This is a genomic window from Aequorivita sp. 609, from assembly GCF_014212065.1.
Taxonomy (GTDB): Bacteria; Bacteroidota; Bacteroidia; order Flavobacteriales; family Flavobacteriaceae; genus Aequorivita; species Aequorivita sinensis.
This window is the reverse complement of record NZ_JACJVM010000018.1, coordinates 1-52,257: the sequence shown is the minus strand read 5'-3', so window position 1 is coordinate 52,257 and position 52,257 is coordinate 1. Positions and strand designations below refer to the sequence as shown.

53 protein-coding genes, 1 tRNA gene and 1 pseudogene are annotated in these 52,257 nt (G+C 33.5%); 22 read left to right on the top strand and 33 right to left on the bottom strand.

Annotated elements, in window-relative coordinates:
• Positions 1-388 precede the first annotated feature (388 nt).
• From H4O20_RS15160 to H4O20_RS07850, 4 genes are all read left to right on the top strand, one after another.
• Positions 389-517, top strand: coding sequence for a hypothetical protein (locus tag H4O20_RS15160; RefSeq protein WP_260402660.1), 129 nt, complete (start codon positions 389-391; stop codon positions 515-517).
• Between the two features lie 13 nt (positions 518-530).
• Positions 531-1,487: a tetratricopeptide repeat protein gene (locus tag H4O20_RS07860; protein ID WP_185098845.1), complete on the top strand. Its 957-nt coding sequence runs from the start codon at positions 531-533 to the stop codon at positions 1,485-1,487.
• A 353-nt stretch (positions 1,488-1,840) separates the two neighbouring features.
• Positions 1,841-2,128: a hypothetical protein gene (locus H4O20_RS07855; RefSeq protein WP_185098844.1), complete on the top strand. Its 288-nt coding sequence runs from the start codon at positions 1,841-1,843 to the stop codon at positions 2,126-2,128.
• Positions 2,125-3,804, top strand: coding sequence for a hypothetical protein (locus H4O20_RS07850; protein WP_185098843.1), 1,680 nt, complete (start codon positions 2,125-2,127; stop codon positions 3,802-3,804). Before H4O20_RS07855 ends, H4O20_RS07850 begins: the two co-directional genes overlap by 4 nt.
• 779 nt (positions 3,805-4,583) lie before the next feature.
• Here H4O20_RS07850 and H4O20_RS07845 read toward each other — a convergent pair.
• The 7 genes from H4O20_RS07845 to H4O20_RS07815 all read right to left on the bottom strand — a co-directional run bounded on the left by H4O20_RS07845 (position 4,584) and on the right by H4O20_RS07815 (position 11,421).
• The gene (locus H4O20_RS07845; RefSeq protein WP_185098842.1) at positions 4,584-5,366 is read right to left on the bottom strand and encodes an ABC transporter permease; all 783 of its coding nucleotides are present in this window, start codon (positions 5,364-5,366) and stop codon (positions 4,584-4,586) included.
• Positions 5,359-6,069: an ABC transporter ATP-binding protein gene (locus H4O20_RS07840; RefSeq protein ID WP_139856519.1), complete on the bottom strand. Its 711-nt coding sequence runs from the start codon at positions 6,067-6,069 to the stop codon at positions 5,359-5,361. The genes H4O20_RS07845 and H4O20_RS07840 overlap by 8 nt, the downstream gene beginning before the upstream one ends.
• The gene (locus H4O20_RS07835; protein WP_241836899.1) at positions 6,056-7,312 is read right to left on the bottom strand and encodes a nitrous oxide reductase family maturation protein NosD; all 1,257 of its coding nucleotides are present in this window, start codon (positions 7,310-7,312) and stop codon (positions 6,056-6,058) included. Before H4O20_RS07835 ends, H4O20_RS07840 begins: the two co-directional genes overlap by 14 nt.
• 117 nt (positions 7,313-7,429) lie before the next feature.
• Positions 7,430-7,864: a nitrous oxide reductase accessory protein NosL gene (locus H4O20_RS07830; protein ID WP_185098841.1), complete on the bottom strand. Its 435-nt coding sequence runs from the start codon at positions 7,862-7,864 to the stop codon at positions 7,430-7,432.
• A 113-nt stretch (positions 7,865-7,977) separates the two neighbouring features.
• Positions 7,978-8,586 carry a hypothetical protein gene (locus tag H4O20_RS07825; protein WP_139856517.1) on the bottom strand — a complete coding sequence of 203 codons (609 nt, stop codon included), beginning with the start codon at positions 8,584-8,586 and terminating at the stop codon, positions 7,978-7,980.
• A 168-nt stretch (positions 8,587-8,754) separates the two neighbouring features.
• Positions 8,755-10,725, bottom strand: a complete 1,971-nt coding sequence (nosZ, locus tag H4O20_RS07820; RefSeq protein ID WP_185098840.1) for a Sec-dependent nitrous-oxide reductase — start codon at positions 10,723-10,725, stop codon at positions 8,755-8,757.
• Positions 10,726-10,917: 192 nt separating this feature from the next.
• Complete coding sequence (locus H4O20_RS07815; RefSeq protein ID WP_185098839.1) at positions 10,918-11,421, bottom strand: c-type cytochrome; 504 nt, start codon at positions 11,419-11,421, stop codon at positions 10,918-10,920.
• A 213-nt stretch (positions 11,422-11,634) separates the two neighbouring features.
• Between H4O20_RS07815 and H4O20_RS07810 the strand changes: the two genes are divergently transcribed.
• Complete coding sequence (locus H4O20_RS07810) at positions 11,635-12,462, top strand: universal stress protein (RefSeq protein ID WP_185098838.1); 828 nt, start codon at positions 11,635-11,637, stop codon at positions 12,460-12,462.
• Positions 12,463-12,473: 11 nt separating this feature from the next.
• Here the strand turns inward: H4O20_RS07810 and H4O20_RS07805 are convergent, their stop codons facing one another.
• Positions 12,474-13,106, bottom strand: coding sequence for a hypothetical protein (locus H4O20_RS07805; protein WP_185098837.1), 633 nt, complete (start codon positions 13,104-13,106; stop codon positions 12,474-12,476).
• A 226-nt stretch (positions 13,107-13,332) separates the two neighbouring features.
• Between H4O20_RS07805 and H4O20_RS07800 the strand changes: the two genes are divergently transcribed.
• Both H4O20_RS07800 and H4O20_RS07795 read left to right on the top strand, forming a co-directional pair.
• Positions 13,333-13,842 (top strand): hypothetical protein, encoded by a 510-nt coding sequence (locus tag H4O20_RS07800; protein WP_185098836.1) that lies wholly within the window; start codon positions 13,333-13,335, stop codon positions 13,840-13,842.
• Between the two features lie 305 nt (positions 13,843-14,147).
• Positions 14,148-14,981, top strand: a complete 834-nt coding sequence (locus H4O20_RS07795) for an ATP cone domain-containing protein (protein ID WP_306785642.1) — start codon at positions 14,148-14,150, stop codon at positions 14,979-14,981.
• 46 nt (positions 14,982-15,027) lie between these two features.
• On the opposite strand, the gene H4O20_RS07790 is transcribed toward H4O20_RS07795, so the two are convergent.
• The 7 genes from H4O20_RS07790 to H4O20_RS07760 form a co-directional block, all read right to left on the bottom strand.
• Positions 15,028-15,510: a thioesterase family protein gene (locus H4O20_RS07790; protein WP_165150185.1), complete on the bottom strand. Its 483-nt coding sequence runs from the start codon at positions 15,508-15,510 to the stop codon at positions 15,028-15,030.
• A gap of 208 nt (positions 15,511-15,718) precedes the next feature.
• Positions 15,719-17,089, bottom strand: coding sequence for an MBL fold metallo-hydrolase RNA specificity domain-containing protein (locus tag H4O20_RS07785; RefSeq protein ID WP_185098834.1), 1,371 nt, complete (start codon positions 17,087-17,089; stop codon positions 15,719-15,721).
• 2 nt (positions 17,090-17,091) lie between these two features.
• A complete protein-coding gene (locus H4O20_RS07780; protein WP_185098833.1) occupies positions 17,092-17,925 on the bottom strand; it encodes an ATP cone domain-containing protein in 834 nt (277 codons plus the stop codon).
• A gap of 16 nt (positions 17,926-17,941) precedes the next feature.
• On the bottom strand, positions 17,942-18,793 hold the full coding sequence (locus H4O20_RS07775; RefSeq protein WP_185098832.1) for a universal stress protein: 852 nt from the start codon (positions 18,791-18,793) through the stop codon (positions 17,942-17,944).
• 41 nt (positions 18,794-18,834) lie between these two features.
• The gene (locus H4O20_RS07770) at positions 18,835-19,686 is read right to left on the bottom strand and encodes a universal stress protein (RefSeq protein WP_185098831.1); all 852 of its coding nucleotides are present in this window, start codon (positions 19,684-19,686) and stop codon (positions 18,835-18,837) included.
• A 36-nt stretch (positions 19,687-19,722) separates the two neighbouring features.
• A complete protein-coding gene (locus H4O20_RS07765; RefSeq protein ID WP_185098830.1) occupies positions 19,723-20,565 on the bottom strand; it encodes a universal stress protein in 843 nt (280 codons plus the stop codon).
• A 139-nt stretch (positions 20,566-20,704) separates the two neighbouring features.
• Positions 20,705-21,550, bottom strand: coding sequence for a universal stress protein (locus H4O20_RS07760; RefSeq protein ID WP_185098829.1), 846 nt, complete (start codon positions 21,548-21,550; stop codon positions 20,705-20,707).
• Between the two features lie 143 nt (positions 21,551-21,693).
• Between H4O20_RS07760 and H4O20_RS07755 the strand changes: the two genes are divergently transcribed.
• Positions 21,694-21,927 (top strand): hypothetical protein, encoded by a 234-nt coding sequence (locus tag H4O20_RS07755; RefSeq protein ID WP_139856503.1) that lies wholly within the window; start codon positions 21,694-21,696, stop codon positions 21,925-21,927.
• Positions 21,928-21,988: 61 nt separating this feature from the next.
• Here H4O20_RS07755 and H4O20_RS07750 read toward each other — a convergent pair whose 3' ends face one another.
• The 3 genes from H4O20_RS07750 to H4O20_RS07740 form a co-directional block, all read right to left on the bottom strand.
• On the bottom strand, positions 21,989-22,828 hold the full coding sequence (locus H4O20_RS07750) for a universal stress protein (protein ID WP_185098828.1): 840 nt from the start codon (positions 22,826-22,828) through the stop codon (positions 21,989-21,991).
• An 83-nt stretch (positions 22,829-22,911) separates the two neighbouring features.
• Positions 22,912-23,970: a response regulator gene (locus H4O20_RS07745; protein ID WP_139856501.1), complete on the bottom strand. Its 1,059-nt coding sequence runs from the start codon at positions 23,968-23,970 to the stop codon at positions 22,912-22,914.
• A 1-nt stretch (position 23,971) separates the two neighbouring features.
• The gene (locus tag H4O20_RS07740) at positions 23,972-25,207 is read right to left on the bottom strand and encodes a sensor histidine kinase KdpD (RefSeq protein WP_185098827.1); all 1,236 of its coding nucleotides are present in this window, start codon (positions 25,205-25,207) and stop codon (positions 23,972-23,974) included.
• A gap of 113 nt (positions 25,208-25,320) precedes the next feature.
• Here H4O20_RS07740 and H4O20_RS07735 point away from each other — a divergent pair, with 113 nt between their 5' ends.
• The 5 genes from H4O20_RS07735 (at position 25,321) to deoD (ending at position 28,456) form a co-directional block, all read left to right on the top strand.
• Positions 25,321-25,716, top strand: a complete 396-nt coding sequence (locus tag H4O20_RS07735; protein ID WP_260402659.1) for a hypothetical protein — start codon at positions 25,321-25,323, stop codon at positions 25,714-25,716.
• Positions 25,717-25,789: 73 nt separating this feature from the next.
• Positions 25,790-26,656 (top strand): DUF3298 and DUF4163 domain-containing protein, encoded by an 867-nt coding sequence (locus H4O20_RS07730; RefSeq protein WP_185098825.1) that lies wholly within the window; start codon positions 25,790-25,792, stop codon positions 26,654-26,656.
• A gap of 144 nt (positions 26,657-26,800) precedes the next feature.
• Positions 26,801-27,103, top strand: a complete 303-nt coding sequence (gene trxA / locus H4O20_RS07725; protein ID WP_139856497.1) for a thioredoxin — start codon at positions 26,801-26,803, stop codon at positions 27,101-27,103.
• Positions 27,103-27,774, top strand: a complete 672-nt coding sequence (gene deoC, locus H4O20_RS07720; protein WP_139856496.1) for a deoxyribose-phosphate aldolase — start codon at positions 27,103-27,105, stop codon at positions 27,772-27,774. The genes trxA and deoC overlap by 1 nt, the downstream gene beginning before the upstream one ends.
• Entirely contained in the window at positions 27,758-28,456 is a 699-nt protein-coding gene (gene deoD, locus H4O20_RS07715; RefSeq protein ID WP_185098824.1) for a purine-nucleoside phosphorylase, read from the top strand. Before deoC ends, deoD begins: the two co-directional genes overlap by 17 nt.
• 74 nt (positions 28,457-28,530) lie before the next feature.
• Here deoD and H4O20_RS07710 read toward each other — a convergent pair whose 3' ends face one another.
• Positions 28,531-29,367, bottom strand: coding sequence for a universal stress protein (locus tag H4O20_RS07710; RefSeq protein WP_139856494.1), 837 nt, complete (start codon positions 29,365-29,367; stop codon positions 28,531-28,533).
• Between the two features lie 10 nt (positions 29,368-29,377).
• Complete coding sequence (gene raiA / locus H4O20_RS07705; RefSeq protein WP_139856493.1) at positions 29,378-29,677, bottom strand: ribosome-associated translation inhibitor RaiA; 300 nt, start codon at positions 29,675-29,677, stop codon at positions 29,378-29,380.
• 200 nt (positions 29,678-29,877) lie between these two features.
• Here raiA and H4O20_RS07700 point away from each other — a divergent pair.
• From H4O20_RS07700 to H4O20_RS07675, 6 genes are all read left to right on the top strand, one after another.
• Positions 29,878-29,960, top strand: a tRNA-Leu gene (locus tag H4O20_RS07700).
• A gap of 123 nt (positions 29,961-30,083) precedes the next feature.
• A complete protein-coding gene (locus H4O20_RS07695; protein ID WP_282032409.1) occupies positions 30,084-30,980 on the top strand; it encodes a MerR family transcriptional regulator in 897 nt (298 codons plus the stop codon).
• Positions 30,981-31,130: 150 nt separating this feature from the next.
• A complete protein-coding gene (locus H4O20_RS07690) occupies positions 31,131-32,597 on the top strand; it encodes an NAD(P)/FAD-dependent oxidoreductase (protein WP_185098823.1) in 1,467 nt (488 codons plus the stop codon).
• The gene (locus H4O20_RS07685; protein WP_185098822.1) at positions 32,594-33,436 is read left to right on the top strand and encodes a phytoene/squalene synthase family protein; all 843 of its coding nucleotides are present in this window, start codon (positions 32,594-32,596) and stop codon (positions 33,434-33,436) included. The genes H4O20_RS07690 and H4O20_RS07685 overlap by 4 nt, the downstream gene beginning before the upstream one ends.
• 49 nt (positions 33,437-33,485) lie before the next feature.
• On the top strand, positions 33,486-33,935 hold the full coding sequence (locus H4O20_RS07680) for a sterol desaturase family protein (protein ID WP_139856489.1): 450 nt from the start codon (positions 33,486-33,488) through the stop codon (positions 33,933-33,935).
• Between the two features lie 3 nt (positions 33,936-33,938).
• Complete coding sequence (locus tag H4O20_RS07675; protein WP_185098821.1) at positions 33,939-34,649, top strand: lycopene cyclase domain-containing protein; 711 nt, start codon at positions 33,939-33,941, stop codon at positions 34,647-34,649.
• Between the two features lie 18 nt (positions 34,650-34,667).
• Here the strand turns inward: H4O20_RS07675 and H4O20_RS07670 are convergent, their stop codons facing one another.
• The 6 genes from H4O20_RS07670 to H4O20_RS07645 all read right to left on the bottom strand — a co-directional run bounded on the left by H4O20_RS07670 (position 34,668) and on the right by H4O20_RS07645 (position 43,035).
• Positions 34,668-35,231: a TlpA disulfide reductase family protein gene (locus H4O20_RS07670; protein ID WP_221442776.1), complete on the bottom strand. Its 564-nt coding sequence runs from the start codon at positions 35,229-35,231 to the stop codon at positions 34,668-34,670.
• Positions 35,232-35,301: 70 nt separating this feature from the next.
• Entirely contained in the window at positions 35,302-37,566 is a 2,265-nt protein-coding gene (locus H4O20_RS07665; RefSeq protein ID WP_139856487.1) for an aconitate hydratase, read from the bottom strand.
• A gap of 263 nt (positions 37,567-37,829) precedes the next feature.
• Positions 37,830-38,783: a MoxR family ATPase gene (locus tag H4O20_RS07660; RefSeq protein ID WP_139856486.1), complete on the bottom strand. Its 954-nt coding sequence runs from the start codon at positions 38,781-38,783 to the stop codon at positions 37,830-37,832.
• 16 nt (positions 38,784-38,799) lie between these two features.
• Positions 38,800-40,233, bottom strand: coding sequence for a peptidylprolyl isomerase (locus H4O20_RS07655; RefSeq protein WP_179951788.1), 1,434 nt, complete (start codon positions 40,231-40,233; stop codon positions 38,800-38,802).
• Positions 40,226-41,083 carry a peptidyl-prolyl cis-trans isomerase gene (locus H4O20_RS07650; protein ID WP_179951787.1) on the bottom strand — a complete coding sequence of 286 codons (858 nt, stop codon included), beginning with the start codon at positions 41,081-41,083 and terminating at the stop codon, positions 40,226-40,228. The genes H4O20_RS07655 and H4O20_RS07650 overlap by 8 nt, the downstream gene beginning before the upstream one ends.
• Positions 41,080-43,035, bottom strand: a complete 1,956-nt coding sequence (locus H4O20_RS07645; RefSeq protein ID WP_185098820.1) for a peptidylprolyl isomerase — start codon at positions 43,033-43,035, stop codon at positions 41,080-41,082. Before H4O20_RS07645 ends, H4O20_RS07650 begins: the two co-directional genes overlap by 4 nt.
• 233 nt (positions 43,036-43,268) lie before the next feature.
• Here H4O20_RS07645 and H4O20_RS07640 point away from each other — a divergent pair, with 233 nt between their 5' ends.
• Both H4O20_RS07640 and H4O20_RS07635 read left to right on the top strand, forming a co-directional pair.
• The gene (locus tag H4O20_RS07640; protein WP_139856484.1) at positions 43,269-43,511 is read left to right on the top strand and encodes a hypothetical protein; all 243 of its coding nucleotides are present in this window, start codon (positions 43,269-43,271) and stop codon (positions 43,509-43,511) included.
• Between the two features lie 116 nt (positions 43,512-43,627).
• Positions 43,628-44,146, top strand: coding sequence for an OmpH family outer membrane protein (locus H4O20_RS07635; RefSeq protein ID WP_185098819.1), 519 nt, complete (start codon positions 43,628-43,630; stop codon positions 44,144-44,146).
• Between the two features lie 175 nt (positions 44,147-44,321).
• Here the strand turns inward: H4O20_RS07635 and guaB are convergent, their stop codons facing one another.
• The 7 genes from guaB to H4O20_RS07600 form a co-directional block, all read right to left on the bottom strand.
• Positions 44,322-45,794 (bottom strand): IMP dehydrogenase, encoded by a 1,473-nt coding sequence (guaB, locus tag H4O20_RS07630; protein ID WP_185098818.1) that lies wholly within the window; start codon positions 45,792-45,794, stop codon positions 44,322-44,324.
• A gap of 169 nt (positions 45,795-45,963) precedes the next feature.
• Positions 45,964-46,455 carry a hypothetical protein gene (locus tag H4O20_RS07625; RefSeq protein ID WP_139856481.1) on the bottom strand — a complete coding sequence of 164 codons (492 nt, stop codon included), beginning with the start codon at positions 46,453-46,455 and terminating at the stop codon, positions 45,964-45,966.
• Positions 46,456-46,986, bottom strand: coding sequence for an FMN-binding protein (locus H4O20_RS07620; RefSeq protein WP_139856480.1), 531 nt, complete (start codon positions 46,984-46,986; stop codon positions 46,456-46,458). It abuts the gene before it with no gap.
• Between the two features lie 164 nt (positions 46,987-47,150).
• Positions 47,151-48,329 carry a hypothetical protein gene (locus H4O20_RS07615; RefSeq protein WP_185098817.1) on the bottom strand — a complete coding sequence of 393 codons (1,179 nt, stop codon included), beginning with the start codon at positions 48,327-48,329 and terminating at the stop codon, positions 47,151-47,153.
• A gap of 169 nt (positions 48,330-48,498) precedes the next feature.
• Entirely contained in the window at positions 48,499-50,040 is a 1,542-nt protein-coding gene (locus H4O20_RS07610; protein ID WP_185098816.1) for a bifunctional UDP-sugar hydrolase/5'-nucleotidase, read from the bottom strand.
• Positions 50,041-50,121: 81 nt separating this feature from the next.
• Positions 50,122-50,985, bottom strand: a complete 864-nt coding sequence (locus H4O20_RS07605) for a hydroxymethylglutaryl-CoA lyase (protein ID WP_185098815.1) — start codon at positions 50,983-50,985, stop codon at positions 50,122-50,124.
• Positions 50,986-51,323: 338 nt separating this feature from the next.
• Positions 51,324-51,827 (bottom strand): hypothetical protein, encoded by a 504-nt coding sequence (locus H4O20_RS07600; RefSeq protein ID WP_185098814.1) that lies wholly within the window; start codon positions 51,825-51,827, stop codon positions 51,324-51,326.
• A gap of 226 nt (positions 51,828-52,053) precedes the next feature.
• Between H4O20_RS07600 and H4O20_RS14980 the strand changes: the two are divergent.
• Positions 52,054-52,257, top strand: a pseudogene (locus tag H4O20_RS14980) (hypothetical protein); the annotation flags it as partial.

The following is a 52,257-nucleotide window of genomic DNA, read 5'->3' as shown; positions in this document are numbered from 1 at the left end:
AATCAGTTCACGCAGGACAATTTCTGTCGTATTTAAGAGCAATGAAAATTGATAGACCAAACATATGGGATTGAAAAAAACACTACAGCCAATAACTAAGCATTCGTGTGGTCGGTACGACACAACATAAATGCAGTGTTGACTGAACCAGTGTATGTCGGTTTGCCCTTATGGGGATTGGTCTAGTTTGGGATGGGTTTTTAGAAATTGATTTTTCTAATTTTCATTTTGGCACATCTTATATATTTTTGAAAATTATATTGCTTGCTATAACCCAATTATCCACTCAGCAAGCTTTAAAAATCGCATTCCAGAGAAATTTCATAAAATTCATGAAATACAGAAATATTAACCCTGCAACTGAAATTAAAAGAAAATTAGTGTAGTTTTGAGACAGACTGCCGTTGTAGGTAATTTTGAAAATGACAAAGAACATACTTTTAATACTTCTACTTATCTCAATCAAATCATATTGTCAAACAATCAACACTTCGGAATTGTATGGCGATTGGATTAAATATAAGATTGAGATGAAAGATGGCAGCAATTTAATTGACCGATTTTTGACTGATTCTTCATATGTAAATTACAGTTTTAAAAAACTGGAAATGTGCACAAATGGCAATCCAACTCATCGAGTAAACGAGGTTTGTTTTCCATACTCAATAAATCAAAATTTCATCAAAACATCTTCAACTTCTGGCTATGAAATTGAAAAAATAAAAAATGACACTCTCATACTTTGTGAATCGATTGGCGGAATAGACAATGACAAACTGAAAAGATTTTTTTTCGTCAAAGAACAAAAGCTGTTTAATGAAATTAAAGAAGCAAAAGGAGAAAGTAAAAATCATATTGCGAATGAATTTTACACACCAACTTTAAAGTCAAGTTTAATGCTAGAGTTAAACAATGCTTTTAAGAATAAACATAGTAACTTTAAAGCTAAAGGAGTTATAACCATTGATTTAAAAAACAAAAAAGTTAGCACTTTAATAAATTACTCTGATACTTCTGATTCAACTAAAATTAAACGAGTAAAAAAAGTAATTGACAAGTCTTATAAACTTTGGAATACAGAAAGATTTAAACACCTTGAAACTTTAGAAATGCCTTTTGTTTTAAAAGATGAAAAAACCAAGACTTTTCGTGGAATTTCAATGAAGTTTTTCACTGATTCTTTTTATCAATTAGACCATTTTTATGGAGGAGATACGAGAATAATTCAAGAAGCAGGAGAATATTTCAATAAAGCAATAAATGACTATCAAAATAAAGATTATGAGAGTTCAATAAAAAATTTTACAAAGAGCTATGAACTTGACCCAAAAAATATAGATGCGCTATATAATAGAGCTGCTATTTATTATGAAACTGGACAATTGGAATTAGCTTGTAAAGATTGGAATGAACTATCCGAACTCGGACAGAAAAGAGGAATAGAATTATTAAAAAATTACTGTAAAAAAACTACCTACAATAACTAAGCATTCGTGTGGTCGGTACGACCCAACATGAATGCAGTGTTGACTGAACCGGTGTATGTCGGTTTGTCCTTATGGGGATTGGTCTAGTTTGGGATGGGTTTTCAGGAGTCGGTTTTCCCTGATTTGGGATCGTTTAACTCAATTTTTGCTAAGGAATTATAGCGCTCTGTACATTTTGTAGTTTTTCTCCACTGTTTTTCAGGTTTGTTTGGTCGTTTACTTTCTTTTTGGCCATAGGAGTCCCGTTACGTCGGGATTCACGTTTTTTTATATAGGTCTGTTTAACTGTTTTTTGATTTGCTCTTGCCAGTGTAGCGGTGGCTCACGGGCTGTAAAAGTCGCAAAAGATAGCCGTGGCTTCGGCAGATGCCGGCTTGATGACCCTTGCCTACAACCTTAAACGACTCTTTAATCTCGGTGTAAAGTTCGATATAACGGCCGTTTGCGCTGCGCTCAATTCGTTTTTAGGGGTTATGTTGCTTGCTATAACCCAATTATCCACTCAGCAAGCTTTAAAAATCGCATTCCAGAGAAATTTTATAAAATTAATGAAATACGGAAATCTTAAACCTGAAACTGAATTTAAAAGAAAAATTAGTGTAGTTTTGAGACAGACTGCCGTTGTGCGTAATAACGAATGAAATCTAAAGAAGAAAAAGAATACGAAGAAAGAGTCAAAAGGCGAGTTTTGATTTTAAGAGACCTAATGAAGGAAGGAAAAATCAAGTTTGCCGAAAGTATGCGTGACGGCTTGGAAGAAAGTTTTTCTAAAGCAAGATTTGATAAAAACGGAGAACCTGACCTTTCAACAATTGATGGTCGTATACGCTCAATAGCTCTTGCTGCTGAGCATTTTGACCACAGAGACAAAATGAAAAGTGCTATTTCACTTCAACAAATTCAAGAAGGTTATTTCAATAGAATTCACGGAAATTTCAATCACTTCTATCAAATTATGATTGAAAAAGATGTTACACCGCATCAAGTAGCAAATGTCATAGCCTATGGTAAGCAGTCAATAGACCACTTGAATGAAGTAATAGAACCCATTCTAAAGGATCTCGAGGAATTTTGGGAATTAGTTGCAGAATCAGGCTATTTACATCTCGAAGATGATTATGAATCAATTAAGGCGGTTTTTGGCGGAGATTTATTTCCTTCAAATGAAGAAAACATAGCTTCAAAATGCGGAATATATACTGACACAATTATTCTTCCTTGTCCTTTTATTAGGTCAAGGCATATGTTCGAAGTCTGGACTAAAGAACAAAGAGTATACTATCTATTAAAACACGCTTTAAATATTTTACAATACAAAGAGCTTGCTCTTACTGAACTTGACAAACCAATAATAGCAATTCTTCCAGATAAGGAAATGATGGATGAGTTCGCTTATGAGAATATTTCTAAACTAGGTGAAAAAGATGCTCTTTACCATGCTCAAAAAGTCTTTGACAGAAAGTTTGAGAGTATGGAAGAACTAATAGAGTTTGGAAAAAGTTTAAATACCGTTGAAAAAGTCACAAATGAAATAAAAGACAAAAACCGAGTTTTATTTGATACAGAGTTTAAAGAATCTCTAGAACTTCAAATAAAGAATCAAATGGAAGGAGATTCTGCCAAAGCTTTAAGAACTGATAATCCTGGAATTATAGTTTCAATGATGGGATTTGGTAGAATGAGTGTTTGCAACGAACTTTTGCTAAAGTCCACAAAAGTTGGAGGAATTCCTTTAATTGATGCACCAACTTCTTGGGAATATTTTAAATGGAAATTAGAATATGATTCAGAAAGGACTTATCCAGAAAGGGATTTTGCTAAAATGCATATCGTTAAGGGATTAAATGGTCTAGACAATACCAGACTTCAATGGATTGGTAAAATACCACCCAAAGGACTAATCGAATTAAGAAAAAATGGTGCTATAAATGAGATTAGAGAAATTTTGTCTAAAGGAATTGATGAATTAGTATTGGCTAATGAATTTGATTTTACAACTACATCTCATAAAGTATTCAACAATCTAAATTTTGCGTTTAATCAACATCAAAAAAATATTGAGGAGCTCGTTAATAAAAAATGGAAAATTGCTGGAAAAGATTTCGGTTCTTGGCTTGTAATGGGTTCTGTAGAGATAGCTTCTGCTTGTTTAGGAACACCTTTATACGGCCTTTCGACAGTTGCTCTTAATCAATTAATGGATGCGCCAAAAATTAAAGATTTACCCAAAACGGTTGAAAAAATGAAAGAAATGGATAACGAAAGACGGAATTTGAAAAAATCACCTTTGGGATTAATGTTTAATTATAAAAAATAAATTACTACGCACAATAACTAAGCATTCGTGTGGTCGGTACGACCCAACATGAATGCAGTGTTGACTGAACCGGTGTATGTCGGTTTGCCCTTATGGGGATTGGTCTAGTTTGGGATGGGTTTTCAGGAGTCGGTTTTCCCTGATTTGGGATTGTTTACCTCAATTTTTGCTAAGGAATTATAGCGCACTGTACATTTTGTAGTTTTTCTCCACTGTTTTTCAGGTTTGTTTGGTCGTTTACTTTCTTTTTGGCCATAGGAGTCCCATTACGTCGGGATTCACGTTTTTTTATATAGGTCTGTTTAACTGTTTTTTGATTTGCTCTTGCCAGTGTAGCGGTGGCCCACGGGCGGTAAAAGTCGCAATGGTAACTCGTCTATTCTGGGACCAGAAGTGTTGAAAAAAAGGCTCAAAGGGCTTATGACTGAATTTTCGACCCTATTTGAAGTGATTTTGGCTTATATGGAAGGCTTTCTTTTACCTGATAAAAAATATCCATATTTAAGAATCGAAAATAATATCGTTTTAAAGCCGCTCTAGATAACAATGGATTCATTATTTTTAGTCCGAAGTGAGTTGATGCACAGACTCACGTTACGAATAATTTAAAATAGAGAGAATTGCATTGATAAAATAATATAGAAATCAAAAGTTATTGCAACTGACCCCATGGAATTATTTAGCTTGTTTAGATTATCTTCTCTGTGGATTCTCACATACTCCATATTTAAAGTCTATTTCACTTATAAAATGTTGGTAAATGCAGTGTTATCCAACTTTTAAAAATCCTTCCGCTTAGCTATTCTCCAGATAAAGAAAGTTGGAATAACAACCCAACACACTAGCATTACAAAAGACAAAATTACACCAAAACTGGTTCCGAAGAATTGTTGAAATACGGCTCCGGTGTATCCTAATAAAGCAGAAATGTCGAGTTTCAGTAGTATTAAAACTCTCGATAAATCCACTGGGTTTAGCATAGTGGCAAATAATGAGAATTTATCTAAAGGGTAGTCTTCAAAATACAACAGTGACATTAAAAATAATCCGTCGTAGATTACTGCCATAAAAAGCCAAAGTAAGATAGCATACCCAAAACCTTTGATTTTATTTTCGTTAGAGAGTGCTATAACAAAGGCTAAAGCGGTAAAAATAAAGGTAAGAAATCCACCAGTGATTAATAGTAATGAGAAATCCCAAATAGCACTACTATTAAAGATTCCATAAAAGGCAAATGGAAGTCCTAGCCCGATAATTAAACTCATTGCTAAGGAGGTGGCAACACCAAAGTACTGCCCTAAAAAAATAGAACTTCGCTTAATAGGTTGTGCTAAAAGAAGCTCAGTAAATTCGCGAGAATTGTAATAATACATCACACCAAAAATGGTTCCTATTAAAGGAACAAGGATGATGATAACGTTCATTAATGTTATCACTGCTTTTGATAAATCGTTGTTTAAAAACAATAGAACAATACCAAGCAGTAAATAAAACAGAAAGTATACGTAGCTCCAACGGCTGCGCATTAAATCGTAAAAACTATATTTTAGTATCTTAAGCATAACTTGCGGATAAAATAGAGGCTATTGCGTGTTCAAAATCTGGTTGTTCGGTCTTAGTTTTAAGTTCTGTGATACTACCTTTAAAGTAAATTTTGCCTTCTAATAGGAAAACAATTTCATCGGCAATTTCTTCCACGAAACTTAAAATATGAGAGGTTACAAGAATTGTTTTTCCCTTCTCCTTTTCGGCAAAAATTAAATTCTTCAATCTTAAATGAGAAATAGGATCTAGACCACTTGTAGGCTCATCCAGAATAATTAACGGACTGTCAAACATAAAAGTAAGCACTAAGTTTACTTTTTGTTTTGTTCCTCCAGAGAGGTTTACAAGCCGTTTATTCAAGAAAGGCTGCAGTTTAAACAAATCTATTAAAGCTTCGTCATGTGTTGCCTTAGTAGCCCTTAGGTCTTTAATCATCTCTATAAGCTCACTTACCTTCAAATTTCCAGGGAAATTGGCTATTTGTGGTAAATAGTCAATCTTATCGCGATATTTAAAATTGTTTTTTAAAGATTCTCCATTAAAGAGAATTTCACCTGAATCTGGTATTACCATCCCAAGAATAGCTTTTATAAGTGTAGTTTTCCCTGAACCATTCGGACCGAGAATGGAAAATATTCCACCTTCACCTATAGAAAGGTCAATGCCTTTTAGCACTTCGTTTTTGCCAAATTTTTTATGTAAATCCTTAATTTCTATCATGATCTATACGTTTCATTTTTGGATTTTCATCCAATAAATCGTCTGGAGTAAATACTGGAGATACTTTTTCTGAAAAGTCTATTATGTCTATAAATAGGCTGCGCATTAAAATTATCGTTTCTGGAGTTCGGTTTACTATATATGAAAACAGTTTTACAGGTCGATAAGGAACATCTCCTATACCGTTTTTATTGAGGTCGTAACCGGTATAATTACTCCAAAAATTATTGTCGAATTTATTGTCATTAATACGTCCGTTATAGGATATATCGAATGAATTATACAGAAAGTTATTATTTATTACATGGTTTTGATAGCAGGCACCTTTCACTTTTAAAGCATACCCATTACTCGTAAAATCGTTGTTAGAATATTCCAAACGATTACTTCCCTCTACCGTAATTCCAACAGTATTTTCGAAGAATAAATTGTTTTTTATGTTGGCGTCGTTTACTTCTTTTAACAATAAACCATAAGCCGCTGTTCCCCAGTTTTTCTGAATAATATTATTTTCAACTTGCATAAATTTTGAAAACATCAATGCTATTCCTGCACCATTAGTTTCAAAAGTATTATTGATTACATAGTTGTTGTTACTGAACATAAAGTGAAGTCCGTATCGAACGTTGTTCTTACTAAAATTATCCTTTATGGTTATATTATCTGAGAATTCTAGATAAATCCCATCGCGAACATTTTGCACATCATTACCTATAACCTCAACATTTTTGCAATACCATAAATGAACTGCATTTCCAGAGTTAAACTCAGTCACAGCTTCTCCCCTAACCTTGTTATTTAAAACTTTACCGTCGTTAGATTTTTGAAGGTAAATTCCGAAGAAAAGCTTTTCGAGTTCCAAATTCTGAATAAGAAAACCCGTGCTATTTACAACTCGTACCGCAGCATAATCTGTGGTGTAGCTTACGCCTACGTTTATAATTTTAAATCCGTCTATGGTAACGTTGTCTGTACCAATGGTAATTATCTCTCCTTTTTCTTCTCCATCTATAGTAGGAAGATCTTCACCAATAAGCGTAATACCTTTATCAATTTTAATATTAGCTTCTTTATAAACACCTTTTTTCACCAAAATAGTATCCCCTTCCGATGCTTGTTTAACAGCCTCTTTTATAGACTTCACTGGGCAGGTAGCGCATACAGTAATTGTTTGCGACCATAGATTTGTAAGGGAAAACAAGGAAATAAAAAGGAATAATATGTAGAATTTGTTTTTCAAAATTTTATTAGAATTTAGCAATACTAAGCCTGTAACTCAATCGATTTAAGAATTAAAAAAATGACTTCTGCAAGGCTTCATAGCGCCGTAAAGCTGATAAAAAACTGCTGAAGTCATTTTCTATTTCAACTTTAAGTGTTTCTGAATATCATCCCAACTATATATTTTACCAGTAAACTTTTCTTGTGCATTTTGAGCCTCTTCGGTATTTGCAAATGCAGATAGGTTTGCCCCCATAGGACTTTGCAAGTTTTCACTCACCAAATATGAAGCGTTTGAAGCATCAATCAATTCACCTGGACTATTTAGGTTAGCTACTATTTTATGCGCCATTTCTGTGTCCTTAAATTCATCTTGTAAGGAATGAACCATACACTCAATAGCATCATATTTATAAACTTTACCTTTAGCCGTAACCATTTGTGAAGCGTGCTGTCTATCTACAATAGTCATATCGCAGTAATGACAAGCATCTGATCCATAATTAATGGGCTGCGGGCTAACATTACAAGATACAAATAGCAATGAAATTAAAAATAATTGTATGATTTTCATGATTATATAAGTTTATAAGTTTACGATTTCCGTTCCCTATAAAATCGGGAACTCGACCTGTATTCCTCTTTATCATTTTTCTCACATTGAATGCGAGTTATAAAGGAGAAGCTTTATTTATTATATTCTTTTTTTCCTACAAAGAAGGCTACTACAGTTAGTAACATCCCAATAAAGATCATATAGGCCCCTACTCCTGGCCAAGAATCTACATCGAAATTCAACATTTTTTGATAACCAATAAGTGGTGGTTTATAGGTCATAGGAGTACCGTCTAGATTTTCCAATTTCATAATAGCTTTTGGGTCGAGATCAGTTCCGTAGTCTATTAGCCACAGGTTAAAATCGTACATTCCTAATAAACCGAGAATAGACATAACAATAAACCAGCCCAAGAACCATTTATAACTTAGTTTTCCTAGGAAGCCAAGAATACCGATGATTACTCCAAGGGCTATCATAAGTCCGACAACTTTTGGAAACACATCAAACTCCCACATTTCTTCTACTTTAGGGATTGGCTTCATCCCGATATAGTGGTTAAGTCCGTCAATATTTTGAATATCAAATTCTTCAACCCCTTGAATTCCTTGAATGTAAATATCCATTCCTAACGGATCTGGGTATTGTGGTGCACCAAGCATAATATTCCACAATGGGAATTTAAATAGACCCAATAATAGCAAGGAGCCAATTATCATTATTATTCCTGCTTTTTTCATTTTTTTAGAGATTTGAGATATTAGATGTGAGATGTGAGATGTGAGATGTGAGAAGAATAAATTTTAGAATTTAACATCTTTAAAAAAGACGGGGGAAATCAACAACCCCCGTCTTCACTGAAAATACTACTAATCACTAATATGTATTTTCACTACTAAAAACATCTTTTAATCTTCACCTAAAGTCCAAGACAATTCAATATCCGAATCAGCTGGGCTAACTCGTACATATCCTTGCATTTCTTGGTGAAGTGCAGAACAGAAGTCGGTACAATAGAATGGCCATACACCTACTTGTTTTGGTTCCCAAACTAAAGTTTCGGTTGCTCCTGGCATAATTAGCATTTCGGCATTATTTGCACCAATTACTGCGAAACCGTGAGGTACATCAAAGTCTTGTTCGTGGTTTGTAATATGGAAATATACTTTGTCACCCACTTTTACACCTTCAATATTATCAGGGTTAAAGTGACTTCTAATCATATTCATATAAATATGAACTTCTTTTCCATCGCGCTCTACTCTAACATCGCTGTTGTCTAGTACTGCATATTTGTGTTTGTTTTCTGCTAATTTGAAAATCTTTCTAGACTTCGGAGCAACCATTTCTGCAGGAATAGCAGCTGCGTAGTGAGGTTCACCAATAGTTGGAAAGTCTAACAGTAATTCCATTTTATCTCCAGTGATATCAAATAATTGAGCAGACTGAGTTAGCTCAGGACCAGTTGGCAAGTATCTGTCTTTTGTAATTTTGTTTAAGGCTACAAAGTATTTTCCAAATGGCTTACGTGAGTTTCCTCCAGGAATCATCCCGTGACCTACAGAATAGAATACTGGTTGACGGTCTAATACTTCCCAAGTTCCTACTTTCCATTTTACAACTTCAGAAGAAATAAAGAAGGTAGTATAAGCATTTCCTTTTCCATCAAATTCAGTGTGTAATGGTCCTAATCCTGGTTGTTTTACAACTCCAGCAAGAATATCCTCGAAGTTTAGAATTGGAATACCATAAGCTTCTCCATCAAATTTCTTGTTTTCGATTGCATCAAGCATTTTAGTAAAACTGTGAACAGTTAAATCAGCCGAAAGTTTTCCGTTACCGATAATGTATTCTCCAGTAGGATCTACGTCACATCCGTGAGGAGATTTTGGAGTTGGCAGGAAGTAAACTGCTCCTGGCACTTCTAATGGATCTACAGTAAGAACCTCATCAATCATAGTAGAAGTTGCAGTATGCGTATGCTCATCTAAGATGTTGTGTGCATATCTTGCAGGTACCTTTTTACCACCACCATTATTTACGTATTCTTCAATTTTTTTCCAGTTTACAGCCGCAATAAAGTCTTTATCGTTTTGTGAAGCGTTTACTTCCAATAAAGAGTGAGCTTCTTCAGTATTATATGTAGTAAAGAAGAACCAACCATGACTCTTATCACGTCCTGGGTGAGAAAGATCGTAGTTAAATCCAGGCATCATTAGCTGGAATTTAATATTCATTCTTCCTGTTTCTTGATCTACTTTAATAAAAGTTAAGGCACCTTTAAAATTACCCTTGTATTCATTAATAGACATATCTTTCTGAGGCACTGGCACAGAGAAACGTGTTCCTGCAACTACATACTCAGTATTTTCAGTAATAAATGAAGAACTGTGGTTACCCGCACTATTTGGGATTTCAATAATTTCTTCAGTTTTAAAACTTTCTAAACCTATACGAGCGATACGCGGAGTGTTGTTTCCATTAATAAATATCCAACGTCCATCTAGTACTCCTTCAGTTTGAGAAATATCAGGGTGGTGAGAGTCATCCCAAGGTACAAACCCGAAAGATGTATTTAACATCGGTTTAGTTTCTTCAGTATATCCCCAACCATTTTCTGGGTTTTGAGAGAATACTGGAAGTACTTTTAACAAACGCCCTGATGGTAGACCGTACACACCTAGTTGTCCACTAAATCCTCCAGACATAAATCCGTAGAATTCGTCATGCTCTCCGGGAGCCACATACACCCTTTCAGCAGCATTGGTTGCCAAACCTCCTTGGCCTCCACTTTTGCTCTTTTTTGTTCCGCCATCATTACAGCTAACCAAACCGGCTACCATAATTGCGGAGATTAAAATATTAATTGATTTTTTCATTGGTCTATTATTTAAATTACATTGTTTTAAAACTAATTTGCCATTAAGAATACCTTATCTACTACATGCACCATTCCGTGTCGGTCAGACGTTTATGCTTAGTATTAGGATTGTATAGAATTACAGCTTTACTTTTAAGAACCCCTGCAGAACTTACAGCTCTGCAAGGGAAATCTGGTTAGTTATCTAATACTATAGAGTTCTAAAATATTCTAGTATTTGTCTTGCTTCTTCTTCAGTTAAGCTCTGATTGGCCATTGGCGAACCGTTAAACTCTTGTAATAAAGCTTTTGCTAAAGGGTCGTTTTGAACCATTCCTTCTGGATCAAGTATCATATTCATTACCCACTCTGGAGTACGTCTTTCAAGAATTCCTGTTGGAGCTGGACCAATAAACTTTTTGTCAACTTTGTGACAAGCCATACATTTTGATTTAAATAGATCTAAACCTTTGGCAGCCATTGCATCGTCAACCTCAGCAGAAAGATCTACGTTTTTAATAGGACCAATTCCTTTATTAGTAAGGTCTATTGTTTCAGAAGGCTTAACAGTTGAAGTTGGTGTTTCTTTTGGAGTCTCAGTTGGAGCTGGTTTTTGACCAATTTGAATTCCTTCTTTCTTTTTCTCTTCTTTTCCACCGCAACTTACTAGGAGTAATATTACGAGTGCAGCCATCGATTTAATTATGTTTTTCATAGTTGTTAGAATTAAATTATAGAACAAATGTATTTTATAATGGAGGCTTGTAAAATGACATTTATCATATTTACGACCTTTTGGTCATTTATTGTAAAATTAAATGTCTTCGGTAAATTATGTTGTAATTTAAAAATTGAAAATCTAAATATTAATGACATTAATCATTCTTTAAAACAATCATTGTCTATATATTTGAGTAAAGAATAGCTTATGAAAAATATACTCTTACCTACAGACTTTTCTAAAAATTCAAAAAATGCAATCGAATACTCATTGAAGCTTTTTGAAGGAGAAACTGTTACATTTCATATTCTAAATTCACAAAAACCAACAGGATATATAACTGCAGATGTTTTATATGGCGCTGCAGGAGATTCAGTTTATGATGGGATTTTAGACGATAATAAAAAGGAACTTGAAAAGTTGATTCGCCATTGTGAATCGCAATCTGAAAATGAAAACTTCACTTTTGTCCCGAAAATTGATTTCGACAATATAGTTGATGCCGTAAATCAAGCAGTAAGTTTAAATAATATTGAACTTATTATCATGGGCACAAATGGAGCAACTGGAGCTGAAGAAGTTGTATTTGGCAGTAATACATTAAAACTAATTAGAAAAGCAAACTGTCCAGTTTTAGCAATTCCAGAAGGATATGTCTATAATAAAATTGAATCCGTTTTACTATCTGTAAATTATCAGTATGAACTTAAAACTGATGCTTTAGCAGTAATTTTAGATATAGTTCGAAAACACGATTCAACCCTAAAAATATTGGAAATAGAAGAAAACAATGTAGAAGTTAATTCACCAAAAGGTAATTATATCGATCTTTTTAAAGGAATAAATATAGAGCGTTTTTGTATTAAGAATATTCCTTCTGCTGTTGCGATTGATGCCTTTACACAATTAATTCCTGTTCAACTTCACGCTATGTTTGTAGAGAGAAAAAGTTTGTTAGACCGTTTTATATTTGGCTCAGAAACTTCCAAAATCAGCTACAGTTCTAAGGTTCCTCTGTTGATATTTAGAAATTGATTTTAAGAAATCTACCTTAAAATTAGCAGGTTGTTCTTTTTAAGTGCTTGCATCAGAGTATTTACATAATCTCGAATTGAAGTAGCTGCAGTAGGAGGATTTACTATGTCTATTTTCCCTCTCCATATTAAATCGTTGTTCCTACCTGGGCAAAGACAAAACAAGGATGTTTCTGTATTATAAACTGGATAATCTTCAACTTGGTCATTTTCATAAACTACTCTATTTTCATTGTAGTAATCATTAAATGACTGAAAAGATCTTGTAAGATTTCTATAAGATTGCGCCATAGTAACCTTATTCTCCTGCCCTACTATTTTTGACAAGAGTACTGCATCAAAACTTTCGTTTAATAATTGCATTTTAAGATTTTCTAAATTCTCTTCAGTTTGATCAATGTCGTTCACATTACTTTCAAAATAATCCACACTTTTAACTGCTATTATATTTTCATCTTTCAAAGCTTTTACTAGACTGTATTCAAATTGGCGTTGCAAACCACCATCCGGGGTTAAACCCACTACCAATACCTTTTGAGCTTGGAAATTCGGGCTCTCCTTATTAATGTATTCTTCTACCAAGCGACTACTCGAGCAACTAGCAAAAAGAATTACCAATACCAAAGGAAAAACTATGTTTTTCATCAAATTAAAATTAGAAAGGCAATATCAATATCTATACTAGCCTTATGTAAATATACGCTTCTCTTTTTTAAATTAATTGAAAATAAAATAGATGGAATAAAAATATGTGGTTTCAATAAACCTGAATATGATTATAATCATAACTTTTTGATATAAAAATCCCGTGATTTGTTAAAAGTTAAATTTTCAAACAGTTAAACATGAAAAATCAAAAAATATAAATATTATGAAAAATACAATTTTATCATTAGCAATCATTTCAGCTTTATTAGTGAGCTGTAACGAAACAAAAACAAAAGATGTAACTACTAGTATTGAAGAAATGCACGAGCACGATACTTCCAATTCGCACGCTAACCACGAAGAAGTAGCTGCCGAAATGCATTCTTTAAACAATGCTTGGGTAGATGAAATAAAACTAGACAACGGCGATAAGTGGGAAGCAAATATTGAAACTACTGAAGGAGTAAATAAAATGTTGGATATGCTTAAGTCTACTGAAACTAAAACCACTGAGGGGTACCACGCTTTAGCTTCTAACTTAAATGAAGTAAAAAACTTCGTTGTTAAGGAGTGTACTATGGAAGGACCATCTCACGATAATTTACACGTATTCTTACATCCGCTAATCGAGAAAATTGAAGCTTTAGGAAAGGTTACAACTGTAGACGAAGGTGTAAAAATCAAGAAAAGTATTAAGGAAAATCTAGATGGATATTTTAACTATTTTGAATAGGGCAATAAGCATATTTTAAAATAATTCAAAGTCTTCATTAGCTTAAACACTTAATGGAATTACCTAGCGGGAATTAACATCTTGCTATTTAAAACATTTAACCTATAAAGCTTATTTAATATTCTATAAACTCAAATGATATTCAGTAAAATCACAAAATAGACATTATAATTATCAAATTTTGAATATGTTGTAAACAGACAGATTCATATTGAATTGTATGAGTAGAAGTTCTACATTTCTAAATAACGTTTGTTTGAAGGATTTTTTACAGATATTTAGAGTAATATAATACTATGGGGAAAATGGATATAAAAATAGAAAAATTCAACGGTGACATTGAAGAGTTTAAAGTTGAAAAATTAAAAAATTCACTTAGAAGGAGTAAGGCTTCTGAAAGCGAAATAGATCAGGTAGTTGATAAGATTATGCCTACGCTTTACGACGGAATGAAGTCTAAAGAAATTTACAAAACAGCGTATTCTATACTAAAAAAACTCAACCGCGTTTCAGCTTCTAAATATAGTCTAAAACGGGCTATTTTAGATTTAGGTCCCACAGGATTCCCTTTTGAAAGTTTAATTGGCGCCGTTCTGAAGCACCATGGTTATACAACACAAGTTGGAATTACTTTACAAGGTGAATGTATAACACACGAAGTTGATGTTCTAGCTGAGAAAGATGGTAATGCTTACACTGTAGAATGTAAATTTCATGCAGATCCTAGGGCTGTAAGTAATGTAATAGTGCCGCTATATATTAACTCTCGATTTTTAGATATTCAAAGGCGATGGAACAATGATCCTGAGAAAAAATCTCATTTAAAACAAGGATGGTTAGTTACTAACACACGTTTTTCGAAAGACGCGATTGATTATTCCGAATGTGTTGGACTGCATTTAATGAGTTGGGATTATCCTGATAACAATGGAATTAAACACAATATAGATAAATATACCCTCTACCCTATTACAACGCTAACAACTTTGACAAAGAAGGAAAAGCATCTTCTTATCGAAAAAAATGTTATTCTAACTAAAGAATTATACGAGTCTTCTTATTTACTTAAAAAAATAGGACTCTCCCCAATACGACAGAAAAGGGTTCTAAGTGAAATAAAAAAGCTGTGTAATCTTTAATAAAGAAAGGTTACACAGCTTTTTCCATTATATTTTCTAGTAAACATTATCGATTAGAATCTATCGATATATTTTGAATTAATTCATAAACTTCAGGCGCCCTGCTATTTAGCCTAACTGGTTTCCAGCTTTTATCCAACCACATATGCAGGGATGTTCCAGATGCCAGAAGTTCTCCTTCAGGTTCTCCCTCTATATTTTCATCTAAAGACAAAGGCGTACCTGCTTTTCCTAGTCGTCTTGCTTCATAATAGAATTCTAATCTAACGGCGGATTGACTTTTTATCTTTGTAAATATCCCGATAGCCTCATCGTAAAGTGCGGGTTTATGATATTTAACTTGAACATCTAAAACAGGCAGCATTAAGCCCATACTTTCCATTTTGCTGTAAGGAAGCCCATTGGAACGCATCATTTCTGTACGACCAATTTCAAACCAAGTGACGTAATTGGCGTGATGTACCACTCCCATTTGGTCTGTTTGCTTATAGTGAACTCTTAAATTGTGCTTGTGCCAGAATTCTTTCATAGTTTATCTTTAAAATAACAGCCGAAAAAGGATAGAACCTAACTAATAATTCAACTTTTTTAAAATTAGTGATGAGCTTTTTCAAGGCTGAAACAAAATTAGAAATTTAAAAAACTAATAACCATCACAATTTGAAAATAGATTTGAGAATGCAGAATAGATTCAAAACGTTTCTGACATCCAATCAAATCACTTCAAAATAAATCATTTACACTAAGATTTCCTTAACATCAAATAGCTTAGGAATTGAAACCTTCCAACCATAAGTATCTTGAAGTTTTAGGCGAAGAACATCTTGTGCTGTGGGCTCTCCGTGAATTAAAAATGTTTGCTCTGGTATGTTTTTAATTTCACTCGTCCAATTTAAAAGCCCTTGCTGATCTGCGTGGGCGGAAAGACTTTCAATATGGTGTATATCTGCCTTCACGGGGTGATATTTTCCAAAGAATTTTAATTCGTGAGCTCCTTCTAACATCTGTCGCCCACGAGTACCTTCAGCTTGGTAACCAACTAACAAAACGGAAGTATTTGTTTTATCGATCATTTGTTTTAGATACGTTAATACTCTACCTCCAGTAACCATTCCACTTCCAGCAATAACTACCTTGGGTTGCGAGTTATCAATTGTTTCCCAAGTTTCTTTATAGGATGTAATTATATTCATCCTTTTACTCATTGCATTAAAATCTTTCATTGGTATTTTGTGCCAGTCTGAAAAATTCTGAAATACCGATAGCACATTATTTCCCATTGGGCTATCAATAAATATTGGAATGTTTGGAATTCGGTTTTCATTGTACAACTTCCAAAGCAAAAACATCAAAGTCTGTAGCCGTTCTACTGCAAATGATGGAATAATAAGATTTCCCCTATTGTGAATAGTCTTAGTGATGAGTTCTACCAATTTATCTGAAACACTTTCTTGCGGATGAAGTTTATTTCCATAGGTGCTTTCAATAAATAGATAGTCGGCCCATTCTGGTTTTTCGGGTGGAGAGAGCAATAAATCGTGTTCGCGACCAATATCTCCAGAGAAGACAAAAGTTTTACCGAAAATATCTAATTCAATAAAAGTAGCTCCAATTATATGCCCGTTATATTTAAATCTATATTTAATATTTTCTGAAAGTTGAATCCATTGGTCTCTTTCTTCCGATTGGAAAAAGCCTAAGGTAACCTCAGCTTCTTGTAAAGTGTAAAATGGCTCGGCAGGTGTATGTTTAGAATATCCTTCTTCATTTGCCCTTTCAGCTTCTTCCTCGTGAATTTTGGCACTGTCTAGCAATATAATTTTTGCGATTGCTAAAGTAGGTGCAGTTCCAATAATCTTACCTCTATATCCATTTTTCACCAAACGCGGTAAATATCCTGTATGGTCTAAATGCCCATGCGTTAATAATACAACGTCTATTGCAGAAATAGCTATAGGTAAATCTTGCCAGTTTTTCTCCCGCATCTCCTTTACCCCTTGAAACATTCCACAGTCAATTAAAATATTTTGCTCTGGAGTTTCAATATAAAACTTAGAACCTGTTACCGTTCCAGTTGCACCTAAAAAATGAACTTTTATCTTTTGCATAACTAGTTGTGTTTACACAAGATTTTTATCTCTTCTAAAATTCGAGCTTGTCTGTTTTCAGAAATACCCAAGTGGTCTAAGTAAAAATCATCGTTTATTAATTGTTTGCAAAGCACTATATCACGACTGAGCAAAAACTGCTTTTCTCGCTGACTCATTAAGGTTGAAGCAGTAATTGGGTAAAGCCCCAATCGATCTATTCGGTCTCTAATACCGTTGTCTTTTGGATAATCCCAACTTAACAAATAAAGCCCTGCACATTTCCCGTATTGTAAAGCATCTTCTGTAAAACGAGTATTAGTAACCACCCATCCTTCAGTTGGCTTTTCTGCTTCATTTTTATCGTTATAATTATTTAAAATATCTCGATATCGGGAATGGATATACAGTGGAATTTTCACATTACAATTTCGACCTTCATCACTGTGAAACTTACATTCTATAACAATAAATTGGTCGTTTTTACGTGCAACAACATCAACCTCGTGAAGGACGCATTTTCCTTGTAAAAACTGCCCAGTTTTTACTTTATAGCCACTATAAAACAACAAGGCAGCTATAAATTTTTCAAAAGGAAATCCCGTAGGTCCTAACTCGTAAATTGCTTTTTTTAGCTTGTATTTTGAAGCATATCCTTTCTTCTCTTTTTTGAGAAGAGCAAAGGCACGATTATATATTTCTTTTGTTGAAATGCCCTGATATAACTCGTCGCGGACGTTGTTTGAAATTTCATTAACCAATGCCTCTTCCGCACCACTTTTTCGAAGTGAAGATTTCAATTTATCGATTGAAAAATCTGTCCGCTCTCCAGAATGCTTAATAACTTCAACAACCATTATTTTTGTAATTTAACTATGTTCTGGAATCGTGTAGCGCCAATATTGGCACTTTAGAATGTACACCAAGGCTTTTAACCAAAGGATTTGTAAAGGCACTGCCAAAAAACCAATGTTTTCTATTTACAAAAGCTATCATCCCACTTTTACGTTCATCAACAAACGAAAGCAGTCCTTCTTTAATCCCAACTTTATCAAGCCAGTGATATGTAAATTCTAAGCCTTTAAAATGGTTTTCTAGTTGAATTCGGTTATTTTTTTGTCTTTCAGTAAGATTGGCTTCTTTCCCAATATGTAAAATACGAATTGGAGATTTACCTTGCTTTGCAATTTTCACAAAGGTTTTCATCTCACTTTCGATATAAAGACTTTTAAAATTGGTTGGAAATACAATTTCATTAATATCTCTGTAGGATATATTAGAAGGAATTGCGAGAACGGCACAATCTCTGATATTTTCCATGATATTTACCGAATTTCTTCCATAGGCAACTTCTCCATCATTAGTTACACCACGGGTTCCCATAACTATTAGATCAATATCATTTTTCTTCACCTTTTCTTCTATCAAATCTATAAAAGATCCAAATTTGTGATCGTAGTATATTGTGTGTCTAGGATTATCAGCTAACAGATTTACCTTATTTTTAAGAAAAATCATTTTCTCTGCTGAATGTCTTGCTGCGGCATCATACTCAGATGGTTCTGGTTCTGGAAATAAGAAGTTTCCACGAGCGGAATGCTGCAAAAAATAAGAGTGAAAAATATAGAATGTACAATCTATGTTTTTAAAAAGCTCAAAAGCGTACACAATAGCATTAAATGCATTTCGCGAATAATCTGTAGGAATTAATATATTTTTATGCATAGCTAAAAGTTTATTTGTGTTTTGAACCCCACTCTAAAATTTTATGTTCTTAAATCGTGCATTGCTAATAGTGGAACATTAGTATGCTTACCAAGTTCTTTCACCATAGGGTTTGAAAATATACTGCCAAAAAAGTTGTGTTTTTTATTTACAATAGCAATCATTTCGCTTTCTCGACTTTGAACAAAACAACTAACGCCATCTTTTAAATCTACATTATACAACCTATGATGTGTAAATGAAGCTGGCTCTAATATTTTCTCTAATAGTAACTTATTGTCTATCTGTGGTTTTGATAATGCCCTCCCTTTTTGTACGTGTAAAATGCGAATTGGCGCGTTTAATAATCGAGAAATCTCTACCAATGTAGACAGTTCCTTTTCCTTATAATGCGTTCTAAAACTGGTTGGAAAAACTATTTCGTTTGGCTCCTTAAATAAAACTGTAGATGGAATTGCCAACACTGGACAACTTCTAATTTTCTCCATCACATTTACAGCATTACTTCCTAAGATGACAGTTTTATTATCTGTTTCACCTTGAGTTCCCATTATAACAAGTTCTATGTCTTCTCTGGCAACAACGTTTTTCATTACCTCGAAAAAAGGTCCAAACTCACTAAAGTATTTAAAACTGTGTTTCTCGTTTTCTTCATAAAAACTCATTTGAATTTTTAATCTTTCAATATTCTTTTCAGAACGTTCTTTTACAATGCTTAGGTCTTTATCTGTTGGCTGAGGACTCAATAAATTGTCTTTAGAGTATCCTGATAGATAGTATGTGTTTAGAATAAAAAATTCACAATATTCGCGTTTATATAGTTCCATTGCATATTTAATAGCATTAAATGCATTGCGTGAAAAATCTGTGGGTATTAATATTCTTTTCTTCATAATATCTGTTTATTTAAATTCTTAATTTACAATTTTTTATTTACTCTTCGATGGAATTACTAGAAGTGGAACATAATCGTGTTTTCCAATCCTGCTTACCACTGGCTCACGGAAAAGTTGTTTTATAAAATTGTGTTTATGATGTATGATTGTAAATAAGTCAATATCCTCTTTTTCTATAACAGAATGTAAGGTATTAGAAATATTTCCCTTTTTCGGTACAAAGTGAAAATCTACATCGTATTCAGTTAAGTCTACTATAAACTTGTCGTAGTTTTCTTTTTGTGTTTTGTCAAGTTCTCTTTCCGATCCGACATTAATAATGTGAATTTGCGAATTGAATTGTCTAACAAGTCTTGTGATTGGTTTAAATTTTGAAAAACTAAAAAACTCCTTGTAATCGCTAGCGAAACCAATCTTTAAAGGAACTACAAACTTTACGTGATTTGGAACAATGAGTAAAGGACAGTTTTCTAGAGATTTTAAAACTTTTATTGTTGTACTCCCCACCAATACATCTTCTGCACTGGTACGTCCTTTATCTCCCATCACAACAAGGCTTATTTCATCTTCTTTAACCATCTTATTGATGGTACTCGACAAGGATTGGGGGGTTAAAATAAATTCATAATTATGATTTTGCTTCGGGGTATTTAGTTCAATTTTTTGAAGCAACTTTTTACTTTCTTCTTCAGGATTTATTTTGCCGGTTTCTGCTTTAACACTCAGTCCTGCTAGATTGTTATTTTTTCTATTTTGCGAACTATAGGAATGTAAAACTACTATATGTATTGATTCATCACCGTAAAGTTTTGAAGCATAGTGTAATGCAGCATATGCATTTTCAGAAAAATCTGAAGGGACAATTATTTTTTTCATGGACTAAAAAATTAGTGGTTTAAGCTTCAATTTATCTAAAATTAATCCTTGGAGCCTATGTGGTTTTGGTAGTTTAAATTATTCAAAATTCCATAGATATCAAAGAATAATTAGATAAATGATTGCTTAAATATTTTTACTAACGTGGTAAGTTTTGAAGTACTAAAAATGGAATATCAATTTTTAAACCTATCTTTTCTATAGTTGACTTATAAAGGATATTTTCTAGATAAGAATGCCGTGTATTAACCATAACTAGCATATCGATAGGGTTTTCTATAATAAATTTATTAACTGCTTTAGTTACATTCTTTTTATCCTTTTGAACAAAATCTATCTGATTTTCACTTAAACAAGCTTCCATAAAAGCTTTGTTATCATGCTGTCTTAAAGACAATTTGTTAAATTTAGATACATAAAGGAAGTTGATTTTGGAAGCAAAGCATTTAGCTATTGATCCTAACAGCTTTAATTCTCTTCTTTTAAAAGGAATCATAAAATCTGATGGAAATAAGATGTTTTTTGGATGAACATCGGTATAGATTTCTGGAATAGCTAAAACAGGACATTTAACGTATTTAATAACTTGAAGTGTATTACTTCCAAAAGTTATATTTTTATCGTCGGTTTCGCCTTGTGTTCCCATTACCACAATATCAGCATTTTTACTTTCTACCCATTCATTTACCGTATCCACCAATAAACCAAATTCAGCAACTGTAATAATTTTATTTTTTGGATTTGGTGAGTAAGCGAAAAGATCCTTTTTCATTTTAGCTAATTTCTCTTCTACATCACTAAGTGTCTTTGCCTTTAAACTGTCAAAATCGGCATCTGGCAAATTCAATTTTTCATTATATACTCTATCTGCAAAGGCGTGAATAAGGTAAATTTCAGAATGACCGTGCTTAAAAAGCTCGGCAGCATATTTAGCAGCATTCATGGAATTATTAGAAAAATCAACAGGAATTAAAATTTTGTGCATTAGAAAGTATTTAGAGGTTTATAAGTAAATATAAGCTTTTCTTACCGAAATAAACATGATAAGTATCAGCTAAACACCTGATATTTAAGGTTTCATTATGAGACATTAGGTTTTGATTTTCGTAACTTTAAATTAAAAATGTTATGAAACTCTCTGTTATTTCATATCTGGTATTAACTACTTTAGTATTGGCGACAGTTGCAATATTTGCAGCATTAGGATTCTCATTCGATTATATTTTTTTCCTCACTATTATAGGTGAAGTATTATTGATATTTTCGGTCTATAGCGTTTTGTCTGATTATTACACTACAGATAAAAAATTTGAAGATTTTTATGAAGATCATCCTATAAAAAAAGAAGAAGACAAACTTTAAAACATCTGTTTTAAAAACCTATCTAGCTCTTTTTTTAATTTTGAATGCTCATAAATATCAACTATTCGTGAATTACTAAAAACGGTACATTTGGCTCATAACTCACTAATTTAGCCACAGGCCTTAATAACAAACGCTCTATAAAATTTAAGTTTTTAGCTACAATGGAAACCATACTAATGTCCCAAGTTTCTATAAAATTTTTAAGCCCTGTTTCTAATTCTTTATTTTCTACAAAATGAAAACTGTGTTTCTTTTCTCTAAAAGAATAGTGTAAAAATCCTTTATTGTCGGTTTGCTCGCTATTAAGTCCTAGATTATGTGTTCTTATATTAAGCACCCGAAGTGCCGAATTATGCAATTCCAAATTATCGGAAAGTGTCGAAATAATTTTACTTCTAAATATATTGTTATAATCAGTTATAAAGGCAACATTGCTTATTTTTCTAAATCTAGCATTACCAGGAATAGCCATTATTGAACATTTTACCTTTGTAATTACTTCACAGGTATTACTTCCTAGCCTTTTTGAACTAGAAACAGACATTCCTCTGGTTCCCATTAAAATATAATCTATTTCTTTCTCAATTACCTGCTTGCGAATGGCTTCTACTAAGTTTAAGTCGTCTTCAATTGGATAGAACTTATGTTGAGAGTTTAATTTGGATGTTTTACAGGTGTTAATTAACGATTTAAGTTTAGAGGAAGCATTTTGAAGTGTAGTTACTTCAGCGATAGATTCTGTGAAACCTTCAAACTCTCCATTTGGTTCTTGAATTTCATTTGAAGATACATGAAGCAAGTAAAAATTGACTGGAATATCAGCAAAGTAATCTAGCGCATAACGAATTGCATTATGCGAATTTTTAGAAAAATCTGTAGGAATTAAAATATTTTTCATTTTACCAAAGTCTCACAGGCAAAGTTATCCGTAAGCTTTGATATTAGAAATGATAAAAATCAGTTTTGAAAGAGGTAACGGTGTTATTCTATAAACTTCAACCTTTCTAGGTCTACAATGTGGATATCACGCCCTTCAATTTCTATAATTCCATTTTTCTTGAATTCAGATAGCGTTCTAATTAAACTTTCTGTTGCTATTCCTGCAGTTGCAGCTAAATCGTTACGCGAAATTCGCAATGGTGCTGAAGTGTTTTTATTCATAATTTCAGCAAACTGAATGATAGTAGATGCAGTTTTCTTCCTAACCGAACTATAGGCCATCCTTATTAATTGCTGCTTTATCTCGGTTAAATTATCACTAAGAAGATTCATTAATTCTAAAGTAACATCTTTACTTTTTATTAAAATGTCTTTTAGATATGTTTTGGACAAGCTAACCAGTTCTACATCTTCTACAGCTGTAGCAGACTCGGCATAAGGTAAATTATCTTCAAACGATGTAAACCCTAAAAAATCGTCGGCTTTGTATAATCCAGTAATGAGTTCTTTTACATTATCGTCCATTGTATGAGTTTTTACAACTCCCTTCAACAGTAAGAAAATGTTATTTGAATGATCACCAGCACGATAAATAGTATCACCTTTTTTATAATTGGCAATGGTACCTTCATCGCAAAAATAATTTTTTAGCTGATTTAAATTCCTTGGGGCGTCCTCATCTTCAACTACATCTAAATTTATACCAGCGCCATTCGTACGCATAGATAAAATGGCAGATTTCGCCAATCTACTTTCTATAGCACTAATTAAATCCCCTTCATCAAATGGTTTAGTAAGGTAATCATCTGCCCCCATATCCATTCCTTTTCTTATTTCTTTGTGCTCGGTTTTAGCAGTAAGAAATATAAAAGGTATATGTGTGGTTCTTTCATTTGAAGCTAATGCCTCTAATACGCCGTAACCGTCAATTTCAGGCATCATAATATCACATACTACAATATCGGGAATTTCCTTAAAAGCTTGTTCAATCCCTAATCTGCCATTAGCAGCTGTAATTACATTATAATCTGATAGCTCTAAAAGCTCAGCCGTATTTTCTCTTAGTGCTGTATCGTCTTCAATTAGAAGTATTTTCTTCATATTAACTTTTTGGAATTTTACTTGGAAAGGTAATAGTAAATGCACTTCCCTTATTTTCTTCACTTTCGAAGATTATAGTACCACCTATATTGTTTAGATGGCTTTTAACAATATTTAAACCAATGCCAGTACCTTGATTCAACAAAGCATTTTCAGCTCTAAAATACCTATTGAAAATAAATTTCTGCTCTTTAGCAGGGATGCCAATCCCTTGATCGATAATTTTTATACTCATAGAGTCTTCCTGAGGCATTACAATTACATCAATACTTGTATTTTCCGGAGAATATTTTATGGCGTTATTAATAAGGTTGGTTAGTGATAATTCTAAAATTTTTTCATCAAAATAAACTTGTATGCCGTCTATGTTTTTTGGGTAGTTAATTTGCTGACCTTCTTTTAAAAGCATATTAGCATTATAAATTACTTCATTAACTACTTTACTTAATGGAAAAGTACTGTATTTATAAGTTTCCCTCCCAGATTCTAAACGCTCTATAGATAAAAAGTCGTTGAGGATATTATTAAGATACTTTACTTTATTTTGAATCGTTTTTAAGTGTTTCTCTCTTTTGTCTTGTTGGCTAGTCTCTTTGTATTTCCCTACCAAGGTTGCAGACGTAAGGATTCCACTTAATGGGGTTTTAAATTCGTGTGAAACTAAGGATAGGAACTTTGTTTTAAGCTCTCCTAACTCTCGTTCTTTTCTTAAAGACTCTTTAATTTTATCTTCGGCATCTTTCCTTTTTACTACTTCTTTTTCGAGTTCAATAATACTTTCTTTTAAAGCTTGTGTTCGCTTTTCAATTTTCAGTTCTAATTCATTGTTGAGCTCTCTAATTTGCAACTCCTGTTGTTTTCTAACAGAAATATCTGTAACCAAAGCCATTACATATTTGCTGCCATAAACTTCAAATGGATTTAGTCCAGCTTCAACAGGAAAGGTGCTGCCATCTTTTCTTTTTCCATATAAATCACGACCATGACCCATTTGTCTCGGGTCGCTATTTTCCATAAACTCGTTAACTTGAACATGGTGATTACTCCTATATTCCTGGGGTATTAAAACACTAAGGTTTTTACCAATTAATTCACCGTGTTCGTAACCAAACATTTTATCACCTGCATCATTAGAGGTTACAATTTCATGTTTGTCGTTAACAATAACAATTCCTTCTGAAATAGCTTCAGAAAGAATTTTAAAAATATTACCTTTTTTTTCGTCAAATACCTTCATTCCTTACAAAAGTAAGGAATTTTATCAGTTTCCCTTAACTGATTTATATCATTAAAATTAAAATGAATTAAAGCTAGATTTACACATTTTATAACCACAGAATTATGGGTATTATGGATAAACCACAATTGCTTTTTTACCAGAAAATGGGAGAACTCTTTTACGCAATTGCAGCTGCTGACAAGGTTGTGCGCAAAGAAGAATATGATATTCTTAAAAAAATGGTTCTAAAGAATTGGAAAAACATTGATAACGATAAAGGCTCATTACAAGGAGACGCTGCACATCAAATTGAAATAGTATTTGATTGGTTCGACTATGAACAGCTTGATGCAAACGATTGTTTTGACAGTTTTGCCGACTATAAAAAAGAAAATTCAAAACTTTTTACTGAAGAGCGAAAAAAACTAATTTGGAAAACTGCTGATGCTATTGCGAGTTCTTTTTCAGGTAAAAACAAAAGCGAACTTGTAATGCTTGCCAAATTAAAATTACTACTTGAAGAATAACTCTTAATTAAACCTACTTTCTTCTCTACAATAAAAATCTTTCGTTATTTTTATAATTCAAACCAAATTTAAAATGAAAAACCTTCTTCCAATCCTTGTCTTTCTTACCTTTCTTGCCTGTAAGAACGACTCCAATAAAGTAAAACCTGAAAGTGAAGACGAACAACTAATTGAGAAAAGTGCTGATTCTTTCAGTGTTTCAGATAAAGACTTGAAGTTGATGGAGCAAACCCTAGATATTAAAAGAAAAGAACTACTTGAAAAAAAGGATCAAAAAGAAGAATTGGAAACATTACTAGTTTCTAAGTCAATTTTAAAAAAAGATGAATGGTTTACATTAGATTTTAAATACCCTTATTTAAATGAAAAAATCAAACCACAGTTTGAGAACTTCAATGAATATATCAAGAAGAATTATTTAGACATTAAAGAAATAGAAAAGCAAATTTTAGACGAAAAGCGCTTGTGTGATTCATTAGGAATTCCAAGGCAAAATGAACTGCGAAGTGTAGATTACAAAATCTATAATCTTAATGATAGAATAATAAGTGTACTTTTCTACAAAGAAAATCACTACACGGGTGCAGCCCATGCTGCTTACACTTTTGAGACTTTAAACTTTGATTTGGAGCGCGGAGTTTTCTTAAAATTCGAAGATTTTTTTAACGACGGAACAGAAGAAGAAGTTCAAGAGATTTTAAACGAATTTTTAAAAGAAAAAATCCAATCGGGTGAAATGTATTACGATTGTTGGACAATCTCTGACGACGATTTTTTCAACGCTAAAAACAACTTTGTAATAAACGATATGGTTGCCGAATACTATTTTGACGACTGCATTATTTGCCCTTCATACACTGGAACGTATTCTATTAAAATACCTTTAGAAATGCTGAAGCCAGTGCTTAGAAAGCATAAAAAGAACCTTTTAATGTTATAAATTAACGGTATAGTTTTTGAAAATTTAGCAAATAAAACTTGATAATTTAGCCTTCAAATATTAAATTATCGTTTAAATATAAATCGTATTAACTCACAGCCAAATACTAATACTATTTGGCAGATTTAATCCTATAAAAATTCGATGAAAAGCAATTTTAAAGATATAATTAACTCCGAAACACCTGTTCTTGTTGATTTTTTCGCTGACTGGTGTGGGCCTTGTAAAATGTTAGCTCCTATTTTAAAACAAGTAAAAGATGAACTTGGTGATTCTGTAAAAATCGTAAAGATAGACGTTGACAAAAACCAACCGCTTGCAGCACAATTTCAAGTGAGAGGTGTTCCTACCATGATTTTATTCCGTAATGGAGAGCAAAAATGGCGTCAGAGTGGTGTTTTGCAAAAAGATGATTTAATTTCTATTATCAATCAGCATAAAAACTGATGGAATTAAATCAATATATAGACCATACCCTTCTTAAAGCCACAGCAACAAAAGATGATATAATCAAGCTTTGTAATGAAGCTAAGGAGTATAATTTTTACGCTGTTTGTGTGAACAGCTGTTATATTTCATTGGTTAAAAACGAACTAAAGAATAGCGATGTAAAAATTGCTGCTGTAGTTGGTTTTCCTTTGGGAGCGAATTCTGCCAATTCAAAATTATTTGAAGCAAAACATTGTGTAAAAGAAGGTGCCGATGAAATTGACATGGTGCTTAACCTAGGATTTTTAAAATCTGAAATGTTCGATGCTGTTGAAAAAGAAATTTCAGATATAAAAAAGGCAATTGGAAATAAAGTATTAAAAGTAATTCTTGAGACTTGTTATTTAACCAATAGCGAGATATTTACCGCTTGTAAAATTTCAAAAGCAGCCGGAGCAGATTTTGTAAAAACATCCACAGGGTTTGGCACTGGCGGAGCGACCGAGAATGCCGTGAAATTAATGGTTGAAACTGTAGGTGACACATTAAAAATAAAAGCTTCGGGGGGCATTAGAGACGCAAAAACAGCAAAAAAATACATCGATCTAGGCGTGAGTAGAATAGGAACTTCTTCCGGAATTCAAATTGTTACATCTAACAATACAAATACAAATGAGCACACATATTGAAGCCAAAGCAGGCGAAATTGCAGAATCTGTTCTTCTTCCTGGTGACCCTTTACGAGCGAAATGGATAGCTGAAACGTATTTAAAAGATGCTAAGTGCTATAACGAAGTACGCGGAATGTATGGTTATACTGGCACTTATAAAGGAAAGCGTATTTCGGTGCAAGGTACAGGAATGGGAGTTCCTTCAGCCTTAATATATTGTCACGAACTTATAAACGATTATGGCGTTAAAAACTTACTTAGAGTAGGTTCGGCAGGTAGCTATAAAAAAGATATTAATGTTCGCGATATAGTAATTGCAATGGCAGCTTCATCAAATTCTGGCATCAATAAATCACGGTTTTCAAACTCCGATTTCGCTCCTACTGCCGATTTCGATTTGTTTATAAAAGCTGTACTTTATGCTAAAGAAAATAACATTTCTATAAAAGCTGGAAACATTCTTACAACCGATCAGTTCTACGAAGACAATGTTGAAGATTATAAAAAATGGGCTGAATATGGGGTACTTTGCGTTGAGATGGAAACTGCAGGGCTTTATACCATTGCGGCAAAATACAATGTAAAAGCTTTGTCTATTCTAACTATTTCAGACTCCCTAGTAACTGGTAAAACCACGACTTCTGAAGAACGAGAAGGAAGTTTTTCTAAGATGATTGACATAGCGTTAAACACCGTTTAATAAAGAAAAGAAAAGCAGAAATTCAATTGGTGAATTTCTGCTTTTTAAAGTTAATTGATGTCGATAGCAACTAACTAAACTCTAAATGTCATAACTGGCAAATCTGAGTGATTTACTACATCTTCCCCTATACTTCCTGAGAAAAAGTGTGCTAAGCCTTGTCTACCTTGAGTTGGTAAAGAAATAATATCTGCATTAACTATTTGGCTGTAACCAAATATTCCTGCTTCTACAGAATATTCGTTGTAGTGAGCCACACTGTTCAAGCTTTCCAAAGGGTTTGATTCTCCAGCAGATTTGAAAAAATCTAAAATTCTTTTTTCAATTTCTCTTGTACTGCGAAAATCTCCAGCTAGGTTTACATACAGCATTTGCATATCTATTCCGAAAGTTTCAAAAACCTCTTTTGCACGTTTATAAGGTCCAACTGAATTTTCTAAAAAGTCACAAGCGAAAACCCCCAATTTCGGATTAAATTTTTCGTGTCTATGTTTTATCACTAAAACCGGAATTTCTGAAGTACGAACTACTTTCTCTGTATTACTACCTACAAAGACTTCTTTTAAACCAGAACTTCCGTGAGATCCCATTACTATAAGATCTATGTTCATTTCTTTAGCAACATCATTTATTTCACTGAAGATTGTATAATTATGAACTGTATCGGTTACCTTAACACCTTCTAAGTAATCTTTATCCAAAAGTTCTGCAAACTTTGTTTCGGCAAGCCTCATATAGTACATTGCTTCAAAAACCTCTCTCGATTCGTTTCTTGTTACTACCGCATCACTAAGCCCCATCATATGCAAGGCAATAATTTCAGCGTTTTGTTTTTTAGCAATTCCAGCAGCCACTTCCATGGCGTAATCGGAATATTTCGAGAAATCTACAGGGACTAATATTTTTTTCATCTTTATGTTTTTAGTGGGTTGAAAATTTTGCTTTACGTTTTTTAAGTTGTCTTTCTAAATCCGAGATTGTTTCTTTAGCTGCTGCTTCAAAAGTTGTTTCGGTTGAAGCTGCAAAAATCTTAGGTCCAGGCAGGCTTAACTCAATTTCACAAATATTACCTTTTCCATAGACGTTATTTTCCATTTTAAAACTTACATCTGCACGAATAAGCCATTCGTATTTTTCGCCTAGTTTATCAAGCCTTTGCTTAACATATTCAGACATTGCCTCACTAGTTGGCATTTTTATGAATTGGATGTTTATAGTCATAATATCACAAATTTGTTACTTATTATATCAAATATAACCTTAATTAACGACTCTAATAATGACCAAAATCATATTAAGCTTCTTATTGAAATTAAAACAAGAAATAATATTCAAATAAACTTTGAACGCTTTAGCTTTAATTTTATAAAATATTATATTTGCGCTCTGTTCGAGTAAGCTAGCAGCTTATAGCAACATCCACCCGGGTGCTGGAATTGGTAGACAGGCATGGTTGAGGGCCATGTGTCTTATGGACGTGTGGGTTCAAGTCCCATTCCGGGTACAAATTTTAGTGTATATTTAATCGATATACGTATCGAATTGTTTAAAGATAAATTCAAATTTTTAAACAAACCTTCTTTCTTTTTAGTAATTTCACCCTTGAAATATAAATTATTTAATTTTTGTGGTTAAAACTCAATTCGGCATAAAAGATCTTGAAAATCTTTCAAACGTTAAAGCCCATACAATTAGGATTTGGGAAAAACGATATAATCTTCTTGAGCCTAATCGCACCGATACCAACATAAGGAAATACGATCTCGAAAGCCTAAAAAAGCTTCTCAACATTGTTTATTTATATAATGAAGGTCATAAAATTTCAACCTTAGCAAGTCTTAATAAAACTGAGCTTCAGAAATTAGTTAAAGAGAATGTTCACGAACTAAACACCGAATATGCTTGTAATGTTTTAAAGACAGCTATGTTCGAGTTCGATAGTGAACTTTTTGACACTACTTTTAAGAAACTAATAGAGCAAAAATCGTTTCGAGAAGTGTTTTTAGAAGTATTTGTTCCACTATTAAATGAAACAGGAATTCTTTGGCATTCTGGAACTATTGACCCTTCTCACGAACATTTTATTTCAGAAAAAATACGCCATTTAATTATTCAACAATACAATCTTATAAAAGACACTCCAACAGCGAAAGAAAACAAAACTTTTGTATTGTATCTACCGCTAAAAGAAATTCACGATATAGGGCTTTTATATGCTAATTATGAACTTTTATCAGCGGGGTATAACACTATATATTTAGGAGCAAACGTACCCATTGATAGTTTAAACCACGTAGTAAAAACCCAATCTGAAATCGTTTTCGTGACGTATTTTACAGTACAACCAGAGACAGATCAGGTAGAAAATTATATAAGCGAATTTCAAGAGAAAGTTAGCCATATAAAACCTTGTGAACTTTGGATTTTAGGTAAAAAAGTTGATCAGGTAGTAAACACATATAATAATATTCGTGTTTTTAATAGTTTGGAATTATTTACCCAACACATTGAAACAACTTTATAAATATTTTACATTATAAAGTTCTCACATTATCACACTACCCACTTACTGTAAAAATTGCTGTGCAAATAAGAATTATTTGAGATGAAAATTTTTAATTAGTCATTTTATGATTTAATATTGTTTAATTATTTTGTACATTTGTTAAACAAAATGAACAAGTCCGTATTAATTATTGGTTCTGGGTTTTCATCACTAGCTGCTTCTTGCTATTTAGCCAAAGCGGGATATAGTGTTACTATATATGAAAAAAATTCAAGTATTGGGGGCCGCGCTAGGCAGTTAAACAAGGATGGGTTTAAATTCGATATGGGCCCTACTTGGTACTGGATGCCAGATGTATTTGAACGATTTTTCTCCGATTTCGGGAAGTCTCCTGCTGAATATTACCAATTAGAAAAACTCAATCCAGCCTATCGAGTTTTTTTTGGAAAAAACGATCATATAAGCATTGAAGATACTTTAGATAAAATTTGTGTTGCATTTGAAAATGAAGAAGTAGGCAGCTCAACGAAGCTAAAAAAGTTTATTGCACAAGCCCAAGACAATTACAATATAGCCATAAAAGATTTGGTTTATCGACCTGGAGTTTCACCTTTAGAACTCGTAACTACTGCCACCATAAAAAAAGTTGGACAGTTTTTTAGCACAATCAGTAAAGACGTTAGGCAAGAATTTAACAATCCAAAACTAATTTCTATATTAGAATTTCCAGTTTTATTTCTAGGTGCTAAGCCATCAAATACACCATCTTTTTACAGCTTTATGAATTATGCCGATTTTGGTTTAGGTACATTTCATCCAAAGGGAGGGATGTATTCTGTAGTAAAAGGAATTCAGCAACTTACAGAAGAGCTAGGTGTTACAATTAAAACAAATCAAAACGTTGAAAATATAAATATTGAAGATGGACAAGCCACATCAATTATAGTAAATGGAAATCAAGTAAATGCCGATTTTATATTGAGCGGTGCAGATTATCACCATACAGAAAGCTTGCTACCCACTAAATACCGACAATATTCTGAGAGTTATTGGAAAAAGAAAACCTTTGCTCCTTCTGCCCTACTTTTCTATGTAGGATTTGATAAAGAGATTCAAAATGTAGATCATCACACTTTGTTTTTCGACGTAGATTTTAAAAAACATTCTGAAGAAATTTACGACAATCCCAAATGGCCTAAAGAACCCTTATTTTACGCTAGTTTCCCTTCAAAAACAGATGAGAATGTTGCGCCTAAAGGAAAAGAATTAGGGATTTTTCTTATACCTCTTGCCCCTGGTTTGGAAGATAATCTCGAAATAAGAGAAGTGTATTTTAAAAAAATAATAAAAAGATTTGAAAGTGTTACGAATCAATCTATCACAAAATCAGTTATATTTAAAGAGTCATTTTGTGTAAACGACTTTATTTCAGATTATAATAGTTACAAAGGAAATGCATACGGACTTGCAAATACGCTTTTGCAAACTGCATTTTTAAGACCGAATTTAAAGAGTAGTAAAGTGAAGAATTTATTTTTCACAGGACAACTTACTGTTCCAGGTCCCGGAGTACCACCAGCTTTAATTTCAGGAAAATTGGCAACAGGATTAATTGAAAAATCAATAAAAAAGTGAAAGAGCTTTTCGACATAGTATCTAAATCCTGCAGCAAAAAGGTTACTGAAACTTACAGCACATCTTTTTCGTTAGCTACACGAATGTTAGCACCATCTATTCGTCAAGATATTTACAATATCTACGGGTTTGTTCGCTTCGCCGATGAGATTGTAGATTCGTTTCACGATTACAACAAAGGATTACTTTTTAATCGTTTTGAAACTGCTTTAAATGAAGCTTTGGAAGATCGTATTAGTCTAAATCCAATATTAAATTCATTTCAACATACCGTTTACAAATACAACATTGAAAGAGAGTTGATAGACACCTTTATGGCAAGTATGCGCTTAGACTTAACTAAACAGGTTTACGCCACTCCAGAAGAATTTAATAACTATATCTATGGCTCAGCCGATGTTGTTGGGCTAATGTGCTTAAAAGTGTTTGTAAAAGGAAATACCGATAAGTACGAAGCTCTAAAAGAAGCAGCTATGAACTTGGGTTCGGCTTTTCAAAAGGTAAATTTCCTTAGAGATTTAAAAGAAGACCACGATAACCTACAACGAACTTATTTTCCAAATGCAAATTTGGATTCGTTAGATGAAATTTCAAAACAAGGTATAATTAGTGAAATAACTGATAATTTCGACAAAGGATATCAGGGAATATTACACCTTCCAAATGAAGCGAAACTCGGAGTTTTTATTGCGTATAGATATTATAAAAGGCTATTGAAAAAACTTCAAAAAACTCCAGCTTTAGAAATTAAAAATACTCGGATTCGAATCCCAAATACTGAAAAGATTGGGCTTTTAATGAGGAGCTATGTGAAATATCAATTAAATTTGGTGAGGTAACATTATTTCTAAATAAGATTCCTAATACATAAAACGATAAATAGAAAAAATGGATACAGTTCTTTGGATAATAATTTTCATTGCTACTTTCTGCATAATGGAATTTATGGCGTGGTTCACTCATAAATATGTTATGCACGGGTTTTTATGGAAGTTACACAAAGATCACCACAAAAAAGATCACGGCAGTTGGTGGGAACGCAATGATTATTTTTTTCTTTTTTATGCGTTAATAAGTATAAGCTGTTTTATCGGGTGGAGCTATTATGGCTTCTGGGCTGGACTACCAATCGGATTAGGGATTTTTGCTTATGGGCTCGCTTACTTCTTTGTTCACGATATCTTTATCCACCAGCGCTTTAAGTTATTTAGAAATGCAAATAATTGGTATGCTAGAGGCATTAGGAGAGCGCATAAAATGCACCATAAACACTTAGGAAAAGAAGATGGAGAGTGTTTCGGAATGTTACTTCCACCATTAAAATACTTCAAGAAATAAATTATGTGGCACCTTTATTTTGTATTGGATTTAGCTTCATTAAGCATTCCTTTTATTTTCAGTTTTCACCCAAAATTGAAGTTCTACAAATTGTGGAAATACTTTTTTCCCGCCACATTTATAATGATGGCTTTTTTTGTTTCTTGGGATATCATTTTCACTCAAAATGGTTTTTGGGGCTTTAATGATACTTACCTTTCAGGATATCGATTAATTAATCTCCCCATTGAAGAATGGCTGTTTTTTATCTGTATTCCCTACGCTTGTCTATTCACCATATATGCTTTTAAAGATTTATGGCCTAAGTTTGCCTTTTCAAATAAGCTTACTAAAATAGTTTATTACACTCTGCAAACTATTTTTATTGCAATTCTTCTATACAACTTCGACCGTTGGTACACAGCAATTAATTTCGCTTATGCTGTGGTTTTACTAGGATTAGTCTTCAACTATATGCGAAGTGCTTTAAATATATTCTTCCCAGTATTTTTGGTGCTATTAATTCCGTTTTTTATAGTGAATGGTTTCTTAACTGGAAGTTGGATTAACGAACAAGTAGTTTGGTATAATGATGCTGAAAACCTAGGAATTCGAATAGGAACTGTTCCTATTGAAGATAGTGTTTACGCACTTACCATGTTGCTTACAATATTTGTATTAATGGAAAAATTTAAAGAGAAATACCCTTCAAAAACGGAAGAAATTATAAAATAGTGTACTTAACCTTATTATCTATTCCGATAGAAGTTTATCTAAAAGGGCTCTCATTTTCTTGCTATTCCAATCGGCTACACCCGTTTCATCTATAACTATTTCACCTGTTTTAGACATTACATAAGTAGTAGGAAGCACATTGGATTCTAACTGTGTTGGTGCTTTATATTTTTGAATATATATCGGCAAATTATAACCGTTTTTATCCATAAATTTCTCAATCTTTTCTGGAGTTTCTGAAGTAACGAAATAGAAATCTACTTTTTCTCCATAACTGTTGTATAGTTTTTGAAAAGAAGGCATTTCTGCAACACACGGTGGACACCAAGTAGCCCAAAGATTTACTATTGTAACCTTTCCTTCTGATTGTGAGAAATTGATTTCTTCAGAATTGAGCGGCTGTAAACTCCAATTGTAATCGGTTAACGTTTCTCGTTTAGACTCGGCTTTTTCAGATGGAGAAAATGATATTAATCGTTGTACAAAAACTTGTATTGGCATTCTCGTTTGTGGGATAATAAGTAAAACAAGTAATCCAACGAATAAAATATTGCTCCAGTGTTCTTTTAAAAAACCTATCATAACTCTAAGATATAAAAAAACCTAACAGGTAATGAAACCTGTTAGGTTTGTATATTGAAAACAGTGATTTTTAAGCGTTTTGCTTTTTAATCAAATTTAAAGCTGAACCTTCACGGTACCACTTAATTTGAGCATCGTTATAAGTATGGTTTGCCATAATTACATCTTTACTTCCATCCTTATGAACAACTTCAATTGTCAATGGTTTATTAGGAGCAAAGTCTGCAATATCCACAAAGTTGAAAGTATCATCTTCTTGAATTAGATCGTAATCTGCTTCATTAGCAAATGTCAATCCAAGCATACCTTGTTTTTTCAAGTTTGTTTCGTGAATTCTAGCAAAAGATTTTACTAAAACGGCTGCAACACCTAAGAATCTAGGCTGCATTGCTGCGTGCTCACGAGAAGAACCTTCACCGTAGTTATGGTCACCCACAACGATAGTTTTAATTCCTTGTGCCTTGTATTGACGCTGTACATCGGGTACACCTCCGTATTCCTCAGTCAACTGATTTTTAACGAAGTTTGTTTTCTTATTGAAAGCGTTGACAGCACCAATTAATGTATTGTTTGAAATATTATCTAAGTGTCCACGGTAACGTAACCAAGGTCCTGCCATAGAAATATGGTCGGTAGTACATTTTCCGAATGCTTTTATTAAAAGTTTTACACCTTGTAATTCAGCATCTTGAATTGGCACGAATGGTTCTAACAATTGAAGGCGCTCGCTATCCGTTGCAACTTTTACCTCAACAGTGCTACCGTCTTCAGTTGGCGCTAAATATCCATTATCGTCAACCGCAAAACCTTTAGGAGGTAATTCAAGTCCTACTGGCTCGTCCAATTTAACCTCTTCTCCATCTTCATTAATAAGAGTATCGTTCATAGGATCGAAATCTAAACGACCTGAAATTGCAATGGCTGCAACCATTTCTGGTGAACCTACAAAAGCGTGTGTATTTGGGTTACCATCTGCACGTTTTGAGAAGTTTCTGTTGAAAGAGTGCACAATTGTGTTTTTTTCTTCACCTTTTCTATCACTTCTATCCCATTGTCCAATACAAGGTCCACAAGCGTTAGTAAAGATAGTTGCCCCAAGGTTTTCAAAAACATCTAGTAAGCCATCACGCTCTGCTGTATAGCGAATTTGTTCTGAACCTGGGTTAATTCCGAAGTCACTTTTCGACTTTAATTTTTTATCAATTGCTTGTTGTGCGATAGATGCAGCTCTGGATAAATCTTCATATGAAGAGTTTGTACAAGAACCGATTAATCCCCAATCAACTTTAAGTGGCCAATCATTTTTTCTTGCTTTTTCACCTAAATCACCAACTTCAGTAGCTAAATCTGGAGTAAATGGACCGTTTAAGTGTGGGCGTAATGTAGAAAGGTCAATTTCAATTACTTGATCGAAGTATTGTTCTGGATTTTCGTAAACTTCATCATCTCCAGTTAAATACTCGCGTATTTTGTTTGCTTCATCAGCAATTTCATTTCTATCTGTAGCACGTAGGAAACGCTCCATAGAATCGTCGTAACCAAATGTTGAAGTAGTCGCTCCAATTTCGGCACCCATATTACAGATAGTTCCTTTACCAGTACAAGAAAGGTTCTTTGCACCTGGACCAAAATACTCAACTATGGCACCTGTTCCACCTTTTACAGTTAGAATACCAGCTACTTTTAAGATAACGTCTTTAGAAGCAGTCCATCCGTTTAACTTACCAGTTAATTTAACACCAATAAGTTTTGGGAATTTTAACTCCCATGGCATTCCTGCCATTACATCAACTGCATCGGCTCCACCAACTCCAATTGCAACCATTCCTAAACCACCCGCGTTTACAGTATGGCTATCGGTACCAATCATCATTCCTCCAGGGAAAGCGTAGTTTTCAAGTACTACTTGGTGAATAATTCCAGCTCCTGGTCTCCAAAAACCAATTCCATATTTATTTGAAACAGATTCTAAGAAGTCAAAAACTTCATTACTTGTTTCGTTAGCACGCATTAAATCTTTTGCAGCACCTTGTTTTGCTTGGATTAAGTGATCACAGTGAACAGTAGTTGGAACTGCAACCGATTTTTTTCCAGCTTGCATAAATTGTAACAATGCCATTTGTGCTGTTGCATCCTGGCAAGCAATTCTATCTGGAGCAAAGTCTACATAATCTTTCCCACGTTGGAAAGCCGTATTAGGAGTGCCATCCCAAAGGTGTGAATAAAGAATTTTTTCAGAAAGTGTAAGGGGTCTACCCGTGATTTCACGTGCTTTATCAACACGTTCTGCCATCTGGGCGTACACCTTTTTAATCATATCAATATCAAAAGCCATAGTTGTATTTTTTGTTGTTGCGAATTTACAAAAATTTGGAATATTTAAAAAGTATTTAACGAAGTTGCTTCTTTAATGAATATAATTCACTTAAAACTAATATTAGTTGTCAAAAAATATCAATTCTTTAATTTTTAGCTACTAATAATGAGAATTTAAAAAAGAAAAGAGCAACTTAATAAGTGTCTAATTTTATTTCAACTAAAATTATTACTGTGAAAGACTTCACCCTATAATTCTAATGAAAAGATTAAAGCAAAGAATTAGAATAAACTTCTAATAATTTCTTCTATACTTAAGCCCTCAGCCTCTGCTTTATAATTTTTTATTAGTCGGTGTCTTAAGATTCCGATAGCAGCTTTCTGAACATCTTCAATGTCTGGAGAGTATTTTCCATTTAAAGCGGCATTCGATTTTGCTGCTAAAATTAGGTTTTGTGAAGCTCTAGGTCCTGCTCCCCAATCGACGTAATTTTTTACAATTTCAGGTGCAGACGGACTATTCGGTCTCGTTTTTCCAACTAGTCCAACAGCGTATTCAATAACGTTATCGGCAACAGGAATTCTTCTAATTAGCTGTTGAAAATCGATAATTTCTTGAGCTGTAAACAGTGCATTTACACTTTGGTTTACACCAGCGGTAGTTTGCTTTACAACTTCTACTTCCTCAGCAAATGAAGGGTATTCTAAGTTAATCGCAAACATAAAACGGTCTAATTGCGCTTCAGGTAAGGGATAGGTTCCTTCCTGTTCAATTGGGTTTTGTGTAGCGAGTACAAAATAAGGTAAATCTAATTTATAGTGATGTCCGGCCACAGTTACAGCGCGTTCTTGCATTGCTTCTAAAAGTGCTGCTTGTGTTTTCGGCGGAGTTCTATTAATCTCATCTGCAAGAATAATATTTGCAAATATTGGACCTTTGATAAACTTAAACTCACGGTCTTTATCCAATATTTCTGAACCTAGAATATCACTAGGCATTAAGTCTGGAGTAAATTGTATTCTTTTAAAGTTTAACCCAAGAGCTTCAGCAACAGTATTCACCAACAAGGTTTTTGCAAGCCCAGGAACACCGATAAGCAACGCATGACCGCCAGAAAATATGGAAAGCAATACTTGCTCTACCACTTCATCTTGACCTACTATTACTTTTTTAATTTCCTGCCTAAGGGCATTGTATTTTGAAACCAGTTGTTTTACGGCTGCTACGTCTGACATATTAAAAAATCATAAATTATTTTACCCAATCACCTGCGAAGTCACAATCTTGGTAATCTTCGTTGATGCTAATATAGGTACTTTTAATCTTTTCGTTCTGCCATTTGCTTATTACCTTGATTTGCTTTTCGCGTAATGCCAATTCTTTTATACGCTCGTAGTCTTTCGAATAGTCTGCAGTGTGTTCTTCAAAACGCTTGGTAACTGTAAGAATTTTCAAACTACTCTTACCTGTACGGTCACGATCTGTAAAAACTTTAGACACTTCACCGTCTTCAAGGTTGTACACCTTAGCACTAAGGGTAGGGTCCATTTTTGTTAAGTCGAATTTAGTATCGAAAGTAACTGGGTTTACTAATCGTCCTCCGTTATTGCGTGTTTCTTTATCGTCTGAATATTTTTGAGCTGCTTGAGCAAAAGTGATTTCTCCGGCTTCAATTTCAGCTCTAATTTCATCCATTCTTTTATGAGCTTCATCAATAGATTTTTGTGAAACTTCTGGGAATAATAAGATATGACGTACATCTACTTCTTGACCACGAATTTTTTCAACATAAAGAATATGATATCCAAATTCGGTTTCAAATGGCTCACTTACTTCTCCTTCTAACAATGAAAAAGCCTGATCTTTAAATTCTTTAGCCCAAGGTGAATCTCTTTTAACTCCTTCATATAGACCTCCTTTTGAAGCAGAACCTGGATCTTTAGAGTAAAGTACAGCCTTAGTAGAAAAACTTGCGTCGTTATCGATAATATCGGCACGCATAGCGTATAACTTAGCTATAACTTCATCTTTTGCTTGTTGCGTAATTTCAGGCTCAACTACTATTTGAGCAATTTCAATTTCAGCACTAAATACTGGACGCTCATCTTCTGGAATTGAAAAGAAGAATGTACGCACCTCTTCAGGAGTAATCTCAACTTTTTCAATTACCTTTTGCTGCATTAGGCTAGCTAATTTTATATTTTTATTTGCTTCAAAAAGCTCTCTTCTTAAATCTGCAATATTGTCTTTACGGTAATAAGCAGCAACTTTTTCTTCACTCCCTAGCTCCGAAACCATATACTGTAATTGCTGGTCTATCATCCCATTTATTTCGGCATCAGCAACCATAATACTGTCTTGTTTAGCTTGATGAGCATAAAGCTTGTCTTCCATTAGCTTCCCCATTAACTGGCAACGGCTCACATCTTCAACAGACATACCTTGCGACTTCATTTCAACATAAGCTTTATCTATATCGCTATCCAAAATAATGTGCTCGCCTACTACTGCGCTAACGCCTTCGGCTTTAAATCGTTTAAACGGTACTATTGTATCTTTTTTAAGAGCTTGACTCACTACAAGCGAATCGTTACTTTTTACAACTCCGCTGCTATCCGGCTCCAATACTGTTTGGCCGTAAATCATTGGTGTGCATAAAAGGAATAGTAATAAGAATTTATTCATTGGTGTAAATTTCAAAGTTTTTTGTTTCTATAGCGTCTTTAGTAATATCGGCTTCAAACTTTTTTATAAGTTCAAGCTTTCTTTTGTTGAGAATAATCTGCTTTAAAGTAGGTTTAATGTATGATAGTGGTGGTGTATCATTGGGATTGAGTACATCTTCAATTTTCACCAAATATACCCCCAAAGAATCTTGTAATTGTACAAAATTTGATTTTTTTAACACTTGCTCATTAATTCCTTTTAAAACAGGTAAAACATTGAGTAGCATTTGTTTTTTAATCCAAACCGAGTCATTAAAATTACTTGAAACAAATCTGTAATTTTCGGTAGTCAATGACTTTTTATCTTTTTTATCGTAGCGTGATAATTTCTGTTTCACCTCTTGTACTCCATCGTATTCGGGAGGTAGATGTATGTATCTTAATTTTACCAATAAATCTTTTAGTCTAAAATTATCGATGTTTGTAGAGTAATAAATTCTATAATCCTCTTCAGTTATCACACTATCTATTTGTTTACCAACAACAGCTCCTTTATAGCTTTCGGTTAACAAATCGTTTTTATATTCCTCAACCAATTTATCAAATTGCTGAAGCTTATCCGGTGATAAATTAATTTTAGCTTGTTCGATAAGCAATTGTTGAGTTGCCCAACGATTGATATAATTATTGACAATTAAAATACTATCTTCTTTTGAAGAGTTTTCTGGAACTAAACTTTCAACCTCACTTAAATATAGGTAGTTGTCGTTAACTCTAGCTACAACGTTTTCCTCTGTTGGTTTTTCAAAGTAATTGCAGCCCGTGAAAACGGATGATAATATGAGAGAAAAAAGAATTGTTCTTATCACTTAAGCTCTTTTTTAATACGCTTTAAGGCTTTTTTATTTACTTGAACATTATACTTAGCACGTAAAGTTTTATTCCACTCCTGCTCTAAATGATTTTGATAATCACTTAAAACTCTACCTTTTACTTCATCTAAAGGCTTTATACTAGGAGCTAAGATATCTTTTACATTTACAACTATATACGAATCGTTACTCTCGTAAATATCCGACACACCTTTTTTAGCGGTAATATTTTTAGGTAAATCATCAGCGTCAACTTCAAAAGTACCAGTTGAAGCTAATACCTTTACTTCTTCATTTTTATTTATTTCAGATTTTATTTCATCAATAGACTTGTTGTTTTTCAACATCGCTTGAATTTCTTGAGCTACCTTCTTAGAAGTTGCCGAATAGATTTCAGCATCTAAGCGTTGTTTCCAAGTGTAATTGCTTTTTGTTTTATCATAAAACTCCTTCAGACCAACGGTATCAGTTTTAGCTTTTTGCCAGATATTTTTATTCATCACATCAAAAATCAAAAGCCCATTTCGGTATTCATCTAAAACAGCTGCATACGCTTCATTTTCATCTTCTAATTTGTCTTTAAAGTAATCTGTTAAACTTACGTTCACAAATTCTTCATATAAACTGTTTAATAAAAGAGTTTTATCTTTAAAAGCTCTAGTAGATTTTTGACGATAAGAAATATAAGTAGCAAAATCTGAATACTTTAAATCTTTATCACCAATTGTAAACAACACCTTATCGTCTTCTGGTTTTATCTCTTCACCTTCCCATCTTCTATTGAAGACATCTTTTGAAACATAATTATCAAAAAACGGCAAATAATCTACACCTTCTTTAAAACCATATTTATCTTTAATTTTCTTATTTACTGCGTGATATACTACTTTAGATCTATCGCCACCCTCTACTTTTTTATCAAGCGTTTCTTTTTGGCTTTCGTAGCTTTCTTCTGGAATAATATTTCTCAATTTGATGATATGCCATCCAAACTCAGATTTTACAGGCTTACTTAATTCACCTGGAGTTTTAAGTTTGTATGCAGCTGCTTCAAATTCTGGTGCCTTAAGATCGCCTCTAGTGAATGGCTTTAATTCGCCACCTTTATTTCCAGAACCCCTATCGTCTGAGTATTGTTTTGCCAAACTCTCAAAAGACTCCCCTTGCTCTAGAAGTTTATAAATTTCCTGAATACGCTCTTGAGGATCAAAATTGCGTTCTTTTCTTTTGTCGGAAATCATTATATGACTTACTTCAATTTTTGGAGCTCTTTCTCTTCTATCGTTTATTTTTATAAGGTGATACCCAAACTGAGTTCTAACTATATTTGAAATCTCTCCTGTTTTAGTATTGTAAGCTTCTGTTTCGAAAGGATAAACCATTTGGAAAACCGAGAAGTAACCCAAATCTCCACCACTTACTGAAGCATTAGGTTCTTCAGAATGTTTTTTGGCTAATTCGGTGAAATCTTCACCTTTTAAAGCGCGCTCGCGAATCCTCTTTAATTTATTATAAGCAGCCAATGTATCTTGTGGCATTGCATCAAAATCAACAAGAATTAAAATATGAGAAGCATTAATTTCTTCTTTACCTCTTTCGTAGGCTTCCTTAGACAATTCATCAGTAATTTGATCTTTTGCTAAATACTGTCTTGAAAGTTGATCGCGATATTGAGAAAGCTCTCTTACGTAGGATTGATCTTGATCTAAACCTTGTGCACGGGCTTCAGCAACTTTTAATTTATAATCTATAAATAACTCCAAGTAGCCGTCGACATCTTTTTGAGATTCGTCCTGAACAAGATCTAAGTTTTTCTTATAAACACGATTAAATTCTTTTACATAAACAGGAGAACCATCTATCGTTAGAAGTTCATCTTTTTTACTTTGTGCAAAAACTGTCGTCGCGCTTAAAAAAGCTAAAAGACATACGGTAAGAAATTTTCTCATTATTATTGAATTATTGTTTTAAATGAAGTTATGCCTATACAAATATTTTGGCTTACAAATGTGCGAAAATAGCAAAAACCTACGTGAACTCACACCCAAAAGCAAACGAATTTATCGGCAATATAGTGTCTTCGATAATAAAATAAATACAAAAAACACTTAACTTGCATTGGTCTTAAAATTTAGATTTTAAATTTTAAAAAAAGTATTTGAGATCTATAAAAAACAAACGAATGAATGAAAGAGTAAAACTTATCTGGGATTTTCGCGGCCCTAACGCCGAACAAACAGCAAAACACCACACTATACATCTATCTGAATTTGCACAGATGGAAAATCTCAACAATCCAATAATAGGCCAAGAGGAACTTTCAAAAATGCATCACACGGCATATATGGTTGTTGATAAAGATTTAATGAATTCTTTGAGAGAAACACTAAAACCTACCCGTGGACAGTATTACGATGAAGCATAAGTGTTAATCCTGATGCATTAAATTAAGATAAATTTAGCGTACTCTAATTCTATCATTTAGGGTTATTTGTAAATTTTATAGTAATATTGCCCTCTAAATAATTAATTATAAACGAGATGAAATTTTTAAAAATTGCCGTTTTCTTTATTAGTCTTTCCACTTTTGCACAAGGAAAAGTAGGTGCTGTAGACATAGAGTATATACTTTCAAAAATGCCAGAACTTACTTCTGTACAAACTGAAATGGAAACTTACGGAAAGTCTTTAGACGTAGATTTAAACAAAAAAATAGACGAATACAAAGCGCTTCTTGAAGAGTATAAAAAAGATGAAGCTACATTTTCAGCTGAAAAGAAGAAAGAAAAACAAACAGCTTTGCTAGCATTAGATAACGATATTCAAAAGTTTCAGCAAAACGGGGCAAAACTTATGGAAATAAGGCGACAAGAAGCTTTAAAACCATTATACGCTAAAATAGGTCAAGCGCTAGAAAAAGTAGCTAAACAACAAGGCTATACTCAAGTAACTAGAGCAACGCAAGACATAGTATATTTAGACCCGGCTTACGACCTTACAGTTCCAATTTTATTAGAACTTGGCATTTCAGTAACTGCTGAAGAAGCCGAAGGAAACTAATTTTTTTATCATTTAAATTTTAAAAAGGTGAGGTCAATAACTTCACCTTTTTTTATTGATAATATTTTTTGCAAGTAGTGTTGGTCTTGTTGGAGTAATACCAAATAATATTAAAAACAAAAGACACTAGGGTTTCCTAGTGTCTTTTATTTTTAATTTATATATATTGAAAATATTATCTGCTATAGTTAGGAGCTTCTTTAGTAATAGTTACATCATGAGGATGGCTTTCTGTAACCCCTGAAGATGTTATTTTAACGAATTTTCCATTTTCTTTTAGAAACTCAACATCTTTTGCACCGCAATATCCCATACCAGCGCGAAGACCTCCAATAAACTGAGTCATACTTTCAACTAACTCACCTTTATATGGTACACGTCCTACAATTCCTTCTGGCACTAATTTTTTAATATCATCTTCTACATCTTGGAAGTAGCGGTCCTTACTACCTTGTTTCATAGCTTCCACAGAACCCATTCCTCGGTATGACTTGTATTTTCTTCCTTCATAGATAATTGTTTCCCCTGGAGATTCTTTAGTTCCTGCTAATAGCGAACCTAACATTACAGAATCTGCACCGGCAGCCAATGCTTTAGGAATATCGCCTGTATAACGTATTCCACCATCTGCAATCACAGGTACACCTGTTCCTTTTAAAGCTGCAGCAACTTCTAAAACTGCTGAAAACTGTGGAAAACCAACTCCTGCAACTACTCTTGTAGTACATATTGAACCTGGTCCGATACCAACTTTTACAGCGTCTGCCCCTGCCTCAACTAAGTACAATGCAGCTTCTGGCGTTGCAATGTTTCCAACTACTACATCTAAATCTGGAAACTTTTCTTTTACTTTTTTCAAAACATCCACCACACCTTTTGTATGCCCGTGAGCTGTATCGATAATTACAGCATCAACTTGAGCATTTACCAAAGCTTCTGCTCTATCTACTGCATCAGGTGTTACGCCTAAAGCTGCTGCTACGCGAAGTCTTCCGTATTGATCTTTATTAGCACTTGGTTTTTGGGTAAGTTTTGTTATATCTCTAAAGGTGATTAACCCTAAAAGTTTTCCTGAATCATCTACAACAGGAAGCTTTTCAATTTTGTTTTGCTGAAGAATTATCTCTGCTTGTTTTAGTGAAGTTCCTTGCGCAACTGTCACTAAATTTTCTGAGGTCATAACTTCAGATAACGGACGTTTCAAGTCTTTTTCAAAACGCAAATCACGATTTGTTACTATTCCGATAAGTAATCCTGCTTCATCAGTAATAGGTATCCCACCAATACTGTATTCACGCATTGTTTTTTGAGCATCTCCTACGTTATTTTCTTTTTGAAGCGTAACTGGATCTATAATCATTCCGCTTTCCGCACGCTTAACTTTTCTTACTTCGGCAGCCTGCTGCTCAATGGTCATATTTTTATGAAGAACACCAATTCCTCCCTCTCTAGCCATAGCAATTGCCATAGCGCTTTCAGTAACGGTATCCATAGCTGCAGAAACTATTGGAACGTTAAGTGTAATATTTCTAGAAAATTTGGTGGTTATTGAAACCTCACGAGGTAAAACTTCAGAATATGCGGGCACTAAAAGTACGTCGTCATAAGTAAGGCCTTCTCCAAGAATTTTGTTGTTGTGTGCAGTCATTGCAATTAATTTAATTTCCGAGGCTAAACTGAAGTGACAGAATCGGAATGTAGTTATGTTTTAATTGCGTGCAAATATACGGTAAAATAATTAAAATTTATTATTTCTGAAATCTTTTATGACATCAAATTTAGCATTGCGATACGCTCAAAATTTCGAAAAAATAAGGTTATTTTTTAGACACAAATAATTGCATCAAAATGGCTACCGCGGCAATTATATAAACCAAAGTCATTAAGGTGCCCGATAACATCACAATCCATTTCATCCACAACATACCTTTCCACATAAAATATATCCCTCCAAAAGTTAAAATGATAGAAACAAAAGGTTCAATCATTAAAAATGATTTCAATTTTACAGGCAAGGAGGTTATAGCAACCAAAACACCTAATATTAAGAATATAAATGAAATAGATAATATATGCGTGTGTAATATAGTAAGCATCTCACGCTCACTTTTTTTAAATTTCATCACAGCTGCATCTTCAACATCCTCATTACCGAGGTAGTTTTCTACAAGTCCCTTAGTATCTGTAGAATCTGTTTGACGAACAAAATTTAAACCTGTGAAATATCCTACGCTTAATACAATAACAAAAGCTGCTATAAATTGTTTTACGTATCGAGGAAGATTATGAATTTGGCCGTGAAGTTGCATTTAGAGTTTTATAGATTTTTGAAGAATAGCTATACTTTTTAATAAAGAATTTATTTCGGTAGTTAACGATTTAACCGAAATTGTAGCTCCACTTATTGGAATAATATTACGGTTGTAAACAAGTTCTTCTGTTGTTGGCGATGCCCCAATAAACTGCTTCAACCATCTTTTACTGCTAATTTCCCCTCCGTGTTCTTCGCGATAAATAAGCACTTTACTTTTAGTTACAACGAAGTTTTTATCAAATAAAACTAGATAATCAAAAGTAGCCGTTTTACTTGGTGCGTTACCTATATATCCATATCCTAGAAATTTACCTCCAGATAGAATTTTAAAAAGGTTTTCATTACCAAACTCCGACATTGTTTTAGCATTTAAATCCTTTGAAACAGCAATTGTTTCTTTTGCAAAATTTTCTGTATTGTAAAATTTTGCAATTTCCTTATCTGCTTTACGTTCCACATTCTCAGGAATTGAAAAAGCAACCGAAGTTAACGCTATAACAAATAAAATAAACGACCTTAATATCATCAGTTTAATATTATTAATTTAAAGAAAACAATACCCTTCCTCTTTATATTTAGTTTGGTTGAGTTTCAACCGATTTTCCCTTAGAAAATTAGTAAAGAGCAAAGGTATTGAATTCAAATTCTTATGTTGAAATTAATTTAATAAATACTTAGTTCATATAGGTTTTAGAACCAAACGCCAATTCCAAAATTAAGTTGATTCTTTACGTCAGCTCCATCAACTGCATTATCTTTTATTTGATAATCTCCTTTTACAACTACACCATTTGCAATGTGATAGGATAGTCCTGCAGTTATATCTTGACGGTTATATGCATCATTTCTCACCAAAGTACCTTCTGTGCTAGCGTGAGTATCATAATGTTCGTAACGAGCAAAAGCATATAATTTTTGTTTAGCAGTCATAGGTAGTAAATTATAAGCACCTTCTACGTAATATCCCATAAGAGCACTTCCTAAATCTTTACCTGTAAGCGCGTTGTATTTATCGGTATCTGAAAGCGATGCATACACAAACTCTCCGCGCGCAGTAAACTTACGGAAGGCGTAACGCACATCAAATCCAACCATAGAGATACCAATGTTTGCACCATCTAAATCCTCAACCTTATCATCTGCCTGCGTTTTACCAAAATATCCCGCTAAGCCGAAACGCAATCCAGGAATACCGTAATAATCAACTTTTGCCGATAGTGTTGGGCTATCTACAGTAGACTTAATTCCTTTTTGACGACCACCTCTAAGACCATCCTTACCTTTTAAAAATCCTTTTACACCGCCATCACTATCGAAGGCTGTAGATTTAAAACCATTAAATATATACGCCTGATATCCTAGTGAATATTCAGGTATACGTCCAGTTACTCCAACCCCAAGTTCACGCCAAGTAGTAGGTACTATATCGTGATCTACTGCAGGTCTGCTTGTTCCATTAAAGGTAGTAGGCTCGTGAAATTCGTTGATAATCCCCATTGGAACCAACATAAGTCCTCCACGTAAATTAACATTATTGCTAATTGCATAATTTACGAAAGCTTGCTCCACATAGATTTCTTCCACATGTTCAACTTCTATTTCCGTGATAAACTGTGTTTTTTCATCAAACTTATACCCTAAAAGGAGTACTAGTCGATGAACATCTAAGGTTCCGTTGTCGCCCTCTGGCTGATTGTATACCATTTCACCATATCCTCCAATAGTCACAGCACCTCCAGAATTACCTGAAAGGATTCGTTGTGAAGCGTTTTCTTTCTGTTCCGAATTGGTAGGAATAGAATCTTGAACTGTTTGTGCAAAGGATATTGTGAAAAAAAATAAAAATACGAGTGAAGTAATTGCTTTCATCAAATGTTATTTAGACTGAATTAAAATAGATTAAAATTTCAGCCGCAAAAATAAATGAGAAAATAAAACCTCGCAAAATTATTTAGAACTATTTTAAATAAGTTTTGAAAAAAGTTTTTCCCTAAAGCAAGAACTTAAAAAGACTTCTAATTAGCTTATTTAGAATTAGTTATTTTTTAGATTTTAAATAAGAAACAATTGCTTTGCGAATATCTGCTGCATTTTCTTTTTCAGAAGGGGTATATACTTTCACCACACCTTTATTATCTGGAGTTAAAAATGGAATATCTAGCCCTTTCATAAGAAAGTCACTTATTGCAATTGTATAGCGAAGTTTAGGATTTATAGGAGTCCCTCCAACTAACCAGTTACCTTTAGAGTCCTGAGTAAAATTATATCTTTGTAAATATGCTCCTGATCCTTTTTGATTATTCCCGTATTCTAAAACTTCAGTTAATAGACTTCCTCTAATTTGAACTTTTAGCACACTCCCTCCAAAGGGTAGCACTCTAAAAATGTCTGTGCTTGTAATATTTCCTTGCAAATTATCGTCGATACGTATGGATCCTCCATTAACAATTGCACCCGCTACTTTATTATTATACGCATGTGCCATTGATCTCGTTATTATATCTCCAAGGTTGGTTTGCTTACTCCTATTTGCATCATCTGTCCCGTCTAGCATTTCATCGGCTTTATAAATAACGTCGTAAGGAGAATCAACAACTTCCTTTAATTTATTATCCAACAATTCTTCCCATTTTTTCACCACTCGCTCTACTTTAGGAGCCGATGGCACATCGCTGCCTACAAAAACCAATTCAGAAGCTACAGATAACATTTTCGTTCTTAGATTGTATATAAGGGTGTGGACATATACCGTTTTTGCATTTGCATCGGCCTTTGTTATAATAGTTCTACCTTCTTTTAACAACATATTAAAATGTTCGTGCCCTCCCATTATTAGAGGTAAATTCCTTAAAAGCCTAGCTATTTCTAGATCTTCTTCAATAGATACATGCGTTAAGCCTACCACAAAATCCGATTTTTTTATGGCTTCATTATACGCTCTTTTAGAACTTTCATAAATATTTTCATAAGAAACAAACTCCTTCGGATTTGAAGGAAGGGTAACCCCAAAAACAGCAAATTGAATTTGATTTCCTTCTTCATCATGCGCCGGAAATGTTACATAGTCGGAAATTGGTGCATTAGTATACTCCAATTTTGTTGTAAACGGACTTACTTTTTCTTCTGTAGCATGCCGTACATTTGCTGATGTCCATTTAAACTTCGATTCATCCAATCTTTGTTGTAATTCCGATTCACTTAAATCGAATTCATGATTTCCAAAGGTCACCAAATCTATTTCCATAGCATTTAGCACATCCACCATATGTTTACCGTTTATCGTTTCCCCCTCGTGTTTTAAAGTTCCAAGAAGAGAAGGATTTAAAAAGTCTCCAGCAAGAAACATAAATGTATTAGGAAAATCCTTTTTGATAGAATCGCGTATATATGCTACTCTTGCTAGCCCTCCATACTCACCACCATTGAGTGGAGAAATTTCGTAAACATCGTTAATTTGAATAAATTTTAAGGTAACCGCACCCGCACCTTGTATAGGATCTTCCTTTGGAATTGTGTTAATTATTGAACACCCAGAGCAAAGAATCGCAAGAAGAAAAGAAAATAGTAAAGTTTTTTTCATCTGTAATAAATATTAAATTAAAATGTAAAAAGCTTTAGCTTAACAAATTACAATAATTCAGTTTAAATTAAGCTTTATTTATTAATGATATTTAGTAAAAATTTTAGTAGCTTCATTATATGCGCTTTCAAAAGACATAGGATTTATGTTACTCGAAATCTTTTCAGTTGTAAAATAACTTAACATTTTTTCGGTAGGCATATTTCCTGTTAACTCATCTTTTGCCATGGGACAACCGCCAAAGCCTTGAATAGCACCATCAAACCTTCTGCAGCCAGCCTCAAAAGCCGAGCTTATTTTTTCGTGCCATGCATTTGGGGTAGTATGCAAATGAGCACCAAATTCAATGTGAGGATATTTAGGGATCAAGTTACTAAATAAATATGAAATAATTTCAGGTGTAGAAGAACCAACTGTATCACTTAACGATAAAATCTTAACACCCATAGCAGAAAGCTTCTCTGTCCACTCTCCTACTATCTCGACATTCCAGGGATCGCCATAAGGATTTCCGAAGCCCATAGATAGGTAGGCAACAACTTCTTTGTTATTTTTATCTGCAATGTTTAGAATCTCACCTAACAATACTATCGACTCTTCAATAGTTTTATGGGTATTGCGCATCTGAAAATTTTCAGATATCGAAAAAGGATACCCTAAATATTGAATTTCTGGATGTTTTACAGCATCTTCTGCCCCGCGTAGATTTGCAATAATTGCTAACAATTTACTATTTGTAGCAGATAGATCTAACTGTGAAAGCACCGCGGCTGTATCCTGCATTTGCGGTATTGCTTTTGGCGAAACAAAGCTTCCAAAATCTATAGTATCGAAACCACATCGCAATAGTGATTGTATATACTTCACTTTTAGCTCGGTGGGAATCCATTCTTTGATGCCTTGCATCGCATCGCGCGGACATTCTATTATTTTTACTTCTTGCATTGGTCCAAAGATAGCTTTTGAATAAGTAAAAACGAAATTAGGAAAGCGAAAAAATGATAAATAAGAGAATCAACTCGGGTTTTTATTAAATAGGGAGGCTTCTCCCCGCTACTGCACGAAATGAAATTCGACCGAGCCAATCCTTTCGTGTGGTTTCCTGAAGTTTAATAAAAGCTTAACTCAGCAACCAAAATACTGAAAAACTATAAAATCTCTAATTTTTGCTTTCCAAAAAGAAACTATTTGTAGGTTCGAGATTGAATTTTAAGAAGGTGGAAAACCACGCGATGTTCACGAAGCTTCGGGAGTGCGGGAGAGGGGACTTTGCCACAAACTTATTAATCAAATGAACTAAACCTATTTTTAAAAATAAATTTTTTGCCCACGACTAAATAGTTTGCTCCACAAATTGGCTCTCCATATTTATCTAATTCTACTTTTATCGTTTTCTTTTTACAAGTTTTTGTGAAAAATTTATCAAGAATAGATAATTCAGAATGATCGGCTTCAATAATTGCTAATCTATTGCGGTAATAGAATATACCCCTAATTTTCAAAAGGTCCCATTCAACGGCAACATCAGTAATTAACTTGTTAGATGTAGCAAAGCTCAATATAATTGAATCATTATTATTTAAAAATTGTAAGTGGTATTGCATCTTTGATGTGTCAATATCCGTTTCATTAAAGCAAGTAAATATTTCACTATCAATAAATTTAGTTATCTCTTTTTTAGGAGTATAAACGATAGTTTCAAATTCGTACCAGTCATTTGAGGATTGTGCGAATGAAGAAAAAGGTGTTAGAGAAATAAGAAATAAAATAATAAATTTAGTATTCATAATAGTTTCCTCCGTAAAGTATTCTAAAAGTTGGTATTTGTTGGCTATTTATATTTGCATTTATTATATCCCACATATTGCTTATGTCTGATTGGCTAGCCCCCGCTGGTGCGCGATTGCATCTCAAATCCGCAACTGATTGTTAATAAAAACCGTAAAGCTTTAATGATTAAGGCTTTACGGTTTTATTGTAATCACCTAAATTGGTGATACTTAATTAGAAGTTATGAAGATATTAAAATCCAACGGAATCTCGGCCTTTGGGGGCTTAAATTTTGTAATTGAAGAACTCGATAATAAAGAAATAGGTAAGATTCTTAATGAAGCTCTGCCCAAATTGGGAGCCCAAAGTAAATATAACTGGAGAGATCTGCTCTATAGTTATTGGTCCGTCTTCTTCTGTGGTGGAGACTGCGCAGAAGATCTGTCG

Excerpts from the sequence above, each read along its gene's own strand:
- H4O20_RS07860 (WP_185098845.1), top strand. The coding sequence starts at position 531 with ATGAAAGATGGCAGCAATTTAATTGACCGATTTTTGACTGATTCTTCA.
- H4O20_RS07850 (WP_185098843.1), top strand. The coding sequence starts at position 2,125 with ATGAAATCTAAAGAAGAAAAAGAATACGAAGAAAGAGTCAAAAGGCGA.
- H4O20_RS07845 (WP_185098842.1), bottom strand. The coding sequence starts at position 5,366 with ATGCTTAAGATACTAAAATATAGTTTTTACGATTTAATGCGCAGCCGT.
- H4O20_RS07840 (WP_139856519.1), bottom strand. The coding sequence starts at position 6,069 with ATGATAGAAATTAAGGATTTACATAAAAAATTTGGCAAAAACGAAGTG.
- H4O20_RS07830 (WP_185098841.1), bottom strand. The coding sequence starts at position 7,864 with ATGAAAATCATACAATTATTTTTAATTTCATTGCTATTTGTATCTTGT.
- H4O20_RS07825 (WP_139856517.1), bottom strand. The coding sequence starts at position 8,586 with ATGAAAAAAGCAGGAATAATAATGATAATTGGCTCCTTGCTATTATTG.
- nosZ (WP_185098840.1), bottom strand. The coding sequence starts at position 10,725 with ATGAAAAAATCAATTAATATTTTAATCTCCGCAATTATGGTAGCCGGT.
- H4O20_RS07815 (WP_185098839.1), bottom strand. The coding sequence starts at position 11,421 with ATGAAAAACATAATTAAATCGATGGCTGCACTCGTAATATTACTCCTA.
- H4O20_RS07810 (WP_185098838.1), top strand. The coding sequence starts at position 11,635 with ATGAAAAATATACTCTTACCTACAGACTTTTCTAAAAATTCAAAAAAT.
- H4O20_RS07805 (WP_185098837.1), bottom strand. The coding sequence starts at position 13,106 with ATGAAAAACATAGTTTTTCCTTTGGTATTGGTAATTCTTTTTGCTAGT.
- H4O20_RS07800 (WP_185098836.1), top strand. The coding sequence starts at position 13,333 with ATGAAAAATACAATTTTATCATTAGCAATCATTTCAGCTTTATTAGTG.
- H4O20_RS07795 (WP_306785642.1), top strand. The coding sequence starts at position 14,148 with ATGGATATAAAAATAGAAAAATTCAACGGTGACATTGAAGAGTTTAAA.
- H4O20_RS07790 (WP_165150185.1), bottom strand. The coding sequence starts at position 15,510 with ATGAAAGAATTCTGGCACAAGCACAATTTAAGAGTTCACTATAAGCAA.
- H4O20_RS07785 (WP_185098834.1), bottom strand. The coding sequence starts at position 17,089 with ATGCAAAAGATAAAAGTTCATTTTTTAGGTGCAACTGGAACGGTAACA.
- H4O20_RS07780 (WP_185098833.1), bottom strand. The coding sequence starts at position 17,925 with ATGGTTGTTGAAGTTATTAAGCATTCTGGAGAGCGGACAGATTTTTCA.
- H4O20_RS07775 (WP_185098832.1), bottom strand. The coding sequence starts at position 18,793 with ATGCATAAAAATATATTAATTCCTACAGATTATTCGCGAAATGCATTT.
- H4O20_RS07770 (WP_185098831.1), bottom strand. The coding sequence starts at position 19,686 with ATGAAGAAAAGAATATTAATACCCACAGATTTTTCACGCAATGCATTT.
- H4O20_RS07765 (WP_185098830.1), bottom strand. The coding sequence starts at position 20,565 with ATGAAAAAAATAATTGTCCCTTCAGATTTTTCTGAAAATGCATATGCT.
- H4O20_RS07760 (WP_185098829.1), bottom strand. The coding sequence starts at position 21,550 with ATGCACAAAATTTTAATTCCTGTTGATTTTTCTAATAATTCCATGAAT.
- H4O20_RS07755 (WP_139856503.1), top strand. The coding sequence starts at position 21,694 with ATGAAACTCTCTGTTATTTCATATCTGGTATTAACTACTTTAGTATTG.
- H4O20_RS07750 (WP_185098828.1), bottom strand. The coding sequence starts at position 22,828 with ATGAAAAATATTTTAATTCCTACAGATTTTTCTAAAAATTCGCATAAT.
- H4O20_RS07745 (WP_139856501.1), bottom strand. The coding sequence starts at position 23,970 with ATGAAGAAAATACTTCTAATTGAAGACGATACAGCACTAAGAGAAAAT.
- H4O20_RS07740 (WP_185098827.1), bottom strand. The coding sequence starts at position 25,207 with ATGAAGGTATTTGACGAAAAAAAAGGTAATATTTTTAAAATTCTTTCT.
- H4O20_RS07735 (WP_260402659.1), top strand. The coding sequence starts at position 25,321 with ATGGATAAACCACAATTGCTTTTTTACCAGAAAATGGGAGAACTCTTT.
- H4O20_RS07730 (WP_185098825.1), top strand. The coding sequence starts at position 25,790 with ATGAAAAACCTTCTTCCAATCCTTGTCTTTCTTACCTTTCTTGCCTGT.
- trxA (WP_139856497.1), top strand. The coding sequence starts at position 26,801 with ATGAAAAGCAATTTTAAAGATATAATTAACTCCGAAACACCTGTTCTT.
- deoC (WP_139856496.1), top strand. The coding sequence starts at position 27,103 with ATGGAATTAAATCAATATATAGACCATACCCTTCTTAAAGCCACAGCA.
- deoD (WP_185098824.1), top strand. The coding sequence starts at position 27,758 with ATGAGCACACATATTGAAGCCAAAGCAGGCGAAATTGCAGAATCTGTT.
- H4O20_RS07710 (WP_139856494.1), bottom strand. The coding sequence starts at position 29,367 with ATGAAAAAAATATTAGTCCCTGTAGATTTCTCGAAATATTCCGATTAC.
- raiA (WP_139856493.1), bottom strand. The coding sequence starts at position 29,677 with ATGACTATAAACATCCAATTCATAAAAATGCCAACTAGTGAGGCAATG.
- H4O20_RS07690 (WP_185098823.1), top strand. The coding sequence starts at position 31,131 with ATGAACAAGTCCGTATTAATTATTGGTTCTGGGTTTTCATCACTAGCT.
- H4O20_RS07680 (WP_139856489.1), top strand. The coding sequence starts at position 33,486 with ATGGATACAGTTCTTTGGATAATAATTTTCATTGCTACTTTCTGCATA.
- H4O20_RS07675 (WP_185098821.1), top strand. The coding sequence starts at position 33,939 with ATGTGGCACCTTTATTTTGTATTGGATTTAGCTTCATTAAGCATTCCT.
- H4O20_RS07670 (WP_221442776.1), bottom strand. The coding sequence starts at position 35,231 with ATGATAGGTTTTTTAAAAGAACACTGGAGCAATATTTTATTCGTTGGA.
- H4O20_RS07665 (WP_139856487.1), bottom strand. The coding sequence starts at position 37,566 with ATGGCTTTTGATATTGATATGATTAAAAAGGTGTACGCCCAGATGGCA.
- H4O20_RS07660 (WP_139856486.1), bottom strand. The coding sequence starts at position 38,783 with ATGTCAGACGTAGCAGCCGTAAAACAACTGGTTTCAAAATACAATGCC.
- H4O20_RS07655 (WP_179951788.1), bottom strand. The coding sequence starts at position 40,233 with ATGAATAAATTCTTATTACTATTCCTTTTATGCACACCAATGATTTAC.
- H4O20_RS07645 (WP_185098820.1), bottom strand. The coding sequence starts at position 43,035 with ATGAGAAAATTTCTTACCGTATGTCTTTTAGCTTTTTTAAGCGCGACG.
- H4O20_RS07640 (WP_139856484.1), top strand. The coding sequence starts at position 43,269 with ATGAATGAAAGAGTAAAACTTATCTGGGATTTTCGCGGCCCTAACGCC.
- H4O20_RS07635 (WP_185098819.1), top strand. The coding sequence starts at position 43,628 with ATGAAATTTTTAAAAATTGCCGTTTTCTTTATTAGTCTTTCCACTTTT.
- guaB (WP_185098818.1), bottom strand. The coding sequence starts at position 45,794 with ATGACTGCACACAACAACAAAATTCTTGGAGAAGGCCTTACTTATGAC.
- H4O20_RS07625 (WP_139856481.1), bottom strand. The coding sequence starts at position 46,455 with ATGCAACTTCACGGCCAAATTCATAATCTTCCTCGATACGTAAAACAA.
- H4O20_RS07620 (WP_139856480.1), bottom strand. The coding sequence starts at position 46,986 with ATGATATTAAGGTCGTTTATTTTATTTGTTATAGCGTTAACTTCGGTT.
- H4O20_RS07615 (WP_185098817.1), bottom strand. The coding sequence starts at position 48,329 with ATGAAAGCAATTACTTCACTCGTATTTTTATTTTTTTTCACAATATCC.
- H4O20_RS07610 (WP_185098816.1), bottom strand. The coding sequence starts at position 50,040 with ATGAAAAAAACTTTACTATTTTCTTTTCTTCTTGCGATTCTTTGCTCT.
- H4O20_RS07605 (WP_185098815.1), bottom strand. The coding sequence starts at position 50,985 with ATGCAAGAAGTAAAAATAATAGAATGTCCGCGCGATGCGATGCAAGGC.
- H4O20_RS07600 (WP_185098814.1), bottom strand. The coding sequence starts at position 51,827 with ATGAATACTAAATTTATTATTTTATTTCTTATTTCTCTAACACCTTTT.